We start from the raw sequence: 57149 nt of genomic DNA, 5'->3' as shown, positions 1-57149 counted from the left end.
CGACCCCATCACCGCGGCACCACCCGTCAGCAGACCTTCGGGCAGGTCCTGCCACGTCACGGTCGCCGAAGCGCAGTTCCGCGATTTCACCCCGTACACCGGCACCTACACCCCTCCCGAGGGCTGCGGCGACCGCTGGAGCAAGGTCGTGCTGCGCATGGACGGCAGGGTCAGGGGACGGCAGTTCGACCGGCTCGGGTATCTGCACATCGGCGGGGTCGAGGTCTTCCGTACGTCCACACCGCAGCCCTCGCCCGACGGTGTCCAGTGGGCGGTCGAGAAGGACGTCACGCGCTACAGCGACACCCTTCGCACCGGTCGAGACGTCGAGATGCTCATCGGAAACGTCGTCGACGACACGTACACCGGGATCATCGACGTGAAGGTCACGCTCACGTTCTACGAGGGGCGACAGGACACGGCACCGGACCGGGTGCTGACCCTCGACGACAACACCCTCACCACCCCGCGCAACAGCGAGCGCATCCTCGCCGAGGTCTACGCCACCGGTTCGGGCGGCGGCTGCGAGGAGTACTGGTACCTGACGGTGCCGTCCGAAGCGCCGTACTCCTGTCAGGCCGACAACGGCCCCTACCGTGAGGTGCAGATCAAGGTCGACGGCCGACTCGCGGGGATCGCCGCTCCGTTCCCGACCGTGTGGACGGGTGGCTGGTCCAATCCCTTCCTCTGGTACGTCGTCCCGGGCCCCCGTGCCTTCGACATCAAGCCGATCGAATACGACCTGACCCCGTTCGCCGGGATCCTCAACGACGGACGCCCGCACCGCGTGGAGGTCGCGGTCGTCGGCGTCCCCGAGGGGCAGCCGGGCTGGAGCACCCCCGTGAACGTCCTCGTCTGGCAGGACGCCAAGAGCGCGCATGTCACCGGGAAGCTCACCACGCATGCGAACGGCGACCTCGCCAACTCCTCGACCTACGCAGCCGGTTCGGAACACCGCGTGGACACCGAGGGTGACCACCGGCTCACCGTCGCCGGATATGTCGACACCTCGCACGGCCGCGTCACGACCACCGTCCGCAGCTCGCTGGCGAACACGTCCACCCACCGCTGGGGCGACGGCGAGAACCCCGACGCGCTCAAGGCGACCTGGACGGACGACGAGTGGGTCACCGTCGACGGTCGCGGACCGGCCCGCACCACCCGCGCCCGCCGCACGTACACGATGGACGGCACGACCACCATCGGCGCGGGTGACCGGCTGCGCACCGTGCTGACCCTCGGTGACCGTGCCGAGGTCACGGTGACCCGAGCGGGCCACGGCACGGCGTGGTCTCGGCTCGACGACACCTACGCGGGCGACGCCACGTACACGATCAACGTCCCGCGCGACCAGCGGCACGCGGTCGGCACGACGAGCGAGCACTACCGGATCCGCGGTTCGGCCGGCTGCTACGACCGTTCTCTCACCACTGTCCAGGGGGTGCTGACCGGGGAACGCGGCGGCTGCTGAGGCGAGTTGTGTGCGATGCGTCACAGGCGGCGTGATTTACGCGGCTGAAACGCGACGGTCTTGCGCGTGATCAACGGCCCCTCCAAAGTGATCGTCACGGAAACCACTTTCCGTATCGCAGAAGTCTCCCCCGGGCTTCTGCGCGTCCCCCGTCGCTCAAGGAGTGCCCGTGCCGCCGTCCGTCCCGTCCCTGCCGCGACGCGTCGCACGCATACTGCGTACCTCTCTCTTCGCGCAGGTCGCCTGCGCGCTCGTGCTCGGCATCCTCGTCGGAAAGCTGTGGCCCGGCTTCGCCTCGGACCTCCAGCCGCTCGGCGACGGTTTCACCCGGCTCATCAAGACGATCATCTCGCCGCTCGTGTTCTGCGTGGTCGTGGTCGGCATCGCCAAGGCCGGTGATCTGAAGGCGTTCGGCCGGATCGGGCTCAAGGCGCTGATCTGGTTCGAGGTCGCGAGCACGCTCGCGCTGATCATCGGTCTGGTCGCCGCCAATGTGGTCCAGCCCGGCTCGGGGATGCACGTCGACCCGGCCACGCTCAACACCGCCGCCGTCGACGCCAAGACGGGCGGCGGGCACCTTCCCTCGACGACCGAGTTCATCGTCAACGCGCTGCCCACCAGTTTCATCGGCGCCTTCGCCGAGAACTCCCTGCTCCAGGTGCTCATCCTGGCCTGTCTGGTCGGCGCCGCGCTGCTGCACCTCGGCCACACCAAGGTCCCGCAGGTGCTGCCCGCCATCGAGCAGGCCCAGGAGGTCATCTTCGCGGTCGTGGGCTTCGTGATGCGCCTCGCGCCGATCGCGGTGTTCGGCGCGATGGCCGTCCTGATCGGACAGTACGGCCTCGGCGTCATCGAGACCTACGCCAAGCTGATCGTCCTGTGTTACGCGGCCGCCGCCCTGTTCATCGTGCTGCTCGCCGTCGCGCTCAAGGCGGTCACCGGTCTCAGCCTCTGGAAGTTCCTGCGCTACATCCGCGAGGAGATGCTCCTCGCGCTCGGCACCGCGTCCACCGAGTCCGTCATGCCGCGCGTGATGCAGAAGCTGCGCAAGGCCGGCGCCCGCGACGACGCGGTGGGCCTGGTGCTGCCCACCGGCTACTCCTTCAACCTCGACGGTGCCTCGCTCTACCTCTCCATCGGCACGCTGTTCATCGCCCAGGCGGTGGGCGTCGACCTCAGCCTGAGCCAGCAGATCACCGTGGTCCTGGTGCTCATGCTGACCAGCAAGGGCATGGCGGGCATCCCCGGCTCGGCCTTCCTCGCCCTGTCCGCCACGGCGTCCTCGCTGGGTGCCATCCCCGCCGGGGCCGTCGCCCTGCTCCTCGGCGTGGACCGCATCATGGACTCGATGCGCGTCGTGACGAACCTGCTCGGCAACTGCGTCGCCGTCTTCGCGGTCTCCCGCTGGGAGGGGGCGCTGGACATCGACCGGGCGAAGAAGGTGCTGGGCGGCGAGACCGTGCCCGCCGTGGAGGATGAGCCCGTACTGGCGGACTCTCCCAAAGAGCCTGTGTCCGAGGTCGGTTGACGCTGGTCCCTGAACGGGGCGTGGCCACCACTCTGCCGGAGTGGTGGCCACGCCCCGTTCAGCACTGTCCGTCCGCCAATGTGTCCAGCAACCGGCCCAGCACCTCACGCTGTTCGCCCGACAAAGGGGCGAGGATCTCCTCCGCGGCCGCCCTGCGTACGGCGTGCAGTTCATGAAGAACCTTCACCCCGTCGTCGGTCAGCTCGATGCGGATCACCCGGCGATTGGCCGGATCGGGCACCCGGCGCACCTTGCCGCTCGCTTCCAGCCCGTCGACGAGCGTGGTCACCGCGCGCGGCACCACCTCCAGCCGCTCCGCGAGATCGGCCATGCGGGGTGGCGTCTCCCAGTGCGCGAGGGTGCGCAGCAGCCGGGACTGGGCCGGAGTCACGCCGAGACCGCGCTCATGAAGCTGGCGCTTCTGGATGCGGTGCACCCGGCGCGTGAGCCTGAGCAACTGCTCGGCGAGCAGGCTGTCGGAATCGGGCGTGTTCATGCGGGAACAATATCAGGATCAAGTTCATTGTGAGCATAGGTAACAATGAGCTAGGCTCCGCTGGTCCTCACCACCTCACCCTCCGTAGGAGACCATGCCCCGCGATCACATCGACTGGACCCCCACCCCGGGCACCTCGACCGACCAACCCCGTCAGGTGCGCCGCATCCTCCGGCTCTTCAAGCCCTACCGCGCCAAGCTCGCCGTGGTCGGCCTGCTGGTCGGCGCCTCCTCCCTCGTCACCGTGGCCACCCCGTTCCTGCTGAAGGAAACGCTGGACGTGGCCATCCCCGAGGGCCGCACCGGGCTACTCAGCCTGCTCGCGCTGGGCATGATCCTCAGCGCCGTCCTCACCGGCATCTTCGGCGTGCTGCAGACCCTGATCTCCACGACGGTCGGCCAGCGCGTCATGCACGACCTGCGCACCGCGGTCTACGGCCGACTGCAGCGCATGTCGCTCGCGTTCTTCACGCGCACCCGCACCGGCGAGGTGCAGTCGCGCATCGCCAACGACATCGGCGGCATGCAGGCCACCGTCACCTCGACCGCCACGTCCCTGGTCTCCAACCTGACCAGCGTCATCGCCACGATCGTCGCGATGATCGCCCTCGACTGGCGCCTGACCGTGGTCTCGCTGCTGCTGCTCCCGGTGTTCGTGTGGATCAGCCGCCGGGTCGGCAAGGAACGCAAGAAGATCGTCACTCAGCGCCAGAAGCAGATGGCCGCGATGGCCGCGACCGTCACCGAGTCGCTCTCCGTCAGCGGCATCCTGCTCGGCCGCACCATGGGCCGCTCCGACTCGCTCACCCGGTCCTTCGCCGACGAGTCCGAGGGTCTGGTCGACCTCGAAGTGCGGTCGAACATGGCCGGCCGCTGGCGCATGGCCGTCATCGGGATCGTCATGTCCGCGATGCCCGCCATCATCTACTGGACCGCGGGCTTCGCCCTCCAGACGGGCGGCCCGGACATCTCCATCGGCACCATCGTCGCCTTCGTCTCGCTCCAGCAGGGTCTGTTCCGTCCGGCCGTGAGCCTCCTGTCGACCGGTGTCCAGATCCAGACCTCGCTCGCGCTCTTCCAGCGCATCTTCGAGTACCTCGACCTGCCGATCGACATCACCGAGCGGGAGGACCCGGTCCACCTCGACCGCGTCAAGGGCGAGGTCCGCCTGGAGGGCGTGGAGTTCCGATACGACAGCGACGACGACCAGCGCGGCCCCATCCTCGGCGGCATCGACATCGACGTCCCCGCGGGCAGCAGTCTCGCGGTCGTCGGCCCGACCGGCGCCGGCAAGTCCACGCTCGGTTATCTCGTCCCGCGGCTCTACGACGTGACGGGCGGCCGGGTCACCCTCGACGGGGTCGACGTCCGCGACCTCGACTTCGACACCCTCGCGCGCGGCATCGGGGTCGTCTCCCAGGAGACGTACCTCTTCCACGCCTCGGTCGCCGACAACCTCCGGTTCGCCAAGCCGGACGCGACCGACGAGGAGATCGAGCAGGCGGCGCGGGCGGCCCAGATCCACGAGCACATCGCCTCGCTGCCGGACGGGTACGACACGGTCGTCGGCGAGCGCGGCCACCGGTTCTCCGGCGGTGAGAAGCAGCGCCTGGCGATCGCCCGGACCATTCTGCGAGACCCGCCCGTCCTCATCCTGGACGAGGCGACCAGCGCGCTGGACACCCGGACCGAGCACGCCGTGCAGGAGGCCATCGACACGCTCTCGGCCAACCGCACCACGCTCACCATCGCGCACCGCCTGTCCACCATCCGCGACGCCGACCAGATCGTGGTCCTCGACTCCGGCCGGGTGGCTGAACGCGGTACGCACGAGGAACTGCTGGAACAGGACGGTCGGTACGCGGAGCTCGTACGCCGGGACGCCCGATTGGACCCCGCCCACGGAGACGCGCAGCTGGAACCGACCAGCTGAACCGAATCCGACAAGCCGAAGATATGCCTGGTTTATGACGATATGCGGGTTACCGTGCCCGCATGCACAGGAACACTCCGCCACGGAGCGCGATTCGACTGACGCGCCGGGGCCGACTCGTCCTCATCGCGACCGGAGCCGTCGTGGCAGGCACCGCCGTGGCGGTACCGCTGCTGAGCCTGGAGAGCGAGGGGGGCAAGGAGCCCACCACGCTGGTGATCCCGGAGGGCTGGCGGGCCGGGCAGATCTACGACGCCGTGGACAAGGCCCTCGCCCAGCCTCCGGGCACCGCCAAGAAGTCCCTGGCCAAAGTGAACCTCGAGCTGCCCAACGAGGCGGAGGGCAATCCTGAGGGCTACCTCTTCCCGGCGACGTATCCGCTGGAGCGCGACGGGAAGAAGACGACGCCCGAGGCGCTGCTGTCGTCCATGGTCGACACCGCGAACCAGAGGTTCAAAGGTGCCCCCGTCGCGGCCGGCGCCCAGCGCAACGCGGTGAACGTCTACCAGGCCGTCACCATCGCGAGCATCATCCAGGCCGAGGCCGCGACCAAGGCCGACATGGGGAAGGTGGCCAGGGTCATCTTCAACCGCCTGGAGCGCGGGATGCCGTTGCAGATGGACTCCACCATCAACTACGCGCTGAACCGCTCCACGCTGAGGACGACCAGCGCCGACCTCCGGATCGACAGCCCCTACAACTCGTACCAGCGCATGGGTCTGCCGCCGACTCCGATCGACAACCCGGGTGAGGACGCGATGCGCGCGGCGATCAGCCCACCCCCGGGGGACTGGCTGTACTTCGTGACGGTGAAGCCGGGGGACACCCGCTTCACGAACAGCTTCGAGGAACACCGGCGCAACGTGACCGAGTTCAACAAGAACCAGCAGAAGTCGGCCAAGGCGGGGTGACGGTGACGGAACGTCAGACAGCGACGAGTTCCGTCGTCAGCAGCCGTCTGATGTCGCGCACGGCCGCACGGCCCGCGCGGTTGGCGCCGATGGTGCTCGCCGACGGGCCGTAGCCGACGAGATGGACACGCGGGTCGGCGACCGCGCGCGTGCCCTCGACCCGGATCCCGCCACCCGGCTCGCGCAGCTTCAGCGGAGCCAGGTGATCGATGGCGGCCCGGAACCCGGTCGCCCACAGGATCACATCGGCCTCCAGATGCCGCCCGTCGTTCCACTCCACGCCCTCGGGCGTGATCCGGTCGAACATGGGCTGCCGGTCCAGGACCCCGTCCGTGATCGCCTGCCGGATCGCGTCGTTGAGCGGAAGCCCGGTCACCGACACCACGCTCTTCGGCGGCAGCCCCTGCCGTACCCGCTCCTCGACGAGCGCCACGGCCTCCCGGCCGACGTCCTCGCTGAAGGGGCCCTCGCGGAAGACGGGCTCACGCCTGGTCACCCACGTGGTGGCGGCCGCGTACGGGGCGAGCTCCATGAGGTGCTGGGTACCGGAGGCACCGCCACCCACCACGACCACCCGCAGCCCCGCGAACGCCTCGGGCCCCGGGTACTGCGCGGTGTGCAACTGCCGCCCCCGGAAGGTCTCCTGACCGGGATAACGCGGCCAGAACGGCCGGTCCCAGGTGCCGGTGGCGTTGATCAGCGCCCGTGTCGACCAGGTCCCGTCCGAGGTCTCGACGAGCAGCCGCCCGTCGTCGCCCTCGCGTTCGGCACGGACGGCTGTCACGTTGACGGGCCGCCGTACCCGAAGGTCGAAAGTGCGCTCGTACGCCGCGAAGTACTCGGCGATCACCTCCGACGACGGCCGCTCCGGATCGGCGTCCGTGAGTTCCATCCCCGGCAGCGCGTGCATGCCGTGGACCTTGCCGTACGTCAGCGAGGGCCACCGGAACTGCCAGGCGCCGCCAGGGGCGGGGGAGTGGTCCAGCACCACGAAGTCGCGGTCCGGCTCGAAACCGGTGCGGCGCAGGTGATAGGCGCTGGACAGACCTGCCTGACCAGCGCCTATGACGACTACCTCGACCTCGCGGAAGTTGTTCACCTTTCTACCAACGGTATGGAGGCCCTGGATCTTCCCGTGCGCCCGCAGGGGCCGGCGACGTCGGCCGGCCGTGTCAGTCCGTCTCCGAGGGGCGGGGCGTGGTGGTGGACGGCGGGAGGTCGCCATTGAACCGGCCGTCCGTGAAGTCGCCGAAGTCGACCTTGCGGGGGATGAGCTTCAGGCCGGTGAAGGTGTCCGCGATCTCCTGTTCGGAGGCGATGAGCCGCTGGTCCACCGCCACCGCGACCCGGGTGGTGTAGGTGCGCTTCACCGCGGCCAGCGCCACGTCCTCGGGCAGCCCCGTCTCCTTCGCCCAGACCTTCGCCCACTCCGGCTCGTGTGAGTAGACCCACTTGTAGGCGCGTCGCAGCCGCTCCAGGTAGTCGTTGATCGCGGCGACCTTCTTCTTGTCCTTCAACGCGCTCGGCGCCGCCACCTGGAAGGTCAGACCGTTGGTGATGCCGTCCCCGGTGGTCAGCACGCGCCCCTGCTTCGCCTGGAGGATCTGCGAGGTGTACGGGTCCCACACCGCCCAGGCGTCGACCTTGCCGGAGGTGAACGCGGCCAGGGCGTCGGCCGGCTGGAGGTACTTGACCTTCACATCACCCAGGCCGAGCCCGGCCTTCCGGAGGGAGGCGACGAGTTGGTAGTTGGCGGACGAGCCCTGCGCCACGGCGATGGACTTGCCCTTCAGCTGCGCCGGACCGGTCAGCTCGGAGTCGTTCGGTACGAGGATGGCGTCCCCCTTGGACGTACCGTGCCAGGCCGCCACCACCGTGATCTTCGAGTCGGCGCCGGCCGCGAACACCGGCGGTGTGTTGCCGACGCCGCCGATGTCGACGGCCTTGGCGTTGACGGCCTCCAGAAGGGGCGGGCCGGAGGTGAAGGTCGACCACTTGATCTTGTAGTCGAGGTTGTCGAGCTCCCCGGCGGCGCGCAGGATCGCCGCCGAACCACCCTTCTGGTCGCCGACGTTGAGGGTGAGGGAGCCCTTGCCGTCGGTGTCGGTGCCTGCGCCGGCGGACGCGTTTCCGCCGCAGGCGGTGAGCAGAAGGGCGAAGGGAAGGAGCAGTGCGGCGGGAGCGAGACGTCGTCGCATGGTGGATCCGTTCTGTGGAACTCAGGTTGTGGGTAGGGGAGTTCAGGCGGCTTCGGCTGCGGTGTCGACGCCCAGGCGCTCCAGGAGCTGCCCGCGGATCTCCGCGAACCGGGGATCGGTGATGTCGCGGGGCCGGTCGAGGTCGATTGCCTGCTCGTGCGCGATGACGCCCTCGTCCATCACGAGGACACGGTCGGCGAGCAGGACGGCCTCCTCGACGTCGTGGGTCACGAGCAGCACCGCGCAGCCGCGCCGCTGCCACAACTCCCCGACCAGACGCTGGGCCTTGATCCGGGTGAGGGCGTCGAGCGCGCCGAACGGCTCGTCCAGCAGCAGGAGATCGGGCTCGCGCACCAACGCCCTTGCCAGCGAGGCGCGTTGGGCCTCGCCGCCGGAGAGGGTCTTGGGCCAGGCGTCCGTGCGGTGGCTCAGGCCGACCTCCCCCAGGGCCTGGTCGGCGACGGCGCGTGCGGGTTTGCCCGGCAGGCCGAGCAGGACGTTGCGCCACACCTTCTTCCACGGCATCAGCCGGGGCGCCTGGAAGGCGACCGCCTTGCGGCGCGGGACCAGGACGGTGCCCTCGATGTCCCGGTCGAGTCCGGCGAGGATACGCAGCAGGGTGGACTTGCCGCAGCCGCTGCGGCCCAGCAGGGCCACGAACTCGCCTGCGCGGACGTCGAGTCGGAGGTCGTCGATGACGGCGCGGCCGTCGAAGGAGCGGGTCAGCCCTTCGACGCGCACGGCCTGCCCGGGGCGGGGTGCCTCGGCCTTGGAGGCCTCGGGCTCGGGTTCCGTTGCGCCCGTGGCTCCCTCGGCTGTGGAGTCCTCGGTCACCTGGTGGTTCACCGGCCGGTGAACGTCGGTCGCCATTGCAGCAGCAGCCTTTCGAGGGAGCGGACGATGAAGTCGGCCAGCAGGCCGAGGAAGGCGTAGACGATCAGGCAGACCACGATGACGTCGGTGCGCAGGAAATCCCGCGCCTGCACCATCAGGAAGCCGATGCCGGAGTCCGCGTTGACCTGCTCGGCGAAGACGAGCGCGAGCCAGGAGATGCCGAGCGAGTAGCGCAGACCGGTCATGGCGCCGGGCAGCGCGCCGGGCAGGATGACATGCCGTACGAGTCCCCACCGCGAGAGACCGAGGGACTCCCCGGCCTCGATCAGCTGGGCGTCCACGCCACGGATGCCCGCGTAGACGTTGAGATAGAGCGGAAAGGTCACGCCGAGCGTGATGATGGCGATCTTCGGGGCCTCGCCGATACCGAACCAGATGATGAACAGCGGGATCAGACCGACGAACGGCACGGTCCGCAGCATCTGCACCGGAGCGTCCACGATGTCCTCGCCGATCCGGAACAGACCTGAGACAAGGGCGAGCCCGGTGCCGATGAGGGCGCCGAGGAGCAGGCCGCCCGCCACCCGCTGCAACGAGGTCGTCATCGCCGAGGTCAGCGAACCGTCGGAGATCAGATCACCCGCGACCTGGGCGATACGGCCGGGGGAGGCCAGGACGTCGGCGGTCAACACGCCGGTGCTGCTGAGGAGTTGCCACAGCGCCAGCAGCAGTACCGGACCGGTGGTGCGGCGCAGCCAGCGGGGGACGCGGGTGCGGCGGGAGGAGGCGGGGACGATGGGTTCGAGGTCGGGAACGGGGTCGGGGGCAGTGGGCTCGGCGGCGTCCGGGTGGGAGGTTTCCGGAATGTCGGTTTCGGGGGAACCTGGCGGGGCGTGGCTGATGCTCATGATGCTCCACGGAGGGGGAGAGCGACCGGAGAGGAGCACGCCTCGACGCCGCCTGAGCACAGCACGGATCAGCATGCGCGCCGGTGGGCGGAGCGAGGGTGCGGGAAAAGTGGGAAGAAGGGCGTCAGCAGCCGCGGCGACACGCGGCGGAGGCCACCCGCAGCAGGTCGATGTGACCGCGCGTGGTGAGCAGGACTGAACGCAACATGGGGCCGAAGCTAGCCATTCGGCGTGTCCACGGTCAATGGCGTCTCGCGGACTGGACCCGCCGTATCGCAGGATGGTCCAGGAATGACGAGTGAATCCGGCCTCAGGGGTGAGGATGGGGGCATGGCAGACGCTTTCACCACCCGAGTCCTGAACGTCGCCTCCGGTTCGTCGGAGCGGATCGTCGACCTCACCGGCGACTGCGAGGCCTTCCTGAGGGAGGTCGCCGCAGGCCGTGACGGCCTCCTCAACGTCTTCATCCCCCACGCAACAGCCGGCGTCGCGCTCATCGAGACCGGTGCCGGCAGTGACAACGACCTCCTCACCGCCCTCCATACCCTTCTCCCCGCCGACGACCGCTGGCAGCACCGCCACGGCAGCCCCGGCCACGGCCGCGACCACGTCCTCCCGGCGATCGTCCCGCCCCATGCGACGCTGCCGGTGGTGAACGGGCAGCTGGAGCTGGGGACTTGGCAGTCGGTGTGCCTGGTGGACACCAACAGGGACAATCCTCAACGCAAGGTGCGCCTCACTTTCCTTGCCGGTTCCTGATGCGCAACTGCCCGGTGCGATGTGACGCACCGGGCAGTTGTCGGTCAGCTCTGTCAGCTCTGTCAGCTCTGTCAGCTCTGTCAGCTCTGTCAGCTCGTCGCGATCACCGCGTCCAGTACCGGATGTTGCGGAACCGGGCCTCCGCTCGCCCCGAGCCGTGGTTGTAGACGCCGTTCTTGAAGTAGCGGGTGGCCGGGCCCCGGTCGGCGACCGACAGGACGAGGGCGTCGTCGAAGTAGACCTTGACCGTGCCCGTCCCCGTGCTCGCCTGGTGGGCGATCTTCACGTTGAACCAGGTGTCGTAGGCCCCGGTCTTGAGGGCCGTGCCGTCGTAGCGGCGGACGGTGCCCCCGCCCGTGTCGTAGACGTTGAGCATGATGTCGGTGGCCGGAGTCCCGGAGGGGTGGACGCTCCGCAGGATCTGGACGAAGGAGGCGCCGTCCGAGCCGGAAGGGAGATAGACGTCGGCGTCCCACATGCGATCGCCGGTGGTGTAGTCGACCTTCCAGCGCATCTCGGTGCGCGGATCGGTGGAGCTGCCCTCCTCGAAGGGCTCGTCGGTGGCGTACACCCACATCCGGTGGACTCCGCCGCTGTAGCTGTGACGCTTGCTCAGGTCGAGGTTCCAGGGCTTCTGCCAGCTGTAGGTGAACGACGTCTGCCTCCAGCCGTCGGTCGGGTCGGCGGCCACCGCCGCGCCCGCGGGCCCGGGGAGGGCGAGTGCGGGCGCGCCGGCCAGTAGTCCGGCCGCTGTCCGTAAGACGGATCTCCTGTTCATCGGGTGTCCTTTCCGTTGCGGGAGTGGAGGTCGATCCGGTCGGGAGGGAACACCAATACATCGGAGGAGTCAATGACTTCGACCGCACCCTGTGCGCGTGCTGGTCATTCTGGAGCGATTCAGGAGAGAGTGTGTCTCCCGATACACCCGATGTATCGGGAGACCGGGATCAGGACGGACAGGCGGAGTCCGCGACGACGTAGTAGCCGGGCGCGGTCTGCTCGAGGGTGTGCACGGTGAAGGTGTTCCACAGCCCCATGGGCTCGCCGGAGCCGTTGGCATAGGTCTGACCGGCGCTCTCATGGGCGCGTCCGGCGGCCGTCTGGTCGTAGTTGCTCGCCGTGTGACACGTGGGCGTGAACCCGGTCGTGGACGCGGTCACCGCGGCGGAGACCGCGCCCGCCGCGCCTGCCGCGTCCACCGCCGCCACGGTGTAGCCGTACGTCGTGCCTGCCGTCAGACCGGTGTCGGTGTAAGTGGTCGACCCGGTGGTGCCCACCTTCGTGCCGTCTCGGTAGACGGTGTAGGAGGCCGCGTCGGGTACCGCGTTCCACCTCAGGGCCGTGGTGCTGTCGGTGGTCCCGGTGACCGTCAGTCCCGTGGGCGCGGGCAGGGCGCCGCTGCCCTGGTCGTGGCCGTCGAGGCCCCAGAAGCGGACGGTGTGGTAACTGGAGCAGATGGTGTCGAGGTAGTACGTGCCGGTGGCGCCGCACTGCTCGGTGCCGCTGCCCGGGTCGACCGCGAGCCCGTGTGTCATGCCGGCGACCGAGTAGACCTCGACTGCGGGCCGGCCGGAGGCGTCGTCGTAGGCGGTCAGCGTGGTGCCCCCGCTCAGGCTTTCCGTGCGCGAAGGCGTCTGGCCGATGCCCCACACGTCGGTCCACTGGTCGCGCAGCTCGGTGGCGTTGGCAGGCCGGACCGTGGTGTCGGCGGAGCCCTGCCAGATCGCGACGCGCGGCCAGGACGTGGTGCCGGCGGGAGCGGCGGAGCGCACCAGCGCGCCCCACTGGGCGGGGGTCCTGTCCGGTGGGCTGTACATGCAGGTGTACGCCGCGGACACGGTGGTCGCGCAGTACGCGGGCAGACCGGAGTCGATGGCGCCGCCCGCGAAGACGTCGGGGTACGCGGCCAGCAGGTTCGCGGTCATGCCGCCGCCGGCGGACAGTCCCGTGACGTAGACCTGTCGGCTGTCGCTGCCGTACTGCGAGACGGCCTTGTCGACCATTTGCCTGATCGACAGTGCCTCGCCCCGACCACGCGAACTGTCCGCCGGATCGAACCAGTTGAAGCAGGAGTTGGCGTTGTTGGCGCTGCTCGTCTGGGGGAAGACGAGCGCGAAGCCGTAGCGGTCGGCGAACTTCGGCCAGCCGGAGTGGGCGTAGTAGTCGCTCGCGCTCTGTGTGCAGCCGTGCAGGGCGATCACGAGCGGGGCGCCGGACGGCAGGGTGTCCGGCGCATAGGCGTACATGGACAGGTTGCCGGGGTTGGTGCCGAAGCCGGTGACCTGGGTCAGGCCCGCGGCGGATGCCTGCGGACCCATGGCGACCAGGCCGGCTGTGAGGGCCAGAGTGCCCGCGGCGGCGGCGACCCGGCGGCGGATGCCTCTGACGAGGCCGCGGCCCTTCGTGAAGCGGAACGGAGGATGCGACGGTCCCATGACGACTGCCTCCTGATGTCCGGGCGGGGCCCGTTGGTCGGTGTGCCGTGCATCATCGGGGTGCACCCACCGGCCTTGGCATGGGCTGAACAGCCAGGACCGCGGGAAGTGCTGTGTGACGGCCGCCCATAGTCGCTCTCGCGCTCGGCCGTGCAGGGGACTTGCCTCCCGTCCGGGGTGGTGTCCCGCACCATCGCCGGCAGGTCGACGGTGGTTGGTCGGCCCATGTCTGAGGCGGGGTGGGGCGCCCTAGTCTCCGCGCATCCCTCAGCGCCCTCGGAGGCACTCTGATGCGTCTGTCCCTCAGCTCTCCGTCAGGTTCCTGGCAACACCGCGTGCCCACGGCCCTCGCCGTGGCTGCTCTCGTGCTCACTCCCACGTCCGCCACCGCCGCACCGGGGAGCCCGGGCGGGCACTGCACGCACCGCGCGCAGTTGCGCGTACCGGGTGCCGAGCATCAACAGTCGGCCTGTCTGGGCGAGTTGACCACGGCCGGCACGGTGGCATCGGGGCACACCGACCCGGCCGACTGGGCCGGACTGACTCCGAAGGACCTGACCGTCCCCAGCGGAGTCCCCGGCATTCAGATCGACGGCTACTTCCCCGACACCTCCACCACCAACACCAACCACGGCTGGAGACACGACTCCCAGTTCGTCATCCGTCTGCCCGACCGGTGGAACGGCGGCCTGGTGGTCGCCGGCACCCCCGGCAACCGTGAGCAGTACGCCAACGACCGTGCCATCGCCGACTCGGTGCTGTCCCGCGGCTATGCGTACGCCGCCACCGACAAGGGCAACACCGGCCTCGCCTTCTACCGGGACGGGAAGACGCCGGGCGACGCCATCGCCGAGTGGAACGCCCGGCTCACCCAGCTCACCCGAGCCGCCCGGGTCACGGTCGCCCGGCGCTACCACCGTCCGCCTTCGCGCACCCTGGTGACCGGCATGTCCAACGGCGGATACCTGGCGCGCTGGCAATTGGAGAACCGTCCCGAGCTCTACGACGGCGGGGTCGACTGGGAAGGCACCTTGTGGCGCCCCGACGGGCCCACCCTGCTGGGGTTCCTGCCCCAGGCGCTGCGCCACTACCCGGTGTACGCCGCCGGGGGCGGACGCGCCCGGGAGGCGCAGGAGGCCCTGCACGCCGCGGGGTTCCCGGCCGGGTCGGAGTTCCTCTGGCCGTATCACCACCAGGTCTACTGGGACCTGACCCAGCGCATCTACCGTGAGGAACTCGACCCCGGTTTCGACGGGGCGACAGAGGCGGGTACGCCGTACTGCGCGGCGGGGACACCGGCCTGCGACACCGACTACGACTACGCGACGCGTCCCGACGAGGTGAGGCGGGCCGTGGCGAGGATCGCGCTGACCGGACGGATCGGCAAGCCGCTGATCACCCTGCACGGCACCCTGGACGTCCTGCTGCCGATCAGCCAGGACTCCGATGTCTACGCCCGTATGGTGCGCGACGCCGGACGAGGTGGTCTGTACCGCTACTACCGCATCGAGGGCGGCACCCACACCGATGCCCTGGCCGACGTGTTCCCGGATTGGCTGCGTCCCCTCGCGCCCTGCTACCGCACGGCCTTCACGGCTCTCGAACGCTGGCTCGGCACCGGTCGGCGACCGCCCGCCTCCCGGACCGTGGGCCTGCCCACCGGGACGGAAACCGCGACCCTGGTGAACAACTGCTCCCTGGAAGGGAGGTAGAGGTCGACCAGGTGCCATGCGGTGGTAGCCGAACGGCGCGCTGAAATGTCCAACGCCTCGTCAGTACACGGACAGCCCGTAGGCGTTCAGCACTTCCTGGATCGGCTGGTAGTACGTGGTCCCTCCCGTGGCACAGTCCCCGGAGCCGCCGGAGAGGATGCCCACGACCTTGTCGCCGGCGTAGAGCGGGCCGCCGCTGTCGCCCGGCTCGGCGCAGATGTCGGTCTGGATCAACCCCGTGACGACGGTTCCGTCCCCGTAGTTGACGGTCGCGTTCAGCGCGGTGACCCTGCCGCAGTGGACGCCGGTGGTCGCTCCCCGGCGGCAGACGCTCTGGCCGACATAGGCGGTCGCGGTCCCGGTGACGTCGACGGTTCCGATGGTGCCGGGGTGCGGTACTGCCGGGTTGGAGTACCGGACGACACCGAAGTCGTCGCCGGGGAAACTGGTTCCGGTCGTGGGGCCGATCGTCGTGGTATTGGCGGAGCTGGTGTACCAGGTGGGCATGGCGTCGGTGCAATGACCGGCCGTGACGAAGTAGTACGTGGATCCGCTGCGCACGTTGACCCCCGCCGAGCAGCGCCAACCGGCCGCGTGGATGCCGTCGCCTCCCGACAGGAGGGTGCGCAGCCGACCCTCGAGCCGTTCAAGGGTCGCGGCACCCGCGAAACGACCGGCGGCCCGGCGGATTCTGGCCAGGTCCGCGTCGGCGACCGCGGAGTCGGCGAGTACCCGCAGCTTCCCGGTGCGCTCGTCGACGGTCCAGGTCGTCCCGGCGATTCCCAGGGACTCGACGGCCGAGGCCGCGCCGGACAACGAGGCGGAGGCTGATGCGGCGTCGGCCTCGGGCGCTGCGGCCGCGCCGGTCCCGGACACTGCGAGAGCGGTCGCCGCGAGCAGGCTCACCACCGAGGCGATCAGCCGTGGACGTCTCGTGCCGTTACGGCGTGCACTGATCACTGAAGCCTCCCGAGGGTGCAAGGCCGCGGCCGACGCTTCAGTGTGCCCGGCCGCGCCCAGCGCGGGTAGACGGCCTTCGGCCGATGAACTGGCCCTCGGCTTGGCACAATTGTGGCTCTTGCTTTGCTCGTCATGCGTTGTTCGCGTCGTCGCCCGGACCTACCCTCACCTGCGGAACCGTGGGAAGGGCCAGCATGCTGAATATCGTTCGGGAACAGGCGAAGGGGCTCACCAAGGACCAGCGCAACGCGTTCGTCGCCGCCTATCTGGGCTGGGCGATGGACGCGTTCGACTACTTCCTGGTGGTCCTCGTCTACAGCGAGATAGCCGACGACTTCGATGTCTCCCTCACCGACATGGCCTTCCTCACCACCGCCACCCTCGTGATGCGGCCGGTCGGGGCCTTCGTCTTCGGCATGTGGGCGGACCGCAGGGGCCGCCGGCTCCCGCTCATGGTCGACGTGGTCTTCTACTCGATCGTCGGGTTCGCCTGTGCCTTCGCGCCCAACTACGCCGTGCTGCTGGTGCTGCGTCTGCTGTACGGCATCGGCATGGGCGGCGAGTGGGGCCTGGGCGCGGCGCTCGCCATGGAGAAGATCCCCGCCGAGCGGCGCGGCTTCTGGTCGGGCCTCCTCCAGAGCGGCTACTCGCTGGGGTATCTGCTCGCCGCCGTGGCGTTCTTCGTCATCGAACCCGTCTTCGGCTGGCGCGGGTTGTTCGCCTTCAGTCTGGTGCCCGCCCTGGTAGCCCTGTGGGTGCGCAGCCGGGTGGAGGAGAGCGAGGTGTGGGAGAAGAGCGTCAAGCTCAACCGCACCCCCGCGTACCAGGTGTTCAGGGACCCGGCCGTGCTGAAGCGCTTCGTGTACCTCGTGGCGCTGATGACCGCCTTCAACTGGATGTCGCACGGCACCCAGGACATCTATCCGACCTTCGTCAAGAAGGGCCTGGGTCTGTCCCCGGACACCTCCATCGCCATCGCCGTCGTCTACAACATCGGCGCCATGATCGGAGGCGCGCTGCTCGGTGCCTTCTCCGAGAGGCTGGGGCGCCGTCGCACGATCATGATCGCGGCGGCCGGTGGTCTGGTCGTGGTGCCCTTCTTCGTGCTGTCGACGACCGTGGGCTGGCTGATGCTCTCCTCCTTCCTGATGCAGATGTGCGTCCAGGGAGCCTGGGGCGTCATCCCCGCGCACCTGACCGAGATGAGCCCGGACGCGATCCGCGGCTTCTACCCCGGTGTCACCTATCAGCTCGGAAACCTGATCGCCGCCCTCAACCTGCCCATCCAGGAAGCCCTCGCCGAACGGCACGGCTATCCGGCGGCGATGGCGTGGACCGTGGTGCCGGCCCTGGCCGTGGTGATCGTGCTGAGCGCCGTCGGCAAGGAGGCCAAGGGCATCAGGTTCGGCGGCTCGGGCACCGCGGGCACCCCGGGTGGCCCGACCCCGAGCACCGCGGCGGCCGACAGCGCGTAGGCCCGTTTCCGCGTACCGATACGTGTCGGGCCGTCAGCCCCTACGATGGCAACTCGCAGTGCCTGTACGTGTGCACAGTCGAGTTCCACCGCAGGGAGCAATGCCCATGGGCGCCCATAAGTCCGCAGGAACACCGATCGACAGCGGGATTCTGGGCGGGCGGTCGGCCGGGCCCATGGTGCCGCGGCTGCTGCTGGGCGCGCGGCTGCGCAGGCTGCGGGAGGAGCGGGGGGTCTCCCGTGAGGATGCGGGGCACGCCATCCGCGGCTCACGGTCGAAGATCAGTCGTATGGAGGCAGGCCGTCACGGCTTCAAGCTGCGGGACGTGGAGGATCTGCTCACTCTCTACGGCGTCACGGGCGAGGCCGAACGCGCCACCCTGCTGACCCTGGTCGAAGAGTCCAACACCCCCGCCTGGTGGCAGTACTTCAACGATGTGGTGCCCGCCTGGATGCAGACCTACCTCGCGGCCGAACAGGCGGCGAGTCTCGTCCGCTGCTTCGAGGTCCAGCGTGTTCCCGTCCTGCTGCAGACCCCCGACTACGCCCGTGCCTCCCTCCGGCTCGCCCACACGGACGCGTCCCCGGAGGAGATCGAACGACGGGTCGCGTTACGGATGTCCCGCCAGCGGATCCTGCACAGGCAGCCGGCGACCAGGCTCTGGGCCGTGCTCGACGAGGCGGCGCTGCGGCGGCCCGTGGGCGGCAGCTCCACGATGCGCGCCCAGCTCAGGCATCTCATCGAGATCTGCCGGCTCCCGCAGGTCTCCCTCCAGATCCTGCCGTTCCTCTCCGGCGGCCACTCGGCGGAGGGCGGCCCGATCACCATCGTGCGGCTGCCCGGCAGCCAGTTGCCCGACGTCGTCTACCTCGAACAACTCGCCACCGGCCTCTATCCCGACCGTCCCGCCGAGATCGAGTGCTACTGGGACGCCATGAACCGCCTGGCGGTCGAGGCCGAGTCACCGGACGAGACACCCACGATCCTGCACCGCATCCTCCAGGAGACCTGACCGCACGCCGGGAGCGTTCTCAGCTCTTGCGAGCCACACCGCCGTACTGGTGCACCTCCGCGGGAAGGCCCCACGCCTCGGTGTCGGGGCGCCAGCGCGAGCACGACGCCACGCCCGGTTCGAGCAGTTCCAGTCCGTCGAAGTAGCGCGCGATCTGCTCGGGGCTGCGCAGGATGTAGGGGATCGAACCGCCCTCGTTGTACTGCTGGATGGCCTGGACGTAGGCCTCGCTGGTGGCGGTGCTGTCGTACTGCACGAGGAAGCTGCCGGAGGGCAGCCCGTCCACCAGCTCCCGCACGATCGCGCACGCCTCGTCGTGGTCCTCGATGTGGCCGAGGATGCCCATCAGCATGAGAGCGACGGGCTTGTCGAAGTCCAGGGTCTTCCCGGCCTCCCGCAGGATCGTGGCGGGGTCGCGCAGGTCGGCGTCGACGTAGTTGGTGACCCCCTCCGGGGTGCTGGTGAGCAGCGCGCGGGCGTGGGCCAGCACCAGCGGGTCGTTGTCGACGTAGACGATCCGGGACTCCGGGGCCACCCGCTGGGCGATCTGGTGGGTGTTGTCGACGTTCGGCAGCCCGGTGCCTATGTCCAGGAACTGCCGGACGCCCTCCTCACCGGCCAGATGACGGACGGCGCGGGCGAGGAAGTACCGCGCCGCACGGGCGCCGGTCTCGATGCCGGGGAAGATCTCGCGGAAGGCGTCACCGGCCACCCGGTCGACCTCGTAGTTGTCCTTCCCCCCCAGCCAGTAGTTCCAGATCCGAGCCGACTGCGGCACAGAGGTGTCGATCTTGGACAAGGCCTCCTGTCCGGACTGCTCGGAGTTCTCTGCCTGATCAGCCATGGACGCTCCTGCGTGTGCGCGACGGGGAGACCCGCCGAACGGTTCGAACACCGGTCGTGGACGTCCACGTTAGTCCCCGACGTTCGCCTCATGTGAATCATCAGCCCCAACAGGCCTGGTTTCCCCGCCTGTTGGGCCCGGGGCGCTGAGGGGAACACGGCTGCCCGGGACAGCGGCGAGGCCGTCCCGGGCAGGTGGGTACAGGGGGTTACGGGGTGGTCAGGTACGCCCTTTCGATCGTCTGGGTGAGGGTGTTGCCCGCCCGGTCCGTCAGCTCCGCGCGCAGGGAGACGGAGCCTGCCGTCGCCGGGTGCTTCAGTGACAGGTGCGTGCCGCCGACGGACTTGGCGGACTGCCAGGTCTTCCCCTCGTCGTAGGACACCTGGAAGGCGAGCTTCGCCGGGCGCTGTCCCGCCGCCGCGCCCTCGACGGTGAAGGGCACCTCGAAGCGCTTGCCCGCCTTCGCCGTGCTCGCCAGGGTCAGGTCGGGGCTGAAGCGGACCGTCGACACCGGCAGTGCGGTGAACTCGCCGTCCGGGGTCTCCGCCGAGCGGAAGGTCCACTCCGCCCGGACCCGGGTGCTGACCGGATACACGGCCGGGGCACGGGAGTTGTCCACGGTCAGCTTGTACGTGGTGTCCTGTGCCGGAACCGTGTACTCGGTGACCCCGTCGGTCGGAGGGATGCCGTAGTCGTCGGCGATCTCCTTGCCGTCCGCCTCCAGCCTGGACGTCACCGCGGTCGTGTCACTGGTGCCCCAGTGTCCGGCGCCGTCGCCGAACAGCGGGACGTACGCCCTGACGGTGTTCCCCATGCGGGCGACACCGGGGAAGCCCATGGCCGGTCCGAGCTGTCCGGTGCCGCCCAGTGCCGGGCCGAAGACGCCGACGTTGAAGCGCTCCTGGTAGTTGTGACCGGCCTTCCAGGTCTGCGGCATCCTCATGAGGAAGTTCTCGAAGACCGAATCCCGGCCCTCGCCCGAGACCTGCCAGGTGCGCATGGACCACTTCACACCGTTGTCGAAGACGTACTCGGTGCTCCGGAACGGCAGATCCCCCCGCATGTCGGTGAAACCGAACACCAGTTGGCCGTCGGGCAGGTGCGGGCTCACCTCGGCCTGGACGCGTCGGCCGTCGACCGTCTCGCCCACCTGGAGGTCGACCTTCGCCAACTGCTTCCGTCCGACCTTGGCGGTGAAGCCGTCCACGCTGCCCTCCCGGAGCCAGGCCGCGTGGTAGTTGACCCGGTCGCCGTCCGCGCCCCGGCCGCTCCAGCCGCCGGAGTACAGGGCGTTGAGCCCGTCCACGGGCTCCCCGCCGCCGAGCCGCCCGAACCGCGAGCCCTCAAAGCTCGGCATCAGGTACTGGAGTGAACCGTCACGCTTGCCCTCGCCGCGCCCGAAGCCGATCAGGACGGTGGCGTCGGTGTTCTCGGCCGTTGGGTCCGGCACGGTGATGTCCACCGGCTTCGCCTGCCGGGCGTCCACGGTGACGGTCCTGTCGCCGTCCAGCCGGAACCTCGGCTCCACCAGAATGCCGTGGACGGGCGACGAGATCTCCGGGTGGACGACCCCGCTGAGGATGTAGTCGCCCTTGGGCAGCCGTACCGTCAGCTCGCCGTCCTGCTCATCGGCGTACTCGGCGTAGAAGTCGCCGTCGAAATCGGCGACGGCGGTGGCGGCGTCCCCGGTCGGCAGGCCGTTCTCGTCGATGTGCTTGAGCGTCAGGCTGTACGACTCCACCTCGCGCGCCACACCGGTGGCGGACCGCACCTGGACCTTGCCGTCGGCCGAAGTGGCCTGCACCGAACCGCCGAAGCTGCCGTCGGCGCTCCCCGCGCGGGTGTCCGCCGTGACCTCGGCGCTCGCGGTGCCGCCCGCCGGGACGGTGATCCGCTGCGGGGACACGCTGAACATGCCCTCGGCGGCGGGCTTCCCGTCCACCGCGTAGGCGTCGACGGACAGGTCGAGGGTGACCGGCTCGGTGCCGAGGTTGCGGTAGGTGAGCTGCTTGGTGGACGGCTTGTCGTCGTCGTGCGGCCACTGCTGCTCGCCGAAGTCGAGCGGCCCCTGCTCGGTGACGACGTTCTGTTCCAGCGCCCGGACCAGATCGGTACGGCCGGTGCCCTGCTGGAAGGAGCTGTACGGCCCCGGCTTCGCGGAGCCGGTGAGGACCGCCTTGAGACGCTCGCCGCTCCAGTCCGGATGCTGCTGGGCGAGGAGGGCGGCGGCGCCCGCGACATGCGGGGTCGCCATGGACGTACCGTTGAGCGTGGCGTAGCCGGGGACGCCGGAGGGGTACTCCTCCTCGACGAGGCTGCCGGCCGCCGCCGCTGCTGTGATCTCGACGCCGGGCGCGGTCAGGTCCGGCTTGACGCCGCTGTCCCCGACCCGCGGGCCGCGACTGGAGAAGTCGGCGAGCGCGTCGGACTTGTCGACCGCCCCCACGGTGAGCGCGGCGTCCGCACTGCCGGGCGAGCCGACCGTGCCCTCGCCGAACTCGCCCTCGTTGCCCGCCGCCACGACGAAGAGCGTGTCGGACTCGGCGGAGAGCCGGTCCACGGCCTCCTCCATCGGGTCGGTGCCCGGCAGGTCGGTGCCGCCGAGGCTGAGGTTGACGACGTCCGCTCCCTCGGCCACCGCCCACTCCATGCCGGCGATGATCCCGGAGTCCGAACCGAAGCCGGTGTCGTCCAGGACCTTGCCGTTGAGGATCTTCGCGCCCGGCGCGACCCCCTTGTACTTGCCCTCGGACTTGGCGCCGGTGCCGGCCACGGTGGACGCCACATGCGTACCGTGTCCGAACTTGTCGCCGGTACCGTCGGAGCCCGAGAAGTCCTTCTCCTCGACCACCTGGTCCGCCAGATCAGGGTGGGAGGTGTCGACTCCGGTGTCCAGGACGGCGACCTTCACCCCGGTGCCGTCGTACCCGGCGGCCCACGCGGCAGGCGCGCCGATCTGCGGGACGCTCCGGTCGAGCGAGGCCTTGCGCCGGCCGTCCAGCCAGACCTTCTCGACAGCCCCGGACTCCTCGGCGGTGACGGTGTCCCAGAAGTCGGCCGCCCGCTTCTTGACGGAACGCATCGACGTGCCGTTGACCACCGGCAGCGTACGGCCTATCCGGGCCCCGGCCTCGGTGAACGGGCTCATCGAGGGCGTCTTTTTGCCCTTGAACGTGACGATCAGCGGTACGTCGGACCGGCCCGCGTCGTCGTAGCCGTCCTTGAGCAGCTGGGTCACGTCGAACAGCCTCGCGTCCAACTTCCCCTGCGCGAGCGGCAGTTCGGCGTCGCCGGGAACGACCCGGGTGTGTCCGGCGACCTCCCGGATCGAGAACGGCACGTCCTTTCGGCCCGGTGCCCGTTCCACTCCCGAGACCCGGCCCTGGTCGCCGACCAGGACCCGGTCGCCGGTGACCAGCGTGACCGTCCGTACCGCGGCGGCCGTACGACCGCCCCCGGTGTCGGCGGCTCCCGCGCCGGCCGGCAGACCGGCGAGGACCAGCGTCACGGAAGCCACTCCCGCGGCCATGGCCGCATGTCTGTGGCGTACGCGTAACTCCATCTGAACTCCTGACAGTTGGGGGATCAATGCGTCACGGGACGGAGGGGCCCGTGAGGAGACGGCCGTCGCTGTCGTACGGCCAGACATTGGGGACGCAGCCGAGCAGGCCCTTGATCTGCTGCATCATCGCGGGGGCCGGTTGCCCCTTGCCGGGGCAGGTCACATGGCCGTGGCCGAGGAAGTGGCCCACCTCGTGGTTGATGATCAGCGAGCGGTACCCGACGACGTCCTTCGGGTAGAACTCGGTCGCCAGCACCCAGCGTCTGAGGTTGACCATCACGTTGTGGTTCACGCTGCAGTTGACCTTGCCGCCGGTGTCGAGACCGCCCTCGGCGCAGAACTTGTCGACGGTCGCCGGGGTGGCGAGGCGGACCCGGAAGTCGGTGGGGCCGCCGGACACCCGCTGGAACGCCGAGTGGCCGTCGGCCGTCCAGCCGCGCGGATCGGCGAGGGTCCGCTCCACCTGCGCGGCGACGTCCTCGGGGGAGATCGTGATGCCCTTCTCCACCTCGACCCGATAGCGCAGGGGCGTGCCCTTGCCGACCGGCTCGCTCCCGCCGGGCGCGGTGACGAAGGTCCCCGGACCGCTCTGGGGGAGGGGAGTCGTGGAGGGGCTGGGGGGCGCACTGGACTCTTCCGGTTCCGGTGACTCAGCGGTCCTACCAGGGTCCGGACTCCGCACGGGTGAGGGCGCCGCGGAGGTTCGTCCCGCGTCGGACGGCAGCCATGCCGCCACCGCGCCACCGACGGTCGCGAAGGCCACCAACGCGGCCAGGCCGCCCATCAGTTGGCTCTTCACACTCCGCTCGGAGCGCTTCCGGCGACGACGGTCGACGGGGTTTCGTTTGTGCGCTGTCACGGTGGTTCACGATGTGATCGCCATGTGATCGGACCTGGCCCGGAAGATAACGAACCGATAACCCTCCTCGTGGTCATGGTCGTGTGGATACTGTGCGCATGTCACGTGTACTGCTGATCGAAGACGACCCCGCCGTGCGGGAGGGCGTGGCCCTGGCCCTGCGCCGCCAAAGCCATGACGTCGCCGCCACCGCGACCGGCGAGGAGGGGATGGACCGGCTGCGGGCCTTCCGGCCGGACATCGTCGTCCTCGATCTGATGCTTCCCGGCATGACCGGCCTGGACGTGTGCCGGGGCATACGGGCCGTCGACCAGACCCTGCCGATCATCATGGCGACCGCACGGGGAGACGAAGTGGACATCGTCGTCGGCCTGGAGGCGGGCGCCGACGACTATGTCGTCAAACCCGTCCTGGCCCGGGTGCTCGACGCGCGCATACGCGCGGTCCTGCGCCGGGCGGCCGGAAGCACACCCCGCGCCGAGGGCCTGCCGAAGATCGACACCTACGGCGATCTGGCCGTCGACCGGGCCGGCCTGACCGTCGCGCTGAATGGCGAGCCGATCGCCCTCGCCCCCTCCGAGCTACGGCTTCTGCTCACCCTCTCCGCCTCGCCCGGCCAGGTGTTCAGCCGTCAGCAACTCCTGGAGGCGGTCTGGGAGCATGACTACCACGGCGACGCCCGCCTGGTGGACGCCTGCGTCAAACGACTGCGCACCAAGATGTCCGAGCCGCCCCGCGCACCCCGCTACATCCACACCGTGCGCGGTTTCGGCTACCGCTTCGCGGCGCCGTGAGGAAGCGCCGGCTGCGGGGCCTGCGTGCCCGCCTGGTGGTGGCCTTCGGACTCGTCGCCGCTGTCGCGGCCATCTCGACCGGAGCCCTGACCTTCCGTGAGGCGCGCACCGGCATACTCCAGCAGAGCCAGGACGCCACCATCAGACAGCTGAGGGCCCAGCTCAGCCAGCACGCCGCCGAACTCACGCTGCCACCCGACGAATCGTCGTTGCGCAAGTTCGCACAGGACATGGCGGCCACCGAGTCGCAGGGGAGCTGGCGGGTACTGGTGACGTACGGGGACCTCAGCGGTTCCTCCGTCCCGGGCGACCCCTTCACCGAGGTCACGCCCGGCGTGCGCGAGGCCGTCGGCGCCAGCCGGGCCACCGTCTTCCAACGGGTGCGCGGCGACGGACGCACCTCCCTGGTCGTCGGCATGTCGATCCTCTTCGGCACCCCGGACAGCGCCGCCACGGTCACCGGGGTCCGGGTGTTCCTCGTCGTTCCGCAGACCACGGAACAGGCGTACGTCGACGCCCTGGTCACCGCTGTCGAACGGGCCATGGTGGCGGCCCTCGCGCTCGCTGTCGTGCTCGCCCTCCTCGCCGCCCGCGGGGTGCTGGTGCCGGTGCGCAAGCTGCGCCTGGCCACCCGCAGGATCGCCGAAGGGCGCCTGGACACCCGGCTCGCGGTCAACGGCTCCGACGAACTCGCCGACCTGTCCCACACGTTCAACGAGACGGCCGCCGCACTGGAGACATCGGTGGCCGAACTGCGCGAGATGGAGGCGCGGGCCCGCCGCTTCGCGGCCGACGTCTCGCACGAACTGCGCACCCCGCTCGCCGCCATGTCCGCCGTCACCGACGTCCTCGACGAGGACGCCGCCCGGCTGGACCCGGACACCGCCACCGCGGTCAGGCTCATCAGCGAGGAGACCGTCAAACTCGCCCGCCTCGTCGACGACCTGATGGAGATCTCCCGATTCGACGCCGGCGCCGCGGTGCTGCACCTGGACGAGATCGACCTCGCCGAGTCGATTCGGCGCTCTCTCGCCTCGCGCGGCTGGACGGACACGGTGGCGACCGACCTGCCGCCGCCGCACGCGGTACGCGGACGCGTCGACCCGCGCCGCCTCGACGTGGTCGTCGCCAACCTGGTCGGCAACGCGCTCAAGCACGGCGCCCGCCCGGTACAGGTGCGTCTGAGCGCCGGGGACGCGGGGGCCGTCATCGAGGTACGGGACAGCGGCCCCGGCATCCCCCACGACGTCCTGCCCCATGTCTTCGAGCGGTTCTACAAGTCGGACACTGCCCGCATCCGCTCGGAGGGCAGCGGCCTCGGTCTGTCCATCACCGCCGAGAACGTCCGCATCCACGGCGGCACCGTCCACGCGGCCAACCACCCGGCGGGCGGCGCCGTCTTCACCGTAGAACTTCCGCTGTGGCGGGACGAGTCGCCCGAGGAGAACCCGTCATGAAGGCCCTGCGCAGCGTCCCGCTGCTGACGCTCCTCGCGCTCACCTCCTGCGGGATCCCCGCGACCGGAGTGGTGCAGGCGGGCGGTCCCGCGAGCGGGACACTGCCGATGACGCGGGTCTACTTCGTCGAGAACGGCGCACTTGTCGCGATGCCGCGCACGACCGAACTGCCCGGTGACCCCGAGGCGGCGCTGCAGCTGCTGATGGCCGGTCCGCTGGCCGGGGAGGGACGCTCGGGGAGGCTCTCCACCGAGGTACCGGGCGTGCCGACCGCCATGGCACTCCCGCCCGCCACCGACGGGCCCGGGAACCCCCCCTCGCCGGACACCCCGACGGTGACGGCGAAGAGGGACGCGATGACGATCCGGCTCCCCCCGGGCATGGACAGGTTGAGCGACACCGGGGTTCGGCAGATCGTCTGCACGGCCGCCGCCGCGTACCGCCTCACACGTCCGTCCGACGCCACGCTCACCGCTGAAGTGACCGACGGCGGCGGACGGCAGGTCACGGCGTCGGACGAGGGCTGCCCCGACCGGTGAGGAGGTGGAAGGTCACGGGGGCCCGAGCGGCTCCCGCGGTGGAAGGCGCCGAGCCACCAGCGCGGCACGTCCCCCTTGACGCTGGGCTCCCGGCCGTCGAACACGTGTCGTTGAGGTACAGATGGCGCAGGTCCGCGACGGCCGCCGGTGTCCTGACCCGTCCCCGCCGCCCGGGCCGCCTCCCTCGAGAGACGGAAGTCAGGGCTATGGGCTGGGTCTCATGCGCCGCTCACGAGCTTCTCGAAGAAGAACTCGTGCTTGAGGAACGACGTCTCGTGCTCGGTCCCCGGGTACGGCGGGACGAGCTGCGCGGCCTGGAAGAGCCGCCAGCCGTCCTCCAGAGCGGCGACGCCCGTCTCGTACGGCGGCTCGTCGCTGTCCCCGGTCGTGGGGTGGGTGGTGCCCGTGCCGTCGTAGCGGGCCCAGCCGACGACCCGCGAGTCGAGCGCGGAGGTGTCCAGGTACAGGACGAGAACCTGCTGGCGCAGGGTGTTCGAGAGGGTCACGCCTCGCTCCTCTGTGCGGCGGGCCGGTTGGTGATGCGGGTGGCCCAGTACTCGATGTCGAACGCGGGATCGCCGGTCAGGGCCCGCCACAGCCTGATCCGGTTGAGGATCTCCAGCCGGCCGGTGGCCTGCTCGTACCAGGGGAAACCGCGCCCCAGTTCCTCCCGGACGGCAGGCGTGTCCAGGTCCGCCGTGTCCCACAGCCGCACCTGGGGCACGGTCGGGTTGAAGCGGATCTTGTACATGTGGCGGACGATGTCGCTGTCGTTGCGCCGTCCGCCGTGCCAGATCCCGTGGTGCAGCAGCGCGACCGTGCCGGCCGGGCAGGTCAGCCGGGTCTGGCCGCGCAGGTTCTGGTAGCGGCCGGTGTCGGATTCGTTGGTGCGGCGCAGATGGCTGCCGGGGACGATGAGCGTGCCGCCCATCTCCGTGGTGACCTCCTGCGGGTAGTACATGAGCTGGACGTCGAAGGCGTCGGACCGCAGATCGATGACGGCGTCGGCGTGCAGCGGCTGCGCGCTGCCCTCGCGCGGCTCCCGGGTGTGCACGAAGTGGTGGTCGACGGTCGGATCCGGGCCCACCAGACTCTCCAACGCCCCCGCGACGGCGGGCAGTTCGACGAGCCGACGGGCGAAGGAGCCGTCGAGGAACGCCTTCGGCACAGGAGTGCCGTACGGCACGGAGGGCAGCCCGGCGGCGAAGACACCGAGCGCCTCCTCGTTCATCTCCCGGGGCACGATGCCGTCCAGGCGCAGGAAACCGTGGGCCACGAACCGCGCCACCTGGGCGGAGCTCAGCAGCTGTCGTGTGGTTGACATACGGCAACCGTAGGAACAGTCACCCGGGAAGTGGTGGGTCGTAATCGGCGACCACTGGTAATTTTCCACCATGACCCAGCACGTCGACCTCACCCTCGACCTGCCGCCCCACGTGGAGAACGCGGGCGTCGGTGTGCACGGCTTCGCGGGCCCGCACGACGTGTTCCGGCTGCCACGGCTGTGGCAGCTCCATCTCTACGGCTACTCCGGCACCCTCGAGTTGGGCGGCTCCCGGCACCCGATCCGCCCGGGGCATGTGAGCCTCGTCCCGCCCGGCGCCGAGGTGCACTTCCACTACGACGCCACACGCTGCGAGCACCTGTACGCCCACTTCCGGCTGCCGGGCGTCGGCGAGCGGCGCCGGGTCCCGGTGATGCAGGACGCCGGCGCGGACGCGGCGGTGCTGACCGGGCTGCTGCGGCAGACGGTCGCCGCGAGCGCGCAGTCCTCGGCACGGGCCTCCGCCGAGCTGTGGACGGTGCTGTGGCGTACGACCGGTCTGACCGCCGCCGGCGAGAACCGTCCCGGCTCCCGGCACCCCGCCCTGCGGACGGCCGTCGCCCACATCGAGGAGCATCTGGCCGAGCCTCTGAGCGTCCCCGGCATCGCCCGCGCCGCCGGGGTCTCGCACACCCATCTGACCCGGCTGTTCCGCGAGGGCACCGGACACACGGTCGTCGCCTACATCCGGCGCCGTCGCACGGAACGCGCCCGGCATCTGCTCATCGCCTCCACGCTGGCCATCCCGGCGATCGCGGCGACCGTCGGCATCCCTGACCTGCAGGCCTTCAACAAGGCCTGCCGCAAGGAGCTGGGCGCGTCGCCGAGGGCCGTACGGGAGGGGTACGGACAGGGCGTGGTTCAGGCCGGGGCCGTACGCCGGGCGCCCCAGTGCCGGGTCCGGTATCTGCCGACCGCGGCACAGACGACGTAGAGGACGAACGAGATCGTCGTGACGTACGGGCTGATCGGAATGCTGCTCCCCAGGGCCAGCAGAATGCCGCCCTCGATCGACGCCATGGCGAAGACCACGCTGAGCAGCGGCAGCAGGACCGGTGACGCGGTGACGCGGGCGGCGGCCGCGGCCGGAGTGATCAGCAGGGAGAGCACCAGCAGGGCGCCCACCACCTGCACGGACAGGGCGACCGCCAGGCCGAGCACGATCATGAAGGCGAAGGAGAGCCCGCGCACCGGGACCCCGCGGGCCTCGGCCACGTCGGGGTCGGCGCTGGCGAAGGCGAGCGGGCGCCACATCACCGCGAGGGCGATCAGGACCACCGCGGAGGTGACGAGCAGCCAGGTCGTCTGCGGGGTGTCCACCGCGACGATCTGTCCGGTGAGCAGGCCGAACTTGTTCGCCGCCCGCCCCTTGTAGAGGGCGAGGAAGAGCACTCCGAGGCCCAGTCCGAACGGCATCAGGATGCCGATCACGGAGTTGCGGTCACGCGCGCGCGTGCCGAGCAGGCCGATCGCGCCCGCCGCCAGGAGGGATCCGGTGATCGAGCCCGCCACGATGTTCATGCCCAGCAGAAGCGCTCCGGAGGCGCCGGCGAAGGACAGTTCGCTGATGCCGTGCACGGCGAAGGGCAGGTCGCGCATCGCGACGAACACCCCGGCCAGGCCGCCGACCAGGCCCAGGGCCGCGCCGGCGATGAGCGAGTTGCGGACCAGGACGAGGAGTTCGCCGTAGTTCTCGAAGGTGAACAGCTCGTGCCAGACACTCATGGACGGACCTCCTCGGGCACCTGGTGCGCGTGGTCATCGTGGGCGCCGACCACCACGACCCGGCCGTGCACATGGACGACGTCGACCCGGGTGCCGTACAGCCGGGACAGCGACGCGGAGGTGAGGACCTCGTCGGGGGTGCCCACGTGGTGGCCGCCCGGTGCCAGGTACAGCACCCGGTCCACCAGACCGAGCACCGGGTTGATCTCGTGGGTCACGAACACCACCGCCGTGCCGTGGGAACGGCGGCGGGCGTCCACCAACTCGGTGACCGCGCGCTGGTGGTGGAGGTCCAGGGAGAGCAACGGCTCGTCGCACAGCAGGATGCGGGGATCGGTCGCGAGGGCCTGCCCGACGCGGACGCGTTGACGCTCGCCGCCGGACAGCAGGCCGAGCGGGACGTCGGCATACGCCGAGGCACCCACCGACGCGAGGATCTCCTCAACACGCTTGCGTACGGCGGCTGTTCGCAGGCGCGGCCCGAAGCGGTGGCCGTCGATGCCGAAGCGCACGAGGTCACGGGCGCGCAGCATCGCCTGCGCGGACAGGGCTGGCTGCTGGGGGACGTAACCGATGTGCCGGGCGGCCTCGCGGGGAGAGCGGCCGAGGACCGTCAACTCCCCTGCGGACAGCGGCTGCCGGCCGAGCAGGGCCCGCACGAAGCTGGTCTTGCCCGCTCCGTTCGGGCCCAGCACGGCGAGGAACTCCCCTGGGGGTACGTCCAGTTCGAGGTCGCTCCAGACCGTGCGCGGACCGTAGGAGAGACCGGCCCCGCGCAGGCTGATGACCGTGCTCACTTGGCCAGTGCGTTCGCGAGCGCGTCGACGTTGCCGGTCATCCACGCGAGGTAGTTCTTGCCGCTCGGCAGGGTCTCCGTCACCGGGACCACGGGGATGCCGGCCGCCTTGGCCGCCTGCTCGGACTTCTCGGTCTGCGGGCCGGAGGTCTGCGCGTTGTAGACCAGCGCCTCGACCTGCTTGTCGGTGAACAGGGCGAGGGTCTCCTGAAGGACCTTGGGGGAGACGTCGTCGCCCTCCTCGATGGCCTCGCTGAACTCCGTGGGCGTCTTGTCGACCAACCCGCTCGCTCCGGTCATGTACAGCGGCACGGGCTCGGTGATGGCGATCGCCTCGCCGCCGTGCTCCTTCTTGATCTGCGCCTCCTTGGCCTCCAGCGGCTTCAGGTCGGCCCTGAAGGCGTCGGCGTTCTTCGTGTACGTCGCGGCGTTCGCGGGATCGGCCTTGCCGAGGGCGGCGGCGATGCGGTCGGCGATCTTCGCGACCGTGGGGAAGTCGTACCAGACGTGCTCGTTGAGCTCGCCGCCCTGGGGAGCGGTCCTGCCGGAGACCTTCACCGCGTTGATCACCTCGGCGGAGGAGTTGCCGGCGCTCTTGAGCATCCGGTCCACGAAGTCGTCGTAGCCGCCGCCGTTCTCGACGACGACCTTCGCCTTCGACAGGGCCAGCTGGTTCTGGGTGCTGGCCTCGTAGGAGTGCGGGTCCTGGTCGGGGTCGCTGATGACCGAGGTGACGGAGACCTTGTCGGCGCCTATGCGCGAGACGATGTCGCCGTACACGTTGGTGGAGGCGACGACGGCGACCTTGGACGAGGCGGCCGGGGCCGCCGAGGCGCTCCCGTCGCTCCCGGAGTCCGAGGAGCTGCCGCAGCCTGCCAACAGGGTGACGGAGGCGCCGACGAGCAGCACCAGGCGGCGGGACGACGGGGACGTGGACATGGATCCTCCAAGCGCGGTTCTGATGACCCCCTCACGCTAGATGAAAACGATTGTCGTAAACAGGTCTGGCGGCCCGTAAGTGAAAAGCGTTGCCAATAATTGACTCGTCCCTGGTCCGGACCCGTCCGCTAGTCCGAGGACGCGGTGCGGGCCCGGTGGCGGCGGACCGCGTCCCGGTTGGCGCAGCGGGGGGAGCAGTACCGCTGCCGGCCGGTGCGGGAGGTGTCGGCGAAGATCGTGGCGCACTCCGTCACCTCGCAGCGCCGCAGGCGGTGCATGCCGCGTCCCGCCAGGTGCAGGGCGGTGCCCACGGAGATCAGGGAGTACAGCACGTCGCCGAGCGACTGGCCCTCGTCGCGGTAGTGCAGATGCCAGCCGGTGCCCACATGGTTGGTCATCCGCGGATACGCGGCGGCCGTCGCCAGCATGCGGTTGAGCAGCTCGGCGCGCTCCTCCTCGTCCGTGGCGTCGACCACCTTCTCCCACGCGTCCAGCACCTCCCCGGTGCGGACCAGGTCCCTCGGGGTGACCGGGCCGTCCAGCACCACCCCGGCGGCGAGGCAACGGTCCGCGAGCTCCGTGACGTCGGCCGGGCGCCGGTTGGCCAGATCCGCGGCCAGCTTCACGGGATCCTCGCCGTAAGGGTTGAGATGCACAAGGGCATTACACCAGGGTGGTCGGTATGGGACAAGGCACCGGAAACTCAACGGCCGTACGGCAGGCGGTGGAGTACGACCTGGTGGAGCTGGTACGTCTGCAGGCTCTGCGCTCCGGGGATCTCGACGGCAACGCGCTGGACTCACTGGCCGTGGCGCTGTGGGAGCAGCTCACCGCGGACGACGTGCGCGTCCTGGTGGTGGACGCCGAGGACGAGGGGCTCGCCGCCTGTGGCATCGGCGCCATCGACCGACGCCCGCCCCGACCGGGCTCGCGCGGCGGCCGGACCGGGCACGTCATCGGAGTCGTCACCGATCCGGACCACCGGCGGCACGGCCACAGCCGTACGGTCATCGGCGGCCTGCTCGCCTGGTTCCGGGACCACGACGTCTCCCGGGTGGAACTGCGCGCTCCCATCGAGAACGCGCCCCTTCACCGCGCGGTCACTCCTTCCCGGTGAGCAGTCTTCGGGGGTTGGCGATACGGAAGGCGTAGGCCGCCGCTCCGCCGAGCCCGTGGCCGGGGTGCTGCGGCGGCTCCGCGTACGGCCGGTCCGAACCCTGGACCACGGCGTCCACGCCCAGCGCACGCACGACGGACTCGACGGCACGCGGCCCGTACGAGGACGTCTCGACGAACACCAGCGGGTCCGGCTCCGTCCTGCCGTCCCCGCGCGCGGCGAACCGCTCCCCGTGCAGCGGGGCGAGTCCGGCCAGCAGTGCGAAGCAGACCCGCAGCCGCGGATGGCGGGGGCGGCCGTAGGCACGGAAGGCGAACCAGGCGGCGTGCATCTGCTGGACGTAGGGGACCATCGCGGGCCACCACCCGGGCCCCTCGGAGCCACCGGCCGCGGGCCCCGGGTGCACGAACAGCGGGAGGTCGCGTTCTTCGAGCAGCTCGAGCAGCGGGGCGCACCGGGCGTAACCGGCCGCGTCCGCAAGGGCGTCGGCGGGCAGCTGGAGGCCGGCGAACCCCTGGTCGAGGTAGTCCGCCGTCGCCTTGGCGTCGACGTCCCGCACACAGGCGGCGGCCCACGCCCCGAACGGCGCGGGGAGCGCGGCCGCGCCCTCGTGATAGGCGTCCAGCAGCGGCCGTGCCTCGGCCGCGGGCAGCCACTCCACGCCGATCGGCGCCGAGAGGGAGACGAGCGCGAGGCCGAGGCCGTCGGTGGCGGCGAGTTCCGCGCGCCGGGCCGCGTCGTGGTCGGCGGGCGGGAGGCCGTAGGGCGGCTCACCGTCCAGATACAGCGTCCAGCCGTCCAGGTACGGCGGCTCGCGGCGCGCCCTCAAGGCCGTCACCAGCGCCGGGCTCCACAGATGCTGGTGCACGTCGACATTGGTCATGTCGCTCCTCCCACCCAGGCCCGCGATGTGCTCCGGACTCCGCCGGCCCCCATGATCTCGTGGCCGACCACCTCCGCGTCCACCCCGCGGCGGCCGTGAGGTCGGTCGGCCTGCTCGGAGCTTCCTGGCTCACCGAGCTCCGTTTGCCGAGCCGATCTCCACCACGCGGGCCCAGGCGGGCGGTGAGTCCGGCACGTACTCGGGATTGTTCTCGCGTCGTGCCCGGCTCCTGCCCGGCCGGGGGAACAGACCGATGACGGTACGGCATGAGGGCCGCGCGCTCGGCCAGGGCGTCTGCCCGTCGGTCAGGGCCACGACGACGTCCGGACGGGGCCGCGAGCGCAGCGCCTTCTCGAAGCCCGTGCGCAGATCCGTCCCCCCGCCGCCGACCAGCGGGATGCCCTCGGCCCGGCACAGCGGACGCACGACCCCGGCCGCCGCGTCGCACGACAGCACGTTGACCAGATCACGTCGGCCGCCCACGGCGTGGGAGATCGCGGCAACCTCCAGGAGCGCGCTGCCCAGCTCGCCGTCGCTGACCGAGCCGGAGGTGTCGATGATCACGCAGACCCGTGGCGGCCGGCGCCGCAGGCTCGGCAGCACCGCGCCGGGCACCCCCGCCGAGCGCCGCGACGGACGGCCGTAGCTGTAGTCGTCGCCCGCGCCGGAGCCGGAGACCGCCGAACGAAGTGCCGCGCCCAGCAGGTCCCGCCACGGCTGCGGCGGATGGAACGCCTCCTCCGCCCACCGCCGCCAGCCCTGCGGGGTGTCCCCCGGATGCGCCTTGATGCCCTGCGCCACCCGGAAGCGGACCGCGTCCCGCTCCTGCTCGCTCAGACTGTCCGCCCCGTCGGGGCCCAGGTCCCACTCGCGTTCCAGGCCGTCGGCACCGCTGCCGCAGTCCAGCCAGGCCAGGTCAAGAGTGAGGGGCCCGAAGCTGATCCCGCTCAGGTACTCCTCCATCAGCTGTCCCTCGGGCAGCCTCAACCGCCAGGGCCGCACGGCGCCCTTGGGCGCGACCAGTCCGTCGCCGTACACGTCGTCGTTGATCTCGCAGTCCGCGGCGATGTTCATCCGCAGCCGGTCTCCGACACCGGTCAGCCCGCGCTCACGGGCGACCCGGTCACCGCGCCCGTGGTGGTCGCGCAGCAGGTGGGACACCTCGTGCACCCACACGCCCGCCAGCTCCTCCACCGGCATGCGGTCCACGAACGCCGGTGAGACATAGCACCGCCAGTGCCGGTCGACGGCCATCGTCGGCACCTGCTTCGACTCGACGGTGTGCAGGGCGAACAGCGCGGTGGCCAGATAGGGGCGGGCCCGGGCGGCGTGGAGACGGGCGGCGAAGAGTTTGTCGCGGTCCAGATGTCCCCCCTCTCCGGGGGTCTTCGTGCTCATCGGCGGGCCTTGGAGGCGACAGCCGCCCGGTCCGCCCGCCGGGACAGCGCCACCGTCCCGGCGAGCCTGTCGATCGCCGCCGGCACGTCCCAGTCCTGCTGCCGCAGCGAGGCGAGCGTGGTCGCGGGCACGACGACCAGGTCCGGGGCGCCGGTCTCCAGCGCCCGCACCAGCACCGCCCACGCGGAATCCCAGCGGGCCCGGTCCGGACGTGCGCGTACGGCCGCCACCACACCGTCGAGCACCGCCTGCCGCAGGTCTCCCCGTTCGGGCAGGACGGCCCCCGCGGGATCGGCGAGCACGTCCTCGGGGTCCGGGAGGTCCAGCCGGTCCAGGCTCGCCAGCAGCTCCAGCCCCGGGCCGTCGCCCACCGTGCCCCGGACCAGCGAGGAGAGCACGTCCCGCGCGGAGCCGGCCGCGGTCGCGAAGGCGATCAGGGACAGGGTCATGTCCCAGCTCCGCGGCGACGGCCAGGGACCGCCCCGCCCGGTCTCGTTGGTGGGCAGCCGGTGCACGAGCGTGGGGCGCGCGGCGAGCAGCCCGCACACCGCGCGGCGGGCGAAGTCCACGGCCTCCCGCAGCTTGCGCGGGTCGAGCCGTGGCAGGGTGGCCCGCGGCCAGGTCCCGCCGAGCCCGCGTACGACGGTCTCGTGGTCGTGGGTCCACTGGAGATGGACGAACCGGTTGGCCAGCGGTGGGCTGAGCTCCCAGCCGTCGGCCGCCGAGGACCTGGGGTTGGCGGCGGCCACGATCCTTACGCCGGGCGGCAGCCGTAGTGCGCCGATCCGCCGCTCCAGGACGAGCCGGAGCAGCGCGGCCTGGACGGCGGGCGGTGCGGTGGACAACTCGTCCAGGAACAGCAGCCCCCGGCCGGCCCGCACCAGGCGTACCGCCCAGTCCGGCGGGGCCATCGGCACGCCCTGGGTGGCGGGATCGTCCCCGACCACGGGCAGCCCCGAGAAGTCGGACGGCTCGTGCACGCTGGCGATCACCGTGGTCAGCGGCAGGTCCAGGGCAGCGGCGAGCTGGGTCAGGGTCGCGGTCTTGCCGATGCCCGGCTCACCCCACAGCAGTACGGGCAGATCGGCGGCCACGGCCAGGGTGAGGGCCTCCAGCTGGGAGTCGGGGCGCGGTTCGGTGGTGGAGTCGCGCAGCAGTGCCAACAGGTCGGCGGCGACGTCGAGTTGGGAGGCGGAAGCAGGGGCGGTCATGGGCATGAGTGATCACCTATGGGCTAGGAGCGGGCCAGGAGGAGGGGACAGTTTCCCCGTTGGGGATTCAGGTCGCGTGACGCGGATGGGTACGCCGGTTCCGGGAGTCGCGACCGCTCGGACGCGGTCGGAACCGGGTGGGCCCGGGTCCCGTCAGGCCCGCCCTGAACAGTCCGTATGTGATGCGCCGTAGCGCAGCCGCCTCCAGTTCGTCCCGGAGGGGGCCGGTGCGCAGCAGCGCCTCGGGGCCGAGCAGTCCTTCCACGACGGCCAGCGCGCCGGCGGTGTCGCCGTGCACGAGACGTTCGCGGACGCCGGCCAGGCAGTGCGGACGGCGGTGTGCCTCGTCGATCGCCTGGAGGCAGGGGAGCGGGGTGCCGGTCAGCGCGACCAGCAGTTCCTCCCGCCGGATCTCGTCCGGGTCGTGGTCCAGCGGGGCCAGCACCCCGTCGACCAGGCCGATCCGGTGTCTGGCTCCCCGGCACTCCACGAGACGCGGTCGTCCCGGCCGGTCCGGGGTGCGAGGTGGTCCGGTGGCCGCTCGGTCCGGTGCCAACGCGGCGGCGACCAGGGGGTGCAGCCGTTCCGCCTCGATCGCGCCGGCGCGCAGCAGTTGGAGGTCGGGCAGCACCCAGGTCGCCGCGTCCGGCAGGACGGGGAGTGCGGATACGGTACCGGCCGAGGGAGTCGGCACGGGTCGTATCAGATCGTCGTCCGCGGCGAGCTCCAGCACCAGCCGCTGCCGCCCACCGAGCCGCACCAGCAGGAGTCCGCCGGTCCGTCCTTCGGCCGCGAGCAGTATCCGCGCCTCCGCCGCCCACCGGTCGACGGCGCAATCGGGCGGCACCATCAACTCCGGTTCATGGCCAGCAAGTTGACTGGGCCGCGACCGCATCGAGGGCTCACCGACGTCCGACCCTTGCCGCAGCTCGTCGGTTCCGGTCTGGTCGGGGGTCTGACTGGTTCCGGTCTGGGCGTGGCCTTCAGCGGCTTCGGTCCGGTCGGGGAGCTGATCGGGGATCTGACTGGTTCGGGCCCGGTCGCGGGTCTGCTTGGTTCCGGTCCGGTCGTCGTCTTGAGCGGTGCCGGTCTGGTGGTGGGTCTGGTTGGTCGCGGTCCGGTCGCGTGCTTCAGCGGTTCCGGTCGGGGCGCGGGTATCACTGGCCCCGTGCCGGTCGCGGGTCTGACTGGTCCCGGTCCGGTCGTAGCCTTCACCCGCTCCGGTCCAGTCGCACACCTCAGCGGCCCCCTCCGGGTCGCGCACTTCACCGCCCCAGTCCCGCTCCCGCGCCTCACCGGGCCCCGACCGTTCCCGCACGTCAGCGGCCGCGTCCGGGTCGCGGAGTTCACCGCCCCAGTGCCGCTCCCGCGCCTCACCGGGCCCCGACCGTTCCCGCACGTCAGCGGCCGCGTCCGGGTCGCGGAGTTCACCGCCCCGGTCCCGTTCCCGCACGTCACCGGCCCCCGACCGCGCCCCCAACTCCCCAGCCCTGCCCGCATCCCACAGATGCCGGTGCAGATCCAGCCGGAACCGTCGGTTCGGGCGCGGGTGCGGATGACCTGCGGCGCCGGCCGTGGACCGGGACCACAGCGCGAGGGTGATGCGCTGGCCGGCGTCCGCCCAGGCGGGCGCGGTCCGGGCCACGAGATGCACAGGGCCCTCGGGTGCGTCGTACTGCGCCAGTGTCAGGGTCACCCCGGGCCGCAGCAGCCCGTCCGGGGCGATCCTCGGCATGTGCCAGCGCAGCAGGTCGGGTGCGAGGGCGCGGAGATCGGACCGGACCCGGGAGGCCAGCTCCCGGCCGTGATCGCGCGCCACGGCACGGAGATTGAGATCGACGTCGAAACCCGCGGCGGCACACGCCCCCGCCCAGTCCCCGGCGAGGCGACGGGCGGTCGCGGTCTCGATCATGGCGGCCGGCACGGCGAACTCGCGCACGCGCGGCCAGAAGGATGTACGGATGTCCTCGTTCGCGGTCGAAGTGAGCATCAGCACTCACCTTGCGCGGACGGGACCCCCAATCGTTCAGGAGTGTGAGTCGTCATCGTCGAGCAGCGTAAGCCGCCTCACGCCCATCTGCCACGTATTTTCCGCCGGGTTAGCCTGGAGCGTGATCGGATTCCCGCTCGGCGCCACCACCACGCTGGCCGAACTCGCCAGTGATCCGCATCCGTGGCTGGCCCGACTGCGTGCCCACGAACCCGTCTCCTGGCTGCCCGAACTGAACGGCTGGCTGGTGACCCGGCGCGATCTCGCGCTCGACGTGATGCGGGACGCCGACACCTTCACCGTGGACGACCCCCGCTTCTCGACCGCCCAGGTCGTCGGCCCCAGCATGCTTTCCCTGGACGGCGACGAACACACCCGCCACCGCGAGCCGTTCACCGCGCCCTTCCGCCCGCGTGAAGTGCGGGACGGCTTCGCCGAGTTCATCGAGCGGGAGACCGACCGCCTCGTCACCGCACTCGAACCGGCGGGCGCCGCCGAACTGCGCCGCGGTTTCGCCGGCCCGCTCGCCGTCGCCGTCGTCACCGAGGCACTCGGGCTGGTGGGCGCCGGTACGGACACGGTGCTCTCCTGGTACGACGCCATCGTGCGGACCGTCTCGGACCTCACGGCGGGCCGTACGGCCGGACCTGCGGGCCCGGAGGCGTACGCCGAGCTTCGGACGGCGGTCGAGGCCACGGTCGCGGAAAAGGGCACCACCTCCCTCCTGACCTCCGCCGCGGACCGGTTGGCGCTGCCGGAGGTGGCCTCCAACGCCGCGGTGCTGATGTTCGGAGGCATAGAGACCACCGAGGCGATGATCACCAACGCACTGCTGCATCTCCTCCGGCACCCGGATCAACTCGCCTTGGTGCAGGACGACTTCGCCCTGCTGGACGGCGCGATCGAGGAGTCCCTGCGTCTTGAACCCGGCGCGGCCGTCGTCGACCGCTACGCCACCCGGGACATCGCTCTCGGCCCGGCTTCGATCCACAAGGGTGACCTCGTCACCGTCTCCCTGACGGGTGCCAACCGGGACCCCGCCGTCTTCCCCGACCCCGACCGCTTCGACGTCCGCCGCGCGAACGCCCGCCTCCAGCTGGCCTTCGCCCACGGCCCCCACTACTGCCTCGCCGCCCACCTGGCCCGCCTGGAGACCCGCGTTGCCCTGCGGCACCTGCTCGACCGTCTCCCCGCTCTCCGCCTCGACCCGGACCGCCCCGCCGCCCCGTACGGCCTGGTCTTCCGCAAGCCGCCCACCCTGCACGTGCTCTGGGGATGACCTTCAGCGCGGTGCGGTCGTCGGCGAGGACGTGCCGCTCGCCCGAGTCGACCGCTCAGCCGGCCTGCTTCACGTCCAGCGACAGGTCGTTGTCGACCGTGTAGTACGGCCGCACGACGATTCCCCCGGCCGTGGCGCCCGGGTAGACGAAGACGTTCTTGCGGTCCGCCACGTCGTCCAGAAGCCGGGCGAGCCGGATCATCGGGGCTCCGGGCGCGGGCCGTACGAACATGTCCCAGATGCCGTTGTCCAGGGTCTCGTCGTCGACCGTGAAGGAGAAGCTCCGGCCGTCCTGTCCGACCTGTGGCTCGAGCGTGCGTACGGTCCCTGTCTCCCGCCGCAGCCGCAGCCGCACCTCGGCGCCGGCCGGCAGCGAGGCGCCGTGCAGCCGGGCCGAGACCGTCAGTGCCCCGCCGGTGACGTCCACGCGGTCGACCTCCGCGTGCGCGGGCCGCAGCCAGGTCCGCACCGCGAGAAAGCCGTCCTTGGTGACGTAGGGGACCCGGACGGCCAGCGGCGCGTGCCGGTCCCGCAGGTGTCCGTCGACCAGGACCCGCAGGTCACGCGGGCCCGGACGCAGCCGTGTGCGCTCGGATCCGTCCAGCAGATATACGTCCCACCGTCCCTCCGCGAGCACGGGATCGGCCGCGAGCACGGCACGCGCGCGCCCCTCGTCGGCCGAGTTCAGGTCGAGGACGTGCAGGGTCTCCTCGGGCAGTCCCTTCTTCGGACGCAGCCGCAGCAGCAACCGGCGGCCGTGGGCCTGAGGCACCTCGAAGATGATCCTGCCGTCCGTGTCCACCGCGCATCCGGCGCGTGTCGTCGTCACGGCCTCCCCTTTCGTACGATGCGCAGCGCACCGCTCGCCGCGACCAGAGCCGTGTCCCGGGCGGCGAAGCCCCGGGCGGCCAGATGTGTGCTCCGGCGTTCCCGCACGACCGGCCGTCCCGCCCGCCGCGCGGCGACCGCCTCGGTGATGAGCCGCTCGGCCTGCTCGACCACCGGTCCGGGAGCGAACCGCCGCGCGTTCTCCAGGGCCGCCCGGCTCATCCGGCGGCGCAGCTCGTCGTCCCCGACCAGCTCCAGCAGGGCCGCGGCCATGGCGTCCCGGTCCCCGACCGGCACCAACCGCCCGTCGACCCCGTCCGCGATGATCTCGGCGGGGCCGTGGGGACAGTCGGTGCTCACCACGGGCAGCCCGCAGCGCATCGCCTCGACGATGGTCATGCCGAAGGGTTCGAAGTCGGAGGCGGCCGCCCCGATCGAGCCCTTGACCCACTCCGCCTCCATGGGAGCCGCGGCACCCATCAGGAAGACGTTGTTCCACAGACCGAGGTCGTTGACGAGCTGCCGAAGCCGGTCGTGTTCGTCCCCCTTGCCGTAGATGCGCAGCTGCCAGTCCGGATGCTCGGCGGCGACCGCGGCGAAGGCCTCGACGAGAAGGTCGTACCGCTTCACCGGGACCAGCCGGCCGGCCGCGACGACCACCTTCGCGGAACCGTCGGCCGCGGGCAGCACGGAATCCGGCACGCTGTTCGGAAGCGCCTCGACCCGGACGCCCGGCAACCGCATCTGCCGCCGGTAGGCGCCCGCGTCCGCCTCGGTCACCGTGGTGAGCACGTCGAGCCCCCGGTAGGCCCGCCGCAGCGCGGTGCGCAGCCGGGGCGAGTGGTTGTCCAGGGTGAGGTGCTCCTGCCCGATCCGGGCGACATGAGGCGGCGCCTGACCCGCGAGATGCACGTTGAGCCCCGGCCGGGTGCCGATCACCGCGTCCGCGTCGATGGCGGCGAGGGCCTCCGATATGCGCTGGTCGGTCAACTCGCTGTACTGCCCGTACCGGTACTCGGAGCGCGGGAACACCCGCGCCGGTCTCAGATGTAGAGGGTGCTCCTTCTCCTCTCTGAGATCGACCAGCGGTCGCAGCGAAACCTTCGGATCCAGCACGAAGTTGGGCAGCTCCCGGTGCCGCAGCACGGACACGATCTCCACCTCGTGCCGTTCGGCCAGGGCCTGGGCCAGATTGAAGGTCGTGGTGATGGTGCCTCCGATCCCGTAGGCGTTGTGGAGCAGGAAAGAGATCTTCATGCCGGGCTAGACCACCCGACATTGCCTGTGGTTGACCCTCGTTACCCTTTCGTGGTGTCCCCGCCGCCTGGGCGTCACGCTGTGTACTGGTATGCGGGATAAGTGAGGTAGCCGTTGTCGCCGCCCTGGAAGTAGGTGGCCTCGTCGGCGGGGGCGATCGGCAGATCGGTGCGCAGCCGCTCGACCAGGTCAGGGTTGGCGATGAACGCGCGGCCGAAGCTGATGAGATCGGCGCCGAGACCGAGCCAGTGGTCGGCCTCGGAGCGGCCGGCCTGCTTGGCGCCCAGCGGCAGCACCGGGTTCATGACGAGGGCACCGGGCCAGACCCGCCGCAGGTTCAGGAGCGTCTCCTCGGGGGCGGTGGCCTCCAGATGAACGTAGGCCAGCCCGAGACGGGACAGCTCGGTCAGCAGCGCGGTGTACAGCTCGACGACCTGGGTCTCCTCGACTCCCCAGAACGTGCCGCCCGGTGAGAGCCGGATCCCGGTCCGCTCGGCACCCACGGCGTCGACGGTCGCGGCCGCCGCCTCCACGGCGAACCGGATCCGGTTGGTCACCGAACCGCCGTAACGGTCCGTGCGCAGATTGGCGTTGGGGGCCAGGAACTGCGAGATCAAGTAGCCGTTGGCGCCGTGCAGTTCCACCCCGTCGAACCCGGCGTCGACGGCGCGGCGCGCGGCCTCGGCGTACGACTCGGCGTGCTCGGGCACCTCCTCTGTGCCCAGCGCGCGCGGAACCGGCGCGGGCTGCGGTCCCGTGGGCGTGAACACCTCGCCGGTGGCGGGGACGGCCGAGGGGCCGACGGGCCGCAGGCCGGTGGTGTCCGGGTGCGAGACCCGGCCGCCGTGCATGATCTGCGCGAAGATCCGGCCCCCGTTGGTGTGCACGGCCTCGGTCACCGGCCGCCAGGCGACCACCTGCTCGTCGGTGTACAGCCCCGGCGTCCCCGGATTGGACTGCCCGATCAGGCTCGGCTGCACCCCTTCGGTGACGATCAGGCCTGCCGTGGCGCGCTGGGCGTAGTAACGCGCCATCGACGGCGTCGCCAGACCGCCCTCGGCGGCCCGCACCCGTGTCATCGGGGCCATGACCACGCGGTTGGGCAGCCGCAGTCCGCCGAGCCGGAAACCGGTGAAAAGGGTCGTCACGTCATGTCTCCTTCGTGATCCGTCGCACCCGTTTCCCGGGCACGCAGGTACGCTAAAACCTGACGTCGACGTGAGGGTCAAGTCCGTGAGGGAGGAACGCGTGCGCATCGGGGAACTGGCGGCACGGGCCGGGGTCAGCGTCCGTGCCCTGCGCTACTACGAGGAGCAGGGGCTGCTCACCAGCACGCGCAGCGCGAGCGGGCAGCGGCACTACACACAGCCGGCCGTCGAGCGCGTGACATTCCTCCAGCGGATGTACGCGGCCGGTCTGTCCAGCCGTACGATCGCCGAACTCCTGCCGTGCGTCGACTCACCCAGCGCGGAGACGTCCGACGCCGCCCTGGAGCGGATGGCCGAGGAACGCGACCGGCTCACCGATCACATCGCGGAACTGATCCGGACCCGGGACGCCCTCGACGGGCTGATGGCCACGAACCGGGCTCACCACGAGAGCCTGCGAACGGCGTGACAGGCTGAGATCACCTGGAACCGGCCGGACCGAGGAGCCCCCACGTGACGTACGACATCGCCGCCCTCCGCTCCCACTTCCCGGCCCTGGCCGCCGGTATCGCCCACTTCGACGGCCCCGGCGGCACCCAGACCCCCGAGCCCGTCATCCGGGCCATCGCCGACGCCCTGGCGCAGCCCCTGTCGAACCGGGGACAGGTGACACTGGGGGAGCGCAACGCCGAGGCCCTCGTCACCGGGGCCCGCCGGGCGATGGCCGACCTGCTCGGGGCGAGCCCCTCGGGGATCGTCTTCGGCCGCAGCGCCACCCAACTCACCTACGATCTCTCGCGCACCCTCGCCAAGACCTGGTCACCCGGCGACGAGGTGGTCGTCACCCGCCTCGACCACGACGCCAACATCCGCCCCTGGGTCCAGTCCGGTGCCACCGTACGGTGGGCCGAATTCGACCCGGAGACAGGTGAGTTGACGGTCGACGCCATCCGGGCCGTACTGACCGAGCGAACCCGGCTCGTCGCCGTCACCGCGGCCTCCAACCTGATCGGCACGCGCCCCGACATCCCCGCCATCGCCCGGGCGGCGCACGAGGTCGGCGCACTCGTCCACGTCGACGGCGTCCACTACACGGCCCACGCCCTGGTCGATCTCGAGGCGCTCGGCGCGGACTTCTTCGTCTGCTCCCCGTACAAGTTCCTCGGCCCGCACCACGGAGTCCTCGCCGCCCGCCCGGAGTTGCTGGAGACCCTGCGCCCGGACAAGCTCCTGCCCTCCACCGACGCCGTCCCGGAGCGCTTCGAACTGGGCACGCTGCCCTACGAGTTCCTCGCCGGCACGACAGCGGCGGTCGACTTCCTCGCCGAGCGGCTGGACCCGGAGGCCACCGGCACCCGGCGGGAGCGGCTGAGCGCCGGGTTCGCCGCGCTCGAAGCCCACGAACGGGTCCTGCGCGCCCGGATCGACGAGGGGCTCGCCGCGCTCGACGGCGTCACCGTCCACTCCAGGGCCGCCGACCGCACCCCGACCGTCCTGCTGACCTTCGAGAACCACAGCACGGCCGACGCGTACGGCTTCCTCGCGGAGCGTGGCGTCCAGGCCCCGGCCGGTTCCTTCTACGCCATCGAGGCCTCCCGCCACCTCGGCCTCGGCGACACCGGCGGCCTGCGCGTCGGCCTCGCCCCCTACAACGACGCACCGGACGTCGACCGGCTCCTGACGGGACTGACCGACTTCCTGAAGAGGTGAAGGAGAGACGCCCGTGACCACCTTCCCCACCGCACGAGACGTACGGACCACCCCGGAAGGCCTGCTGTGGGAGCCCAGCGAACGCTGGGTGCGCGGCCGCAAGGGAGACGTCACCGTCGTCGACAGCCGGCACCCCGTCCTCGTCTGGGAACCGGACTTCCCCGTCCCGCTGTACGCCTTCCCGCGCGCCGACGTCCGCGAGGACCTGCTCCGGCCCGCGAAGAACCCGGCCACCGGTACCCACACCGGATCCCGGATCTTCTACGACCTCGAGGTCGACGGCGAGCTCGTCGAGAACGCCGCCTGGACCTTCCCGGCCGCCGACCTCGCCGGCCACATCGCCTTCGCGTGGTTCCGGCACCGGGGCACCGGCCTCGACCACTGGTACGAGGAGGAGGAAGAGATCTTCGTCCACCCCCGTGACCCGCACAAACGGGTCGACGCCATGGCCGGCAGCCGCCATGTCCGGGTCGAGATCGACGGGACGGTCGTCGCCGACACCCACCGCCCCGTCCTGCTCTTCGAGACGGGCCTGCCCACGCGCTACTACATCCCGCGCGAGGACGTCCGCCTCGACCTCCTCGAAGCCACCGACCACCACACCGGCTGCCCCTACAAGGGCACCGCCGAGTACTGGTCGACGGGTGGCCACGCGAACATCGTCTGGAGCTACCCGGACCCGCTCCCCGCCGTGGCCGCCGTCAAGGGGCTGCTCGCGTTCTTCAACGAAGCCGTCGACATCACCGTGGACGGGGAGCGCCTGGAGCGGCCGGTGACCCCCTTCACCGGGACGGTCCAGTGACCGGAACTGCCCGCAGAAGGTCGTACCACCGCCGTACCTGCGCAGATCACCACCAAACCGTCCGCGACACGTGACCTGACTCTCATGGCCACCGGCGGTCTTTGCCGAGACCATGGGGGCGTCACCGGCAGGCGGAAGGGAAACGGGAATGCTCCGCAAGGTACTGGTCGCCAACCGTGGTGAGATCGCGATCCGCGCGTTTCGCGCGGGTTATGAGGTGGGCGCGAGGACGGTCGCCGTCTTCCCGCACGAAGACCGCAACTCACTGCACCGGCTCAAGGCCGACGAGGCCTACGAGATCGGCGAACCGGGCCATCCCGTGCGGGCCTATCTCTCCGTCGACGAGATCATCCGCGCTGCCCGCCTGGCCGGTGCCGACGCCGTCTACCCGGGCTACGGCTTCCTCTCCGAGAACCCCGAGCTCGCGCGCGCGTGCGAGGAAGCGGGCATCACCTTCGTCGGCCCCAGCGCCGACATCCTCGAACTGACCGGCAACAAGGCCCGCGCGGTCGCCGCCGCCCGCGCCGCCGGCGTACCGGTCCTGGGCTCCTCGGCCCCCTCCACCGACGTGGACGAGCTGGTCAGGGCTGCCGACGACATCGGCTTCCCGGTGTTCGTGAAGGCCGTCGCCGGCGGTGGCGGACGCGGCATGCGCCGGGTCCAGGACCCCGCCCAGCTGCGCGAGTCCATCGAGGCGGCCGCGCGTGAGGCGGCCTCGGCCTTCGGCGACTCGACCGTCTTCCTGGAGAAGGCCGTCGTCGAGCCCCGCCACATCGAGGTGCAGATCCTCGCCGACGGGCACGGCAACGTCATCCACCTCTACGAGCGCGACTGCTCGGTGCAGCGCCGCCACCAGAAGGTCATCGAGCTCGCACCGGCACCCAACCTCGACCCGGACCTGCGTGACCGGATCTGCGCCGACGCCGTGCGCTTCGCCCGCGAGATCGGCTACCGCAACGCGGGCACCGTGGAGTTCCTCCTCGACCGCGAGGGCAACCACGTCTTCATCGAGATGAACCCACGCATCCAGGTCGAGCACACGGTCACCGAGGAGGTCACCGACGTCGACCTGGTCCAGGCCCAGCTGCGCATCGCCGCCGGCGCCACCCTCGCCGACCTCGGCCTGTCCCAGGAGACGGTGCAGCTGCACGGCGCGGCCCTGCAGTGCCGTATCACCACCGAGGACCCCGCCAACGGCTTCCGCCCCGACACCGGCCGTATCAGCGCCTACCGCTCGCCCGGCGGCTCCGGCATCCGCCTCGACGGCGGCACCACCCACGCCGGTACGGAGATCAGCGCCCACTTCGACTCGATGCTGGTCAAGCTCTCCTGCCGGGGCCGGGACTTCACCACCGCGGTCAACCGGGCCCGGCGTGCCGTGGCCGAGTTCCGCATCCGCGGCGTGGCCACCAACATCCCGTTCCTCCAGGCCGTCCTCGACGACCCGGACTTCCAGGCGGGCAACGTCACCACGTCGTTCATCGAGCAGCGTCCGCACCTGCTGACCTCCCGGCACTCGGCCGACCGCGGCACCAAGCTGCTCACCTATCTGGCCGACCGGACGGTGAACAAGCCGCACGGCGAGCGGCCCGACGTGATCGATCCGGTCACCAAGCTGCCCCGGGTGGATACCGGGGTGGAGCCGCCGGCGGGCTCCAAACAGAGGCTCACCGAGCTGGGCCCCGGGGGCTTCGCCGGCTGGCTGCGCGAGTCGCCGACCATCGGTGTCACCGACACCACCTTCCGCGACGCCCACCAGTCGCTGCTCGCGACCCGCGTACGCACCAAGGACATGCTCGCCGTCGCCCCGGCCGTCGCCCGCACCCTGCCCGAACTGCTCTCCCTGGAGTGCTGGGGCGGTGCCACCTACGACGTCGCCCTGCGCTTCCTCGCCGAGGACCCCTGGGAGCGGCTGGCCGCCCTGCGCGAGGCCGTCCCCAACATCTGCCTCCAGATGCTGCTGCGCGGCCGCAACACCGTGGGCTACACCCCGTACCCGACCGAGGTGACGGACGCCTTCGTGCAGGAGGCCGCGGCCACCGGCATCGACATCTTCCGCATCTTCGACGCGCTCAACGACGTCAGCCAGATGCGCCCCGCCATCGAGGCGGTACGGTCCACGGGCACGTCGATCGCCGAGGTCGCCCTCTGCTACACCTCGGACCTGTCCGACCCGAACGAGCGCCTCTACACCCTCGACTACTACCTGCGCCTCGCCGAGCAGATCGTCGACGCGGGCGCCCACGTCCTGGCCGTCAAGGACATGGCGGGCCTGCTGCGCGCCCCCGCCGCGGCGAAGCTGGTGTCGGCCCTGCGCCGCGAGTTCGACCTCCCGGTGCACATCCACACCCACGACACCGCGGGCGGCCAGCTCGCCACCTACCTCGCCGCGATCCAGGCGGGCGCGGACGCCGTGGACGGTGCCGTGGCCTCCATGGCCGGCACGACCTCGCAGCCCTCCCTGTCGGCGATCGTCGCCGCGACCGACCACTCCGACCGGCCCACCGGCCTCGACCTCAGGGCCGTCGGCGACCTGGAGCCGTACTGGGAGAGCGTCCGCAAGATCTACGCGCCCTTCGAAGCGGGCCTCGCCTCCCCGACCGGGCGCGTCTACGACCACGAGATCCCCGGCGGCCAGCTCTCCAACCTGCGCACCCAGGCCGTCGCACTCGGGCTCGGCGACCGGTTCGAGGACATCGAGGCGATGTACGCGGCCGCCGACAAGATCCTCGGCCACCTCGTGAAGGTCACCCCGTCCTCCAAGGTGGTCGGCGACCTCGCCCTGCACCTGGTCGGCGCCGGGGTCACCCCGAAGGAGTTCGAGGAGACCCCGGACCGCTTCGACATCCCCGACTCGGTGATCGGCTTCCTGCGCGGCGAGCTCGGCACCCCGCCCGGCGGCTGGCCCGAGCCGTTCCGCACCAAGGCGTTGCAGGGCCGCGCCGACGCCAAGCCCGTCCAGGAGCTGAACGCCGAGGACCGCACCGGCCTGGAGAAGGACCGCCGCTCGACCCTCAACCGGCTCCTGTTCCCCGCCCCGACCCGCGAGTACGAGACCCACCGTCAGTCCTACGGCGACACCAGCCTCCTGGACAGCAAGGACTTCTTCTACGGCCTCAGGCCGGGCAAGGAGTACGCCGTCGACCTGGAACCCGGTGTCCGGCTCCTCATCGCGCTGGAGGCCATCGGCGAGGCCGACGAGCGGGGCATGCGCACGGTGATGTCCACGCTCAACGGCCAGCTGCGGCCGATCCAGATCCGCGACCGCGCGGCCTCCTCCGACATCCCGACCACCGAGAAGGCCGACCGCTCCGACCCCGGCCATGTCGCCGCGCCGTTCGCCGGTGTGGTCACGCTGGCGGTCGCCGAGGGCGACGAGGTCGACGCCGGGGCGACCGTCGCCACCATCGAGGCCATGAAGATGGAAGCCGCGATCACCGCGTCGAAGGCGGGTCGCGTGTCCCGGCTCGCCATCAACAAGATCCAGCAGGTGGAGGGCGGCGACCTGCTGGTCGAGATCGCCTGAGCCGGAACGACGACGCCCGATTAGGGACGGGTCATGGCCGTTGCGGTCAAGTCGGACCGTTCGAGTCTGGACCATGTGCCGGGCGGCCGGGAGGACGGGCGATGGGGACGGACGGCAGCGCACCGGACGCCGAACGGCGGCGGCCGGCGGAAGCCGCCGCGGGTGCGGTGCCCTGGCGATGCTGGGGCCCGTACCTGAGCGAACGTCAGTGGGGCCCGGCCGCGAGGACCACAGCGACAACGGCGACGTCTGGTCGTACTTCACCCACGACCAGGCCCGCTCCCGCGCCCCCCACCAGACCGGCTGGACGGGCCTGGTGGCGGCCACCGCGACCCTCTTTCACTCGATCAGCGAGGAGGACTGGCACCGGGGCGGGCGGGAGTCGCTCCGGCCGCCGGGCGACCGGGAGGAGCCCCTGTCATGACGGTGATCCACGAGATCAACACCCTCGTCTGGCTGAGCGAGTTGAGCAGTCGCTACGGCCGTCCCGTCACCCTCGGCGACGTGCCCGGCGAGGTCTGGGACTCCGTCGCGCTGCCCGGCGTCGACACCGTCTGGCTGATGGGCGTGTGGGAACGCAGTCCCGCCGGACTGGAGATCGCCCTGCGTGACGAGGGACTCAGGGCCTCCTTCCGCGAGGCCCTGCCCGACGTCACCGACGCGGACATCGCCGGATCCCCGTACTGCGTGCGCGACTACGTCGTCGACGCCTCCCTCGGAGGACCCGAAGGACTGGCCACCGCCCGCACCCGACTCGCCGCACGAGGACTGCGGTTGATCCTCGACCACGTCCCCAACCACGTGGCCCCCGACCACCTTTGGCTCACGTCGAGCCCCGACCGTCTCGTACGGGGCACCGCCGACGACCTGGCCCGCGCCCCGGCGGACTTCATCGCGGCCGGGGGACAGGTCTACGCCCGCGGCCGTGACCCCTACTTCCCGCCCTGGCCGGACGTGGTCCAGCTGAACGCCTTCAGCGACGCGCTGCGCGAGGCGACCGTGGCCACCCTCGTGTCCATCGGCGACCAGGCCGACGGCGTGCGCTGCGACATGGCCATGCTGCTGATGAACGACACCTTCGCGAAGACCTGGGGAGACCGCGCGGGCACCGCCCCCACCGAGGACTTCTGGCCGTACGTCATCCCCCGCGTGCGGGCCCGCCACCCCGATCTCCTCTTCGTCGCCGAGGCCTACTGGGACCTCGAAGGGGCCCTCCAGCAGCAGGGCTTCGACCACTGCTACGACAAACGCCTCTACGACCGTCTGCTGCACGAGAGCGCCGACTCCGTCCGCGCCCACCTGGGCGCCGACCTCGCCCACCAGCGCGGTCTCGTCCGCTTCCTGGAGAACCACGACGAGCCCCGGGCCGCCGCCACCCTGCCCGGCGACCGGGGCCGGGCGTCGGCGGTGGCCGTGGCGACCCTGCCCGGCGCGACCCTCTGGCACGAGGGCCAGTTCGAGGGCCGCCGGATGCGGCCACCCGTGTTCCTGAGGCGCAGGCCGCAGGAGCCCCTCGACGAACCCCTGCGCGACTTCTACGGCCGACTGCTGCCCGCGGCTGCCGCGGTACGCAGGGGAGACTGGCGGTCGCTGACGCCGACGGGCCGGGCGGACAACGACACGCACCGACACCTGCTCGCCTGGACCTGGACGCACGCTGACGCCCGCCATCTGGTCGTCGTGAACGACTCCGACCGCCCGGCCCGGGCGAGGCTGCCGCTGCCGTGGGACGACCTGAGGGGCCGCGTGTGCCGTGCGACCGACCTGCTCACCGGGGCCGTGTACGACCGTGACGGAGACGAACTGGCCGACTGCGGTCTGTTCGTGTCCCTGGAGGGCTGGGGGTGCCACGTCCTCAAGTGGTGACGGCCATGGCGGGGGCGTACGGTCGAACGGAGACCATGAGCAGCGACCCGCAGGCGAGTTCTGCACCACGGACCACCCCACCGGACTCCGGCGGGGGCGGAAACGTCATGGCCCTGCTCGTCATCGCGTCCTGTCAGCTCATGGTGGTGCTCGACATCACCATCGTGAACATAGCGCTCCCGGACATCCAGCGCTCCCTCGACTTCTCCACCACCAGCCTGGCTTGGGTGGTCAACGCGTACACCCTCACCTTCGGCGGGCTGCTGCTGCTCGGCGGCAGGACCGGCGACATCCTCGGCAGGCGCCGCATGTTCGTCTTCGGAGTACTGCTGTTCGTGCTCGCCTCGCTGCTCGGCGGGCTCGCCCAGAACGAGGCCCAACTCCTCGCCGCACGCGCCCTTCAGGGCGTCGGCGGTGCCATCGCGTCTCCGACCGCCCTCTCGCTGGTCAGTACGACCTTCCGCGAAGGCCCCGAGCGCAACCGGGCGTTCGGCGTCTTCGCCGCGGTCTCGGCGGGCGGCGGCGCGATCGGGCTGCTGGCCGGCGGGGTCCTCGTCGAGTGGCTGAACTGGCGGTGGGTGCTGTTCGTCAACGTCCCGATCGGACTGCTCATCGCGATCGCCACGCCCCGCTGGATCCCTGAGTCGGAGCGGCATCCCGGCAACTTCGACATCACCGGCGCGCTGACCGCCACGGCGGGCATGGTGCTGCTGGTGTACGGCTTCATCCGGGCCGCCCAGGAAGGCTGGCGGGACGCGCTCACGCTGGCCTCGTTCGCCGGGGCGGTCGTCCTCCTCGCGGTGTTCGTGCTGGTCGAGAAGCGTTCCCGGCAGCCGATCACCCCGCTGCACATGTTCGCCGACCGCAACCGCGCGGGCACCTACGGCATCATGTTGTGCCTCGCGGCCGCGATCTTCGGCATGTTCTTCTTCCTGACCCTCTTCACGCAGAACGTCCTGGACTTCAGCCCGCTGGCGACCGGGTTCGCGTTCCTGCCGGTCAGCGCGGTCATCGCGATCGGCGCCGGTCTCGCCTCGCGCTTCCTGCCCGTGTACGGGCCCAAGCCCTTCATGGTCGGGGGCGCGATCCTCGCGTCGGCCGGGCTGGCCTGGCTGACCCTGACCGACGTCCACTCCACCTACGCGGGCAGTGTCCTCGGGCCCATGCTCGTCTTCAGTCTCGGCATGGGCATGGAGTTCGTGTCGCTGACCCTGATGGCGCTCTCCAACGTGCCCAACGAGGAGACCGGCGCGGCCTCCGGGCTCCTCAACGCCACCCAGCAGGTGGGCGGTTCGCTCGGGCTGTCCATCCTGGTCACGATGTTCGGCACGGCCAGCACCAACGAGGCGCAGAAGCAGGTCCCGCGCTTCCTCGCCCAGGCCTCCCCGGCCGAGCGCCGCCTGTTCCGGCGCACCGGTGAGCTCCCGGGCTCCTGGGGCGACGAGGTCCTCACCGCCGGTGTCTCGGCCGCCTTCGTGATGGCCGCGATCTTCACGGTGCTCGCCGCGCTCATCGCCGTCGTGGTCATCCAGGTCCGCCCCTCCGACCTGGAACGCCTCAAGGGCGGGCCGCCGCTGCCCTAGGGACGAGCCCGAGCCGCTGGGCGTGCAGCACCGTACTGACGCGGTCGTGCGTGCCGAGCTTGCGGTAGATGTTCGCGATGTGCTTGTGGACCGTACGCTCGGATATCCCGAGTCTGCGGCCGATCGCCACGGCGGTCAGGGCGTCGCCGAGCAGGAGCAGCACCGTCGTCTCCCGCGGCGTGAGCGCCACGTCGGCCGCCTCCTCGGAAGGCGTGTTGAGCCGCCGCAGAAGCTGCCGCTGCTGCTCGACGGCAGCGAGCAGAGGCTGCAACTGCTCGGCCAGGCGCAGCTCGTCGTCGGTGAAGTCCCGCCCGGAGCGGTACACCATGCACCCGGTGACCGGGGTGGTCGACTGCGGCAGCGGAATGCCCAGCACATGGTCGACGTCCAGGAGGTCGTCGAGGAGCTGCGCGGTCGGGCTTGCCGACCAGGAACGGCCGGCCACCCGACGGGCCGTGACCGGCGCCCGGTCGGGTCGGTCCGCGTAGTGCCGGGCCAACGGGTATCCCGAGCGCAGCAGAGCGGTGTCCTCGTCCCCGAGCGCGACGAACTCCGCGGTGACACCGGGGGACAGACCGAGCGTGCCCTCGCGCTCGTCCCAGTTGTCCAGCTTGTAGATCAGGGCGTCGCCACCGCACAGGACCGGCAGTTCGGCCGCCAGCAGGGGCCACAGTCGATCGGGGTCGCGTTCGTGGAGCGCGGCCACGGCGACCGACAGCACCCGCTCATACGCAGTTGTACCCATACCGACGTAGTACCTCGCTGACCCACACTTCATCCGAGCAACATCGACGTTCTCGGATGTACTCCAGCACATTGAAGCTCCGGCGGGCCGCAGTGGGGGGAGGGCGGCCCGTCGGACACGCCTGTCTTCCCGCGGGGGCGGCAGCGCCGGCCGCGACGCGTGCGGGCCGCCGGCACGGGGGACCGGCGGCCCGCACGAAGCCCTCGGTCTACTGGTCCGGCGCCTCCAGAGCCGGGCCCGGCGCGGGCTCCGGGTTGAACACCGGGTGGTAGCTCTCCGGCGGCGCGAGGTAGGTGGCGGGCAGGCCGCCCGTGTCGATCACGATCTGGTCCACCGCGATCGCCGGATCGACCATGAAGAGCCGCAGCACATGCTCCCCTGCCTCGGTGACCGTCACGGTGGCGGTCAGTCGCTCGACGCCGTCCTCCACCTGGCGGGCCCAGGCGTCCCCCCGGTTGCCGGTCGCGACGGCCTGCCCGGACAGGACGGTCACCGGCTGGTCGTCGAGCCCGACGGCCAGCCGCCGCTGCCCGCGCTCGTCCAGCGAGGGCAGCCGGAAGACCGTGACGGGAAAGGTGCCGGTGCTGCCGAACCGCACCCGGTACCGCAACTCCGGTGCCCGGGAGGTGAGGTCACCGGTGATCGGAGCCGCCGTGGAAGGAACGGCCTCGACGGCTCCCGTACGACGTCCGAGGCCCCGCACGGTCCGCCAGCGGCAACCGCCTCGGCCCACCCTCCGGTCGGCGTGCGCCGCGTCGATCGACACGTAACCGTGGGCCTCGACGAAGCCACGGGCCCGTCGGCGGCCGTTGACCACCCGCAGCGGCACGTCGAAGCGCTGCCCCGCGCCGGTGAAGGCGACCGTGGCCTCCTGCGCACCCTCGGGCGCGCGCTCCCAGTCGATCTCCACCCACACCCGCCGCTGCTCGGTGAGCGAACCACCGGCCGTGCTCAGCCTCACCCACGGGTGACTGGCCTCGGCCGCCCAGTCCAACGGCAGGAACCCGGTGTTGAAGACGTCGACGAAGCGCCGGTCGCGGGTGTACGAGGAGAACGACAGCGGTCGGCCGGCCCCGGTCTCGTTCCCCTCGGCCGCCACCCCGAGCCCGCCGGTCTCCTGCCGGGTCACCCTGGTGACGGTCGGGCGCCCCGGCGCCTTCGGGATCTGGGACGGGTACGGATTGATGAACCCGTCCCATTTTCCGCCCGCCACCTCGGTGTTGTACCGGCTGGTGAGAGCCGCCTCCGCCGTGTGTGCGGCGAGCGCGAGGTCCGCGAAGCGGTTCGTGCCGGCTCCACGGCCCTGCTGGGCGGCGAGCGCGTTGCGGTCCGCCCAGTAGTACTTGAGGTTCATCAAGTACGCGCCGTGGACCGGATATTCGACCAGTTCGTAGAAGGCGTCCCGATAGGCGTCGGGCAGCTCGGCGGCCACCGCCCGGACGCGCGCGAGAAGTCGGTCGTACGCCGCCATCCGGCGCCCGGCCTCGTCGCCGTGGTGGACGACGGAGACGAGGCCCGCGGCGATGAACTCGGGGCGCAGCTCCCCGGCGAGCCGGTAGTACTCGGTGCGGATCGCGGCGATCTCCCTGGCATGGCGTCGCCCGAACTGCCTCCCGGCCCACTCCGCCAGGAAGCCCTCGACCTCGTCGGCCTCCCAGCGGTCCACGTCCCAGGCCATGTCCATCGCGAAGGACAGGCCCGTCTCGATCGACTTGACGTCACCGACGTTGAAGATCCACATGCGGTCGGTGCCGTACTCGTAGACCCGCCGCAACTCCTGCCAGACCTTGGCCACTTGGGTCGTGTCCAGCCACAGGTAGCTCTTCGGACGGCCCCAGTAGGAGAGGTGGTAGTAGATCCCGTTGCCGCCCGGCCGCGCCCGCTCCGCCTCGTTCGGCAGCTGGCGCATGTTGCCGTGGTTGTCGTCCGGCCAGATCAGCGTGACGTCGTCGGGGACCTGGACACCCGCGTTGTAGAGGTCCAGGACCTCCTTGTACGGGATGAAGATCTGCGGCTCGGCGGCGGCGCCGACCTCTTCGGCGAGGATCCGGCGCTGGTCGGCGATGATGTCGTTCATCACCACGACCTTCTCCGGGATCGTGGTGGCGTACTTCGTCTCCAACGCAGTGTCGTGCAGGCCGCGCATGCCGAGGGTCCAGCTGCTCTCGTACGCGGCGTTCTGTCTCGCCCGCGCCCTCCAGTAGTCGGAGATGACAGCCGGATTGACCGTGTAGTCGTAGACCGGCGCACTGCCGTCGGCGTTCGGGTGTTCGGCGATCCACGGTTCCCATTCGTGGACTCCGTTGCGGAGCAGGGCCTCGGGGTGGCTGGAGCCGACGACGATGCCGTAGCGGTCGGCCAGTTCGGGGTTCTCCCGGTACTTGTTGAAGAAGTCGGAGTACGGATGCATCGCCGGCCACAGGTAGTTGGCCTTCAGGCGCAGCAGCAGCTCGAAGACGCGCTGGTACGTCTCGGGTCCGATGTTCTTGTCGGTCTCCTGGGTGCGGTGGGACCAAGTGGTCAGATTCTGCTCGTCGTTGATGAAGACGCCCCGGTAGCGGACGGACGGCTCCCGGCGCTCGAAGCGGCCGGCGGGGACCGTCACGGTGTCCCGGCGCTCGACGGGGACGTCCGCCCACCAGTACCAGGGAGAGACGCCGATGCGTTCGGAGGTGTCGTAGATCCCGTAGACCGTGCCGCGCCGGTCGCTGCCCGCGATCACCAGGGCGCGGTCGACGCCGGGCAGCGGACGCTCGATCACCTGCGTCACGGACGCCTCCCAACGGCCCTTCACCCGGGAGACGTCCAGGCGGCCCTGCGCGACGAGGCGGTCGATGGCGGGGCTCGCGCCGAGGGTGCCCACCAGGACGAGCAGGGGGGCGGTCCGCGGCAGTGTGCGCAGCAGGTCGGGTCTCGCCCCGGAGACCCGTTCGACGTCCGACTGGAGGTCGCCGGCGGCGCGGACGACGGCGGGGTCGTCCGCCGCGTCCACGAAGATGCCGACGGCCGTGCCTCCCGCCGCCAGCGGGAAGGCGGGGCGGTCCGAGGCGGCCGCCTGGGCGCTGCTCGGGATCAGGCCGGGGAGGAAGGGGGCCGCGCCGACGGCGGCCATTCCCCGGAGGAAGGACTTGCGGGTCCATTGCTGGTGCGGCACGAGACGCTCCCCCTGGTTGGCACGGGCAGGCCAGAAAGCGCTTTCTCCGGAACCCTAGGCGAGGTGTTCGCGGGGCGTCCAGAGGTGTGCGTGAAGGGAGTGCCGTGGTGTGCTTTGTGGCGTCTCAGACGGGCCGTATCGCGCCGCGGATGATCGACTCGCCGGTCGGGTAGATCGACTCCTCGCGGATGGACGCGCCCGGGCCCGGCGCGTGGATCATCATGCCGTTGCCGGTGCACAGGCCCACGTGGCTGAAGTCGTCGTGGAAGAAGACGAGGTCGCCGGGTTGCATGGCGTACAGCGATACCGCCGTGCCGGTGCTCGCCTGGCCGAGGGTGGTGCGGGGGAGGGAGACGCCGGCGACCTTCCAGGCGGCCTGGGTGAGGCCGGAGTTGTCGTACGAACCCGGGCCCGCCGCGCCCCAGACGCAGGGTTTGCCGATCTGGGAGCGGGCGAAGGCGAGCACCTGGATGACCTTTGAGTCGTAACCGGGGTCGACGGTGGGGAGGTCGACGCTGGGGGCCGCGGCGGGCTGGGGTGCCTGCCAGTCCGGTTCGGGGGCGCGGGGGGCCGGGATGGCCGGGATGTTCTGGAGGGCGGCCGGGACGGTCTGGACGGTGTCGGCCGGCGGGGGTGCGATCGTCGCGAGGGGCGCGGTGAGGGGTGTGGAGTACTCGGGGTGAGCCGTGGTGGGTTGCGCGGAGTACTCGGCGAAGCCTGTGGTGTTCTGTGCGGTGTACTCGGGGAATCTCGGGGTGGCCTGTGCGGCGTATTCGGGTATGCCGGTGGTGAGTCGGTCGCCGTAGTCCGGGAAGCCCGTGGTCGTCTGTGCGGTGTATTCAGGTGTCCCGGTGCCGAGTTGGCCGCTGTAGTCCGTGAACCCGGTGGTGGTTTGTGCGGTGTACTCGGGCAGTCCCGTGACGAGTTGCCCGGTGTGGTCGGGGAGCCCTGTGCCGATCTGCGGGCTGTACTCGGGGTGTCCCGCGCTGACCTGCGGGGCGTACTCCGGGAAGCCGGTGGCGGGTTGGGCGGTGTACTCGAGGGCCCCAGCAGTGAGTCGCGTGGTGAAGCCGGGGGCCGTGATGGCCGGTTGCGAGGGGTAATCGGAGGTCGCGGCGGCCGGTTGCGGGGTGTACTCCGGGAAGCCGGTGACGGGCTGGGCGGTGTACTCGGGAGCCACG

At 70.9% G+C, this 57149-nt stretch carries 48 protein-coding genes and 2 pseudogenes (2 of these 50 only partly in view); 21 read left to right on the top strand and 29 right to left on the bottom strand.

Annotation, left to right across the window (positions count from 1 at the left end):
* Positions 1-1471 carry the 3' portion of a peptide-N4-asparagine amidase gene (locus QF027_RS06400; RefSeq protein WP_307073233.1) on the top strand. It extends 149 nt beyond the left edge of the window, so the window shows 1471 of its 1620 coding nt (coding positions 150-1620); its start codon lies beyond the left edge, outside the window; its stop codon occupies positions 1469-1471.
* A 169-nt stretch (positions 1472-1640) separates the two neighbouring features.
* Positions 1641-2999: a cation:dicarboxylate symporter family transporter gene (locus QF027_RS06395; protein WP_307073231.1), complete on the top strand. Its 1359-nt coding sequence runs from the start codon at positions 1641-1643 to the stop codon at positions 2997-2999.
* Positions 3000-3057: 58 nt separating this feature from the next.
* On the opposite strand, the gene QF027_RS06390 is transcribed toward QF027_RS06395, so the two are convergent.
* Positions 3058-3495: a MarR family winged helix-turn-helix transcriptional regulator gene (locus tag QF027_RS06390; protein WP_306985130.1), complete on the bottom strand. Its 438-nt coding sequence runs from the start codon at positions 3493-3495 to the stop codon at positions 3058-3060.
* Between the two features lie 94 nt (positions 3496-3589).
* On the opposite strand from QF027_RS06390, the gene QF027_RS06385 reads away from it, so the two are divergent.
* Together QF027_RS06385 and mltG are read left to right on the top strand one after the other, a co-directional pair.
* Entirely contained in the window at positions 3590-5428 is a 1839-nt protein-coding gene (locus tag QF027_RS06385; RefSeq protein ID WP_306985132.1) for an ABC transporter ATP-binding protein, read from the top strand.
* 62 nt (positions 5429-5490) lie between these two features.
* Complete coding sequence (gene mltG / locus QF027_RS06380; RefSeq protein WP_307073229.1) at positions 5491-6339, top strand: endolytic transglycosylase MltG; 849 nt, start codon at positions 5491-5493, stop codon at positions 6337-6339.
* Positions 6340-6352: 13 nt separating this feature from the next.
* Here the strand turns inward: mltG and QF027_RS06375 are convergent, their stop codons facing one another.
* The 5 genes from QF027_RS06375 to QF027_RS49530 form a co-directional block, all read right to left on the bottom strand.
* Entirely contained in the window at positions 6353-7438 is a 1086-nt protein-coding gene (locus tag QF027_RS06375) for an NAD(P)-binding domain-containing protein (protein ID WP_306985135.1), read from the bottom strand.
* A 73-nt stretch (positions 7439-7511) separates the two neighbouring features.
* Positions 7512-8537, bottom strand: coding sequence for an ABC transporter substrate-binding protein (locus tag QF027_RS06370; RefSeq protein WP_307073227.1), 1026 nt, complete (start codon positions 8535-8537; stop codon positions 7512-7514).
* Between the two features lie 42 nt (positions 8538-8579).
* Positions 8580-9407 carry an ABC transporter ATP-binding protein gene (locus QF027_RS06365; protein WP_307073225.1) on the bottom strand — a complete coding sequence of 276 codons (828 nt, stop codon included), beginning with the start codon at positions 9405-9407 and terminating at the stop codon, positions 8580-8582.
* The gene (locus QF027_RS06360; protein ID WP_306985140.1) at positions 9380-10279 is read right to left on the bottom strand and encodes an ABC transporter permease; all 900 of its coding nucleotides are present in this window, start codon (positions 10277-10279) and stop codon (positions 9380-9382) included. Before QF027_RS06360 ends, QF027_RS06365 begins: the two co-directional genes overlap by 28 nt.
* A 124-nt stretch (positions 10280-10403) precedes the next feature.
* A complete protein-coding gene (locus QF027_RS49530) occupies positions 10404-10487 on the bottom strand; it encodes a putative leader peptide (protein ID WP_350495123.1) in 84 nt (27 codons plus the stop codon).
* Between the two features lie 122 nt (positions 10488-10609).
* On the opposite strand from QF027_RS49530, the gene QF027_RS06355 reads away from it, so the two are divergent.
* The gene (locus QF027_RS06355; RefSeq protein ID WP_306985142.1) at positions 10610-11038 is read left to right on the top strand and encodes a YjbQ family protein; all 429 of its coding nucleotides are present in this window, start codon (positions 10610-10612) and stop codon (positions 11036-11038) included.
* Positions 11039-11141: 103 nt separating this feature from the next.
* Here QF027_RS06355 and QF027_RS06350 read toward each other — a convergent pair whose 3' ends face one another.
* Positions 11142-11816, bottom strand: coding sequence for a polysaccharide lyase family 7 protein (locus tag QF027_RS06350; protein WP_307073223.1), 675 nt, complete (start codon positions 11814-11816; stop codon positions 11142-11144).
* Positions 11817-11985: 169 nt separating this feature from the next.
* Entirely contained in the window at positions 11986-13473 is a 1488-nt protein-coding gene (locus tag QF027_RS06345) for an extracellular catalytic domain type 1 short-chain-length polyhydroxyalkanoate depolymerase (RefSeq protein ID WP_307073221.1), read from the bottom strand.
* A 290-nt stretch (positions 13474-13763) separates the two neighbouring features.
* On the opposite strand from QF027_RS06345, the gene QF027_RS06340 reads away from it, so the two are divergent.
* The gene (locus QF027_RS06340; RefSeq protein WP_307073219.1) at positions 13764-15185 is read left to right on the top strand and encodes a tannase/feruloyl esterase family alpha/beta hydrolase; all 1422 of its coding nucleotides are present in this window, start codon (positions 13764-13766) and stop codon (positions 15183-15185) included.
* 60 nt (positions 15186-15245) lie between these two features.
* Here the strand turns inward: QF027_RS06340 and QF027_RS06335 are convergent, their stop codons facing one another.
* Positions 15246-16145 (bottom strand): S1 family peptidase, encoded by a 900-nt coding sequence (locus QF027_RS06335; protein WP_307073217.1) that lies wholly within the window; start codon positions 16143-16145, stop codon positions 15246-15248.
* A 194-nt stretch (positions 16146-16339) separates the two neighbouring features.
* On the opposite strand from QF027_RS06335, the gene QF027_RS06330 reads away from it, so the two are divergent.
* Positions 16340-17620: an MFS transporter gene (locus QF027_RS06330; RefSeq protein WP_307073215.1), complete on the top strand. Its 1281-nt coding sequence runs from the start codon at positions 16340-16342 to the stop codon at positions 17618-17620.
* 175 nt (positions 17621-17795) lie between these two features.
* Complete coding sequence (locus tag QF027_RS06325; RefSeq protein WP_307082304.1) at positions 17796-18632, top strand: helix-turn-helix domain-containing protein; 837 nt, start codon at positions 17796-17798, stop codon at positions 18630-18632.
* Between the two features lie 19 nt (positions 18633-18651).
* Here QF027_RS06325 and QF027_RS06320 read toward each other — a convergent pair whose 3' ends face one another.
* The 3 genes from QF027_RS06320 to QF027_RS06310 all read right to left on the bottom strand — a co-directional run bounded on the left by QF027_RS06320 (position 18652) and on the right by QF027_RS06310 (position 23822).
* Entirely contained in the window at positions 18652-19476 is an 825-nt protein-coding gene (locus QF027_RS06320) for an SAM-dependent methyltransferase (protein ID WP_306985154.1), read from the bottom strand.
* 208 nt (positions 19477-19684) lie between these two features.
* The gene (locus QF027_RS06315; protein ID WP_307073213.1) at positions 19685-23038 is read right to left on the bottom strand and encodes a S8 family peptidase; all 3354 of its coding nucleotides are present in this window, start codon (positions 23036-23038) and stop codon (positions 19685-19687) included.
* A 31-nt stretch (positions 23039-23069) separates the two neighbouring features.
* Complete coding sequence (locus tag QF027_RS06310) at positions 23070-23822, bottom strand: DUF3152 domain-containing protein (protein ID WP_373432113.1); 753 nt, start codon at positions 23820-23822, stop codon at positions 23070-23072.
* 173 nt (positions 23823-23995) lie between these two features.
* Between QF027_RS06310 and QF027_RS06305 the strand changes: the two genes are divergently transcribed.
* From QF027_RS06305 to QF027_RS06295, 3 genes are read left to right on the top strand one after another with little or no spacing between them, the layout of a single operon-like run.
* Entirely contained in the window at positions 23996-24691 is a 696-nt protein-coding gene (locus QF027_RS06305; protein WP_306985160.1) for a response regulator transcription factor, read from the top strand.
* On the top strand, positions 24688-26148 hold the full coding sequence (locus QF027_RS06300; protein ID WP_306985162.1) for a sensor histidine kinase: 1461 nt from the start codon (positions 24688-24690) through the stop codon (positions 26146-26148). Before QF027_RS06305 ends, QF027_RS06300 begins: the two co-directional genes overlap by 4 nt.
* Complete coding sequence (locus QF027_RS06295) at positions 26145-26687, top strand: hypothetical protein (RefSeq protein ID WP_306985164.1); 543 nt, start codon at positions 26145-26147, stop codon at positions 26685-26687. The genes QF027_RS06300 and QF027_RS06295 overlap by 4 nt, the downstream gene beginning before the upstream one ends.
* Before the next feature lie 218 nt (positions 26688-26905).
* Here QF027_RS06295 and QF027_RS06290 read toward each other — a convergent pair whose 3' ends face one another.
* A complete protein-coding gene (locus QF027_RS06290; protein ID WP_307073210.1) occupies positions 26906-27193 on the bottom strand; it encodes a hypothetical protein in 288 nt (95 codons plus the stop codon).
* On the bottom strand, positions 27190-28011 hold the full coding sequence (locus QF027_RS06285; RefSeq protein WP_307073208.1) for a phytanoyl-CoA dioxygenase family protein: 822 nt from the start codon (positions 28009-28011) through the stop codon (positions 27190-27192). Before QF027_RS06285 ends, QF027_RS06290 begins: the two co-directional genes overlap by 4 nt.
* A gap of 70 nt (positions 28012-28081) precedes the next feature.
* Here QF027_RS06285 and QF027_RS06280 point away from each other — a divergent pair, with 70 nt between their 5' ends.
* Positions 28082-28945, top strand: a complete 864-nt coding sequence (locus QF027_RS06280; RefSeq protein WP_307073206.1) for an AraC family transcriptional regulator — start codon at positions 28082-28084, stop codon at positions 28943-28945.
* Here the strand turns inward: QF027_RS06280 and QF027_RS06275 are convergent.
* From QF027_RS06275 to QF027_RS06260, 4 genes are all read right to left on the bottom strand, one after another.
* Positions 28873-29736, bottom strand: a complete 864-nt coding sequence (locus tag QF027_RS06275; RefSeq protein ID WP_307073205.1) for a metal ABC transporter permease — start codon at positions 29734-29736, stop codon at positions 28873-28875. The two genes, QF027_RS06280 and QF027_RS06275, sit on opposite strands and share 73 nt — an antisense overlap.
* Entirely contained in the window at positions 29733-30533 is an 801-nt protein-coding gene (locus tag QF027_RS06270) for a metal ABC transporter ATP-binding protein (RefSeq protein WP_307073203.1), read from the bottom strand. The genes QF027_RS06275 and QF027_RS06270 overlap by 4 nt, the downstream gene beginning before the upstream one ends.
* Entirely contained in the window at positions 30530-31471 is a 942-nt protein-coding gene (locus tag QF027_RS06265) for a metal ABC transporter solute-binding protein, Zn/Mn family (RefSeq protein ID WP_307073201.1), read from the bottom strand. The genes QF027_RS06270 and QF027_RS06265 overlap by 4 nt, the downstream gene beginning before the upstream one ends.
* A 128-nt stretch (positions 31472-31599) precedes the next feature.
* Positions 31600-32127 carry a CGNR zinc finger domain-containing protein gene (locus QF027_RS06260; protein ID WP_307073198.1) on the bottom strand — a complete coding sequence of 176 codons (528 nt, stop codon included), beginning with the start codon at positions 32125-32127 and terminating at the stop codon, positions 31600-31602.
* A gap of 26 nt (positions 32128-32153) precedes the next feature.
* Between QF027_RS06260 and QF027_RS06255 the strand changes: the two genes are divergently transcribed.
* On the top strand, positions 32154-32588 hold the full coding sequence (locus QF027_RS06255) for a GNAT family N-acetyltransferase (RefSeq protein WP_306985181.1): 435 nt from the start codon (positions 32154-32156) through the stop codon (positions 32586-32588).
* Here QF027_RS06255 and QF027_RS06250 read toward each other — a convergent pair.
* From QF027_RS06250 to QF027_RS06230, 5 genes and pseudogenes are all read right to left on the bottom strand, one after another.
* A complete protein-coding gene (locus tag QF027_RS06250) occupies positions 32572-33471 on the bottom strand; it encodes an amidohydrolase family protein (RefSeq protein ID WP_306985183.1) in 900 nt (299 codons plus the stop codon). The genes QF027_RS06255 and QF027_RS06250 overlap by 17 nt on opposite strands.
* Positions 33472-33600: 129 nt before the next feature.
* The gene (locus QF027_RS06245) at positions 33601-34869 is read right to left on the bottom strand and encodes a vWA domain-containing protein (RefSeq protein ID WP_307073196.1); all 1269 of its coding nucleotides are present in this window, start codon (positions 34867-34869) and stop codon (positions 33601-33603) included.
* Positions 34866-36086, bottom strand: a complete 1221-nt coding sequence (locus tag QF027_RS06240) for an AAA family ATPase (RefSeq protein WP_307073194.1) — start codon at positions 36084-36086, stop codon at positions 34866-34868. Before QF027_RS06240 ends, QF027_RS06245 begins: the two co-directional genes overlap by 4 nt.
* A gap of 61 nt (positions 36087-36147) precedes the next feature.
* A pseudogene (locus tag QF027_RS06235) lies at positions 36148-37029 on the bottom strand (hypothetical protein); the annotation flags it as partial.
* 489 nt (positions 37030-37518) lie between these two features.
* A pseudogene (locus QF027_RS06230) lies at positions 37519-38070 on the bottom strand (hypothetical protein); the annotation flags it as partial.
* A gap of 121 nt (positions 38071-38191) precedes the next feature.
* Between QF027_RS06230 and QF027_RS06225 the strand changes: the two are divergent.
* On the top strand, positions 38192-39349 hold the full coding sequence (locus QF027_RS06225) for a cytochrome P450 (RefSeq protein WP_307073192.1): 1158 nt from the start codon (positions 38192-38194) through the stop codon (positions 39347-39349).
* Positions 39350-39404: 55 nt separating this feature from the next.
* Here the strand turns inward: QF027_RS06225 and QF027_RS06220 are convergent, their stop codons facing one another.
* From QF027_RS06220 to QF027_RS06210, 3 genes are all read right to left on the bottom strand, one after another.
* A complete protein-coding gene (locus tag QF027_RS06220) occupies positions 39405-40178 on the bottom strand; it encodes a hypothetical protein (RefSeq protein ID WP_307073190.1) in 774 nt (257 codons plus the stop codon).
* The gene (locus tag QF027_RS06215; RefSeq protein WP_307073188.1) at positions 40175-41434 is read right to left on the bottom strand and encodes a glycosyltransferase family 4 protein; all 1260 of its coding nucleotides are present in this window, start codon (positions 41432-41434) and stop codon (positions 40175-40177) included. Before QF027_RS06215 ends, QF027_RS06220 begins: the two co-directional genes overlap by 4 nt.
* Before the next feature lie 74 nt (positions 41435-41508).
* Complete coding sequence (locus QF027_RS06210) at positions 41509-42582, bottom strand: alkene reductase (RefSeq protein WP_306985196.1); 1074 nt, start codon at positions 42580-42582, stop codon at positions 41509-41511.
* A 100-nt stretch (positions 42583-42682) separates the two neighbouring features.
* On the opposite strand from QF027_RS06210, the gene QF027_RS06205 reads away from it, so the two are divergent.
* The 7 genes from QF027_RS06205 (at position 42683) to QF027_RS06175 (ending at position 52069) form a co-directional block, all read left to right on the top strand.
* Positions 42683-43051 carry a MerR family transcriptional regulator gene (locus QF027_RS06205; protein ID WP_306985198.1) on the top strand — a complete coding sequence of 123 codons (369 nt, stop codon included), beginning with the start codon at positions 42683-42685 and terminating at the stop codon, positions 43049-43051.
* A gap of 44 nt (positions 43052-43095) precedes the next feature.
* A complete protein-coding gene (locus tag QF027_RS06200; RefSeq protein ID WP_307073187.1) occupies positions 43096-44292 on the top strand; it encodes a cysteine desulfurase-like protein in 1197 nt (398 codons plus the stop codon).
* A 13-nt stretch (positions 44293-44305) separates the two neighbouring features.
* On the top strand, positions 44306-45094 hold the full coding sequence (locus QF027_RS06195; protein WP_307073184.1) for a DUF427 domain-containing protein: 789 nt from the start codon (positions 44306-44308) through the stop codon (positions 45092-45094).
* Between the two features lie 148 nt (positions 45095-45242).
* A complete protein-coding gene (locus tag QF027_RS06190) occupies positions 45243-48620 on the top strand; it encodes a pyruvate carboxylase (protein ID WP_307073182.1) in 3378 nt (1125 codons plus the stop codon).
* 208 nt (positions 48621-48828) lie between these two features.
* Entirely contained in the window at positions 48829-49044 is a 216-nt protein-coding gene (locus QF027_RS06185; RefSeq protein ID WP_307073180.1) for a hypothetical protein, read from the top strand.
* Entirely contained in the window at positions 49041-50486 is a 1446-nt protein-coding gene (locus QF027_RS06180) for an alpha-amylase (RefSeq protein ID WP_307073178.1), read from the top strand. The genes QF027_RS06185 and QF027_RS06180 overlap by 4 nt, the downstream gene beginning before the upstream one ends.
* 107 nt (positions 50487-50593) lie before the next feature.
* Positions 50594-52069: an MFS transporter gene (locus QF027_RS06175; RefSeq protein ID WP_373431084.1), complete on the top strand. Its 1476-nt coding sequence runs from the start codon at positions 50594-50596 to the stop codon at positions 52067-52069.
* Here the strand turns inward: QF027_RS06175 and QF027_RS06170 are convergent.
* The 3 genes from QF027_RS06170 to QF027_RS49525 all read right to left on the bottom strand — a co-directional run.
* Positions 52044-52814, bottom strand: coding sequence for a helix-turn-helix transcriptional regulator (locus tag QF027_RS06170; RefSeq protein ID WP_306985215.1), 771 nt, complete (start codon positions 52812-52814; stop codon positions 52044-52046). The two genes, QF027_RS06175 and QF027_RS06170, sit on opposite strands and share 26 nt — an antisense overlap.
* A 208-nt stretch (positions 52815-53022) precedes the next feature.
* Entirely contained in the window at positions 53023-55926 is a 2904-nt protein-coding gene (locus QF027_RS06165; protein WP_307082302.1) for a glycosyl hydrolase 115 family protein, read from the bottom strand.
* Positions 55927-56092: 166 nt separating this feature from the next.
* Positions 56093-57149 carry the 3' portion of an NlpC/P60 family protein gene (locus QF027_RS49525; protein ID WP_373432075.1) on the bottom strand. The gene runs 704 nt beyond the window's last position, so 1057 of the gene's 1761 nt are visible here — the last part of the coding sequence; its start codon lies beyond the right edge, outside the window; the stop codon is at positions 56093-56095.

Source organism: Streptomyces canus, assembly GCF_030816965.1.
GTDB lineage: Bacteria > Actinomycetota > Actinomycetes > Streptomycetales > Streptomycetaceae > Streptomyces > Streptomyces canus_E.
This window is presented reverse-complemented; position numbering and strand designations above follow the sequence as displayed.

Bases quoted from the DNA above. Each gene is read 5' to 3' on its own strand.
- QF027_RS06390 (WP_306985130.1), bottom strand. From the start codon at position 3,495: ATGAACACGCCCGATTCCGACAGCCTGCTCGCCGAGCAGTTGCTCAGG.
- QF027_RS06385 (WP_306985132.1), top strand. From the start codon at position 3,590: ATGCCCCGCGATCACATCGACTGGACCCCCACCCCGGGCACCTCGACC.
- mltG (WP_307073229.1), top strand. From the start codon at position 5,491: ATGCACAGGAACACTCCGCCACGGAGCGCGATTCGACTGACGCGCCGG.
- QF027_RS06370 (WP_307073227.1), bottom strand. From the start codon at position 8,537: ATGCGACGACGTCTCGCTCCCGCCGCACTGCTCCTTCCCTTCGCCCTT.
- QF027_RS06365 (WP_307073225.1), bottom strand. From the start codon at position 9,407: ATGGCGACCGACGTTCACCGGCCGGTGAACCACCAGGTGACCGAGGAC.
- QF027_RS06360 (WP_306985140.1), bottom strand. From the start codon at position 10,279: ATGAGCATCAGCCACGCCCCGCCAGGTTCCCCCGAAACCGACATTCCG.
- QF027_RS49530 (WP_350495123.1), bottom strand. From the start codon at position 10,487: ATGTTGCGTTCAGTCCTGCTCACCACGCGCGGTCACATCGACCTGCTG.
- QF027_RS06355 (WP_306985142.1), top strand. From the start codon at position 10,610: ATGGCAGACGCTTTCACCACCCGAGTCCTGAACGTCGCCTCCGGTTCG.
- QF027_RS06350 (WP_307073223.1), bottom strand. From the start codon at position 11,816: ATGAACAGGAGATCCGTCTTACGGACAGCGGCCGGACTACTGGCCGGC.
- QF027_RS06345 (WP_307073221.1), bottom strand. From the start codon at position 13,473: ATGGGACCGTCGCATCCTCCGTTCCGCTTCACGAAGGGCCGCGGCCTC.
- QF027_RS06340 (WP_307073219.1), top strand. From the start codon at position 13,764: ATGCGTCTGTCCCTCAGCTCTCCGTCAGGTTCCTGGCAACACCGCGTG.
- QF027_RS06330 (WP_307073215.1), top strand. From the start codon at position 16,340: ATGCTGAATATCGTTCGGGAACAGGCGAAGGGGCTCACCAAGGACCAG.
- QF027_RS06325 (WP_307082304.1), top strand. From the start codon at position 17,796: ATGGTGCCGCGGCTGCTGCTGGGCGCGCGGCTGCGCAGGCTGCGGGAG.
- QF027_RS06320 (WP_306985154.1), bottom strand. From the start codon at position 19,476: ATGGCTGATCAGGCAGAGAACTCCGAGCAGTCCGGACAGGAGGCCTTG.
- QF027_RS06315 (WP_307073213.1), bottom strand. From the start codon at position 23,038: ATGGAGTTACGCGTACGCCACAGACATGCGGCCATGGCCGCGGGAGTG.
- QF027_RS06310 (WP_373432113.1), bottom strand. From the start codon at position 23,822: ATGGGCGGCCTGGCCGCGTTGGTGGCCTTCGCGACCGTCGGTGGCGCG.
- QF027_RS06305 (WP_306985160.1), top strand. From the start codon at position 23,996: ATGTCACGTGTACTGCTGATCGAAGACGACCCCGCCGTGCGGGAGGGC.
- QF027_RS06295 (WP_306985164.1), top strand. From the start codon at position 26,145: ATGAAGGCCCTGCGCAGCGTCCCGCTGCTGACGCTCCTCGCGCTCACC.
- QF027_RS06285 (WP_307073208.1), bottom strand. From the start codon at position 28,011: ATGTCAACCACACGACAGCTGCTGAGCTCCGCCCAGGTGGCGCGGTTC.
- QF027_RS06280 (WP_307073206.1), top strand. From the start codon at position 28,082: ATGACCCAGCACGTCGACCTCACCCTCGACCTGCCGCCCCACGTGGAG.
- QF027_RS06275 (WP_307073205.1), bottom strand. From the start codon at position 29,736: ATGAGTGTCTGGCACGAGCTGTTCACCTTCGAGAACTACGGCGAACTC.
- QF027_RS06265 (WP_307073201.1), bottom strand. From the start codon at position 31,471: ATGTCCACGTCCCCGTCGTCCCGCCGCCTGGTGCTGCTCGTCGGCGCC.
- QF027_RS06255 (WP_306985181.1), top strand. From the start codon at position 32,154: ATGGGACAAGGCACCGGAAACTCAACGGCCGTACGGCAGGCGGTGGAG.
- QF027_RS06250 (WP_306985183.1), bottom strand. From the start codon at position 33,471: ATGACCAATGTCGACGTGCACCAGCATCTGTGGAGCCCGGCGCTGGTG.
- QF027_RS06245 (WP_307073196.1), bottom strand. From the start codon at position 34,869: ATGAGCACGAAGACCCCCGGAGAGGGGGGACATCTGGACCGCGACAAA.
- QF027_RS06240 (WP_307073194.1), bottom strand. From the start codon at position 36,086: ATGCCCATGACCGCCCCTGCTTCCGCCTCCCAACTCGACGTCGCCGCC.
- QF027_RS06215 (WP_307073188.1), bottom strand. From the start codon at position 41,434: ATGAAGATCTCTTTCCTGCTCCACAACGCCTACGGGATCGGAGGCACC.
- QF027_RS06190 (WP_307073182.1), top strand. From the start codon at position 45,243: ATGCTCCGCAAGGTACTGGTCGCCAACCGTGGTGAGATCGCGATCCGC.
- QF027_RS06180 (WP_307073178.1), top strand. From the start codon at position 49,041: ATGACGGTGATCCACGAGATCAACACCCTCGTCTGGCTGAGCGAGTTG.
- QF027_RS06175 (WP_373431084.1), top strand. From the start codon at position 50,594: ATGGCCCTGCTCGTCATCGCGTCCTGTCAGCTCATGGTGGTGCTCGAC.
- QF027_RS06170 (WP_306985215.1), bottom strand. From the start codon at position 52,814: ATGGGTACAACTGCGTATGAGCGGGTGCTGTCGGTCGCCGTGGCCGCG.
- QF027_RS06165 (WP_307082302.1), bottom strand. From the start codon at position 55,926: ATGGCCGCCGTCGGCGCGGCCCCCTTCCTCCCCGGCCTGATCCCGAGC.